The organism is Snodgrassella sp. M0110 (assembly GCF_016101465.1).
Taxonomy (GTDB): Bacteria; Pseudomonadota; Gammaproteobacteria; order Burkholderiales; family Neisseriaceae; genus Snodgrassella; species Snodgrassella alvi.
The window spans coordinates 173,015-229,368 of the sequence record NZ_JACFQM010000001.1; the positions used below are offsets into that span (position 1 = coordinate 173,015).

Here is a 56,354-nt window from a genome sequence, read left to right on the forward strand (position 1 = left end):
TTTAATTCTGCTTATTATGATCGGGTAAGTGGTGTACAGCCACATTGGGTGAGCAGCTGAGTAGTTTCGTATACAGGCAAACCCATGATGCCGGTGAAGCTGCCGCTGATATGCTCGACCAGCATTCCGCCCAGCCCTTGAATACCGTAAGCCCCGGCTTTATCCAATGGCTCACCGGTGGCAATATAAGCGGCAATCTGTTCATCATTTAAGGCGGCAAAACTGACGGTACTGGTTTGCAGGGTCTGAAAGGTTTGGTTTTGCCAATAGATGCAGACTGCTGTATGGACATGATGTTGTTGTCCTGACAGCAGTTTAAGCATACGAGTTGCGTCGTTGATATTTTCCGGTTTGCCGAGAATCAGGTTATTCAGGCTGACGGTGGTATCGGCACTGATAAGGGGAAACTCTGGTGGCTGCTGTTTGTTTTGCTGCCAGGCATTGAGTGCTGCACTGTTTTTCATGCTTGCCATGCGCCGGACATAATCTGTAGCGTTTTCATCTGGATAGGGAGTTTCATCAATCTCTGCATTTAGCCGCAATACATGGTAGCCAAGATTAATGAGGATTTCATGCCGGCGCGGGCTGCCTGATGCAAGATAGACGGTTAGCGGATTCATTGATACAGGATGATTATGTATGGTTGAAATTGACTACGGTTATTTTAGTATTGCTTTAAGTTAGCATGTTGCTTGTTAACAATATAATAAAAGATTATGCCGGATATTTGTTAGCTGCAAGTCATATCCGGTAGCAGATTAGGTTTACTATTATCGGTTTAATGGTTTACATCGACAATAAATCGTCCTCGGATTTTACCACTAATGATATCTTCTGCAATGTCGCGACACTGATTCAGCGATATGGTATGCGCGATATTTTCTAATTGCTGAATGTCTAGATGTCTGGCAAGAAAATCCCAGGCTGCAATACGTTTTACCCGTGATGCCATGACGCTATCAATACCTGCCAGGGTAATACCTCGCAAAATAAATGGTGCAACTGTGGCCGGAAAATCCATACCCTGCGCCAGTCCACAGGCGGTAACAATACCACCATACCGGATTTGTGCGCAGATATTAGCCAGGCTATGAGAACCAAGCACGTCAATAGTTGCCGACCATTGTTCCTTTTGTAATGGTTTGCCTGTATCCGACAAGGTTTTGCTGTCGATAATATGCTGCACACCTAGTTGCTGCAGATAATCTGTATCGTTGATTTTGCTGGTAGCTGCGGTAATGGTATAGCCCAGCTGGGTGAGTAACATAATTGCCACTGATCCGACACCGCCGGTGGCTCCGGTAATCAGAATATTACCCTGTTCGGGAGTAATGCCGTGTTCGAGTATACGTTGTACACACAAGGCTGCTGTATATCCGGCGGTTCCGATAATCATGGACTGTCGGGCAGTTATGCCTGCTGGTAGGGGGATAAGCCAGTCTGCATTGAGAAAAACACGCTGGCTCATGCAGCCCCAGTGGGTTTCTCCACAGCCCCAGCCATTTAAAATCACTTTATCTCCGGCTTTGAAATGCTTACTGCTGGTGCTAATAACGGTTCCGACACCATCTATACCGGGAATCATCGGCCACTGCCGTACTACAGGTCTGCTGTTGGTAATAGCCAAAGCATCTTTATAATTCAAACTTGAATACTGCACCTCAATCAGGGTATCACCTGGTTGTTGCAACAGGGTGTCTTCACTAATATTTTGGATGTTGCAGGAAAATTCAGTCTGATTTTTTTCTAAGAGTATGGCTTTGGATAGCATGATGATATTCCTGTTGTTGTTAACTAGACGAATGGTCTGTTTTTATTATAGACCGGTTGTCTAGTTGTAAGCAATTATTGCCGGATCTATCCAAGTATAAGGGGTTTTGATTAAATTTCAGTTAAGTAGAGTGTTATTAATTATGGCTGGTAACAGATATTGGAAGCTGACTAATGGTTTTTTATCAGATTAAAAAACTGTTCGGTAAAGATATCCAGCGGCGTTGCATTTTTGAGCAGTTTGGCACGGCTGACTGCACCTTCCCAGCCAAGCCAGAAGAAGCAAGCCAGTTTTGTGCAGTCTGTTTGTGAACTGATTTCTTGCTGTTGTTGTGCCAGCTGCAAACAGCAGGCTATTTTTTCCTGCCAGTTGTGCAGGATATTATTGAGTAAAGCAGGATAATTTTGTGGCAGAAGCGATTCATCCTGCATTAGCTCACCTACCAGACAACCTCTGTTGAAATGATATTTGGTCATGCTGGTTTTGGCATCTGTGCAGAATGCATTAATTCTGGCCAGTGCGGAAGAGATATTCTGGTTTAATAAATGTTGTTCCAGTTTTTCAGTAAAAAAGTGGTCGTAGTATTGGAGTATAGCTGTGCCAAACTCTTCTTTACTCTTGAAATAGTGATAAAAAGAACCTTTGGGTACGCCTACCTGTTTCAGTATGCTTTCAATATTGGCACTGATGTAGCCGTGTGTGGTCATGGCTGCTACGCCGCTGCGGATAAGGGCGATTCTGGTGTTATTACCTTTGCGGGATAATGAGGGTGTACTGAATAATTCTGTCATTGTTATAAGATTTTTGCGGGCTGGTTGGGACAAATGGCTGTGGCAGGGGTCAGTTTGATTTTCCCTGTTTTCTGACGGCAGTGCGACATAGCCAGTCCAGACAGCTGATGGGCAGGAATTTTTTCAGATACCAGAAGAGGTGTGCCGGTACGGTAACCGGGTAACGTGCTTTAGGTTTGCTGGCATTGAGTGCACGGGCGCAGACCCGGGCGCATTGTTCGGCAGTCAGTGTAAACGGTGCGACAGAACCGGCAGCCTGAAGGCGGTTGAGCTGAGCCTGATAGGCGGCACGATGCACGCTGTTTTCAACATCTATATATTGTTTGAATTTAATCAGTGCATTGGGACGAAAGCGACTGGTGATCGGTCCGGGCTCAAGCAGGCTGATATAAATACCACTGGCATGAGTTTCATGACGCAATGTATCACATAGTCCTTCCAGTGCAAATTTACTGCTGGTATAAGCACTGCGCCATGGCATGGCTGCATAGCCCAGTATGCTGGAATTTACCAGAATACGGCCATGCTGCTGACGCCGGAAAATTTTCATTGCTGCGTTGATGCATTGCCATGTGCCGAATACGTTGGTATTAAACTGTTCCTGTAAGGCTGCCCGGCAAAGATCCTCGGCTGCGCCTGTCTGACCGTAACCGGCATTGCAAAATAAAGCATCAAGGTGGCCGAATTCGGCTATTACGGTTTCGATAGCTGCCTGTATCTGTTCATCATTGGTAATATCCAGTTGCAGACTGTGAAAACCTTCTGAACGTAAGCGCTCTACATCTTCTGCCCGACGGCAACTTGTATAAACGCGCCAGTTGTCTTGTCGCAGAAGCTGAGCGGTTGCATACCCGATACCACTGGAACAGCCTGTGATCAGAATAGTTTTCATCATATTTATGTCGGTTGGAATTTATTTACCGGATGTAGTTTAACATGCCGGAAAATGGATATGTCCGGGTTGTTTGACAGTTATGCTGTTGGCAGCAGGCGGGAAAATATCATTTTCCTGTCTGTGCGGAATCTACAGTTTCTACCGGTAATCAAATTATTTTATTGCGTTATCAGTGTGCTCAGATTAATCATTAATCAAAAGATTACTGTTCTTTTTCAGCTGCTTCATCATAAGCGTCGACAATTTTCTGTACTAACGGATGGCGTACTACGTCTTCGCTAGTGAATACGTGAAAATAAATCCCCTCAATGTTGCTGAGTTTTTCACGCGCATCTTTCAGACCGCTTTTGATATTTTTAGGTAAGTCGATCTGGCTGATGTCACCGGTAATCACTGCTTTGGCTCCGAAGCCGATACGGGTCAGGAACATTTTCATTTGTTCTGGTGTGGTATTTTGGGCTTCATCCAGAATAATATAAGCCCCGTTAAGTGTGCGTCCGCGCATATAGGCTAAAGGTGCGATTTCAATCAGCCCTTTTTCCAGTAGTTTGGTCACACGGTCGAAGCCCATCAGGTCATAAAGGGCATCATACAGGGGGCGCAGATACGGATCGACTTTTTGTGCCAGATCGCCCGGCAGAAATCCGAGTTTTTCTCCGGCCTCTACAGCTGGACGAACCAGTACGATACGTTCTACCTGATGTTTTTCAATGGCATCCACTGCGGCAGCGACGGCAAGATAGGTTTTACCGGTACCGGCAGGACCCAAACCAAATACGACATCATGTTTTAATAATGCCTGTATATAACCGTTCTGACGCGGGGTACGCCCGCTGATGTTGCCGCGGCGGGTGCGCAGTGTCCAGACTTTGGGTTCATGGTAGTCTGAATTTTCCTGTGTGGTGGTTTTGGCTTCTACCGCAGCTAAATGGATGTCACTATCGCTGATATCGCGCTCACGCGCTATGCTGGCCAGATTCTCCAATGCTTTCACTCCTTGACTGATATGTTCTCCGCTTAAGGTAAAATGGTCAAAACGACGGGTAATTTCAAGATCCAGAGCTTTGCCCAGACTGATAATGTGCTGGTCTAATACGCCGCACAGGCGTTGCAGAGAAATGTTGTCTATCTGATGTAACTGATAATGGCTGGTTTGACTCATAATTACAATAAATAAAAAGATAAATATTGATTTTAATATGTAGTCAGGCTGATCGAAAGCAAGAGAGGATGATTTGATAATATTTTATCTGATAAAAGTGTTTTTTGTGTTTGCTGAAAAGAAAACACCGGCTGACCTTGCCGGCAGAAATGAGTTGATATAGATTGTAGGTGTAGTGGAGAAATGCCGCAGGCAATTTATACTGCTGCATATATAAATAATTTTGAAATGGAACATTGCATGCGAACTGCGACAATTACGCGTAATACCAGTGAAACAAAAATACAAATAAGTATTAATCTTGATGGCACCGGTGTAGGAAATTTTGATACCGGAGTGCCTTTTCTGGAGCATATGCTTGATCAGATAGCCCGCCATGGGTTGATTGATCTGGATATCCGTTGTCGCGGAGATCTGCATATTGATGATCATCATACTGTTGAAGATATTGGTATTGCGCTGGGACAGGCGTTAAAACAGGCACTGGGTGATAAATGCGGTATTACGCGTTATGGTCACAGTTATGTGCCGCTGGACGAGTCTTTGAGCAGGGTGGTGCTGGATTTATCCGGTCGTCCTGGTCTGGTTTATAACGTAGAGTTTACCCGGGCGTTAATCGGCCGGTTTGATGTGGATTTGTTCAGTGAATTTTTTCATGGTTTAGTGAATCATGCCATGATGACTCTGCACATTGATAATTTGCGTGGTTTGAATGCTCATCATCAGGCAGAAACGATTTTCAAAGCGTTCGGTCGTGCTTTGCGAATGGCTGTTACTCAGGATGAGCGAATGGCAGGGGTGATGCCGTCGACGAAAGGTACGCTGACTGCATAATGGTTTTGTATAGATTCTAATCCGCTGGTGTGTATACATTGGCGGATAAATTTATTTATGTCGGTCTGTACGAGTAATTATGAAACTATCTGCAATAATTTATTTTGAAAATCACAATTATTGATGGCTGTCTTATATACGTTATGTTGTATTTGAAGTGATTGATTACAGTTTCTATCGGCTTATGCAATCAATTGCTGATAAATATACCGGTTATTTATATCTTCAGGATTATTTCTTTACGGTCAGTTGTTATTGAATTTAACGGATAAAAATAAATGAAATCAGTCACCGGATAATAAAATTCTGATGGATAATATGGAAATAATCGGCATAATTTCTGATAAATATGTGTTTTTTTAGCAAGATTATGGCTACGTATCATAATCTGCCAGTTTCAGATTTTCAGCTATCCGGTGTTCATGTATGATAACAAGCTGTTTCTTTGCAGGCAGCCCGTTAGTGATAACCGGACTCCGGATAAACTTTTGCTGCAGGTATGTTCAGTTGATTTTATAAAGATATGAAGATGAAAGTAGCCATTGTCAATTATGGTATGGGAAATCTGCATTCAGTGCTGAAATCTGTACAGGCAGCAAACCAGTTACAGCAGATGCAGGTGGAAGTTATTCTGACAACCGAACCGGATGAAGTATATCAGGCTGATAAAATTATTTTTCCTGGTCAGGGGGCTATGCCGGACTGTATGGCTGCTTTGCAGCGGAGCGGATTGGCTGATGCGCTGGAAGACGGATTGCGGCGCAAACCGTTTTTTGGTATCTGTGTTGGTGCGCAATTGCTGTTTGAATGTAGCGAGGAGGGCAATACGGCCGGATTAGGTTGGTTTCAAGGTACAGTACCGCATTTTCAGGCTGCATTAAGTACAGATGGCAGACCACTGAAAATACCGCATATGGGCTGGAATCGTGTACATCAGATGCAAGAGCATCCTTTATTTGCCGGTGTGGCTCAGGATGAATGGTTTTATTTTGTTCATAGTTATTATCTACGACCAGAGGATCCGTCAATTATTCTGGGTACGGCTGATTATGCCGGTGATTTTGCCTGTATAGTAGGCAGAGATAATGTTTTTGCTACGCAGTTTCATTCTGAAAAAAGCCATGCGGCCGGTTTGCAGCTGCTGGGTAATTTTTTACGGTGGGATGGTACGTTTTAATTGAAGTAAAGGTACCGGTGTTTAACTCGTCAGTATATTTGAATTTAATATGTTATTGATTCCAGCAATTGATTTAAAAGGCGGACAGTGTGTACGTCTTCAACAGGGGCTGATGGAAAAAGCCACTGTATTTTCTGATGAGCCTGCACAGATGGCTGTGCACTGGTGTCAGCAGGGTGCGCGTCGTTTGCATTTGGTTGATCTAGATGGTGCTTTTGCCGGAAAACCAGAAAACATGACCGCCATCAAAGCGATACTTGAACAGGTAGCGGATAATGTGCCTGTGCAGCTTGGCGGTGGCATTCGTGATTTGCATACAATTGAACAATATCTGCAGCTGGGACTGAGTTTTGTCATTATTGGTACAGCAGCTGTGAATAATCCCGAATTTGTGCGTCAGGCATGTGCAGCTTTCCCCGGACAAATTATTGTCGGGCTAGATGCTAAAGATGGTATGGTTGCCATTGATGGCTGGGCGAAAGTGACAGATATTCATGTTACTGAGCTGGCCAGACAGTTTGCGGATGATGGTGTTAACAGTATTATCTACACTGATATTGGTCGCGACGGAATGATGAGTGGCGTGAATATTGATGCTACAGTCAAGCTGGCGCAGGCTGCTTCTGTGCCGGTTATTGCATCCGGCGGGGTGAGCAGTATGAAAGATGTGGAAGCTTTATGTGCTGTAGCCGGGCAAGGAGTTGCCGGAGCTATTGTAGGACGCGCGATTTATGAAGGCTCACTTGATCTGGCCGCAGCGCAGCAAATGGCAGATCAGTGTAAATAGTAAATTATGCTTTTTTTAAAACACATATCAAGATATCTTGTAATAATCTGATTTTGTTTTAGTTTGATAATAATCATTTAGAGGCAGAGTGATATTGGTATGTGATCTGAGTTTTTAACTGTAACTGTGCAGTAATCAAGGAGATAATTTAATGCTTAGTATCTTGGGCTCACTAATAATAGTGTTATGGCTATTATTCACAATGAATCGCAAAAAGCAGAGTTTTTTTGAAGCCAGTATATTCACTATGGTGATGATGGGCTTCAGTTGCCTGATGCAACAAAGCTGGCCGGATGTTAACAATGCCTGGTTACTGACATGGGTTGCACACTGGTTATTCGTATTTATCGCCCTGTGGTTGTTTGATATTATTGCTGTAAGTACTACCAGTGCCGTGGTTTATTCATTAGTGGTAAGTGTTGGATACTATTATTTTGAGAGCCATATTTTTACTCTGGTTGAACACTGGCTAAGTAAATAATTTCTGCTCAGTAGCAGAGAAAGATATCATTATGGCTTTAGCCAAACGTATTATTCCCTGTCTGGATGTTGATAACGGAAGGGTAGTTAAGGGAATTAATTTTGTTTCTTTACGTGATGCCGGTAGTCCGGTTGAAGTGGCTCAGCGCTATAATGATGAAGGTGCTGACGAGCTAACTTTCCTGGATATTACCGCCAGCTCAGATAATCGTGATACGATTTTACATGTTATTGAAGCGGTAGCCAGCCGGGTATTTATTCCGCTGACAGTAGGAGGCGGCGTACGCAGTGTTGAAGACGTGCGCCGCTTACTTAATGCCGGTGCTGATAAGGTATCAATTAATACTGCAGCAGTGACCAACCCTGAACTGGTTAGTGAAGCGAGTGCATTTTTCGGTAATCAGGCAATTGTTGTAGCGGTAGATGCTAAAGCAGTTAATGCCGAAAATACCTGCTGGGAAGTTTTTACTCATGGCGGACGCCGGCATACCGGACTCGATGCAGTAGCCTGGGCACAGGATATGGCCTTACGCGGAGCCGGTGAAATTTTGCTGACCAGTATGGATCGTGATGGTACCCGGGCAGGGTTTAATTTACCGTTAACCCGGGCTGTAAGTGATGCTGTGTCGGTTCCTGTTGTTGCATCGGGAGGTGTAGGCAATATTGAACATTTGATAGAAGGTGTTCAGGAAGGTCATGCTGATGCTGTACTGGCTGCCAGTATTTTTCACTTTGGTGAAGTACGTATTCAGGATGCCAAGATAGCCATGAAACAGGCCGGTATTGAAATGCGTATCTAATCTGGCTGCTGATAGTGGTTGTATGTTTACCTGAAAATAAGGACAATTGCAGTGTTTGATACGCTTCTGAATGCGATAAAGTGGGATGATAAAGGTCTAGTTTGCGCGGTGGTGCAGGACAGGCATACTCAGCGCGTTCTTATGGTGGCATGGATGAATGCCGAAGCTTTGCGTCAGACAGTAACTACTGGTCTGGCTCATTATTACAGCCGGTCACGCCAGCAGCAATGGATGAAAGGCGAACAGTCTGGGCATACGCAAAAGGTATATGAAATGCGGCTGGATTGTGACGGTGATGCATTAGTGCTGCTGGTAGAGCAGTCCGGAGGTATTGCTTGTCATACTGGACACGCCAGCTGTTTTTATCGTGTTTGTCATGATGGTGACTGGCAGAGCACTGATCCGGTTATCAAAAATGAAAATGAAATATATACACGTCCTGCCAATGGACATACACAGACTGATTAAAGAGGAAGCAGGATGACACAAGTGCCGGAAGCAGCGGATTTTTCCAAGGTATTAACTGAACTGGCTGATGTGCTGGACAGCAGACGTGAAGCTTCACCGCAAACTTCTTATGTTTCTCAGTTATTACATGCCGGTGAAGATAAAATCCTGAAAAAAGTTATTGAGGAAGCCGGTGAAGTATTAATGGCATCCAAGGACGGGGATAAACAGCATTTAGTTAAAGAAGTTGCTGATGTCTGGTTTCATACTATGGTGTTATTAACTTATCATCAGATTCGGGTTGAAGATGTATTGCAGGAATTGCAGCAGCGGCAAAATGTGTCTGGTCTGACTGAAAAAGCCAGTCGCCAGCCACAGTAATTACAATGGAATTTTAAATATGCGCAGCTGTGAGTAAACAGCAGGCGCATGTTTTTTTAGGCAGTTGAAGTAAAGGATAACATCATGGGCAGTTTTTCAATTTGGCATTGGGCTTTGGTACTACTGATTGTTGTACTGATTTTTGGTACCAAAAAATTACGTAATCTTGGTAAAGATCTTGGCGGTGCTGTACACGATTTTAAACAAGGCCTGAACGAGAGTGACCGGGAAAGCGTAAAAAATGATGATGTAATCGAACATAATAAAGACGACAGCAAAGCATAGAAAGCATTTATGTTTGGTTTGGGGTTTGGTGAAATTTTACTGATTGCTGTTGTGGCGCTGGTCGTACTCGGACCGGAGCGGCTGCCCAAGGTAGCACGCAGTGCCGGTCTGTGGGTCGGGCGCATTCAGAATTTCATTAATAATGTTAAAACCGAACTAAGTCAGCAGGCCGGTGTGGCAGAATTCAGGCAGGCACGTGACAGCATTGAAGCGGCTGCCCGTTCGTTTGAACAAGATATTAATGCCAATGTGCATAGTATTCGCGGTGAAGTAGATGCGCTTAAACGTCAGCTCTATGAAGATGAGCAGCAGACTGAAACGAACAGTACGCCTGCCTTAGCTGAGTTGTCACAAGATTATTATCAGCCTGTAAGGGATGCACCATTACTGCATCGGGTATCATTACGCCGGCAGGCTTTACAACGCCGGCGGGATATGCGGCCAAAACACAGCATAACACCTAAACTGCGGGTACGCCGACATTGATGGATAAGCGATTGTGAAGCAGGTTGAAGAAAATACTGAATTGACGCTAATTGATCATTTGCTGGAATTGCGTCGCCGTCTGATGTGGATTCTGGGAATTCTGTTGTTATGTTTTGTGATTATGGTGCCGTTTGCACAAAAAATTTATACTTTTGTGGCTGAGCCTTTAATAGTAAATTTGCCGGCTGGTCAGCATATGATTGCCACAGAAGTGATTGCCCCGTTTTTTGTGCCGTTAAAAGTAACACTGATGGCGGCATTTCTTCTGACACTTCCGCATACGTTGTATCAAATCTGGGCTTTTGTGGCACCGGGTTTGTACAGACATGAGAAACGCCTGATTCTGCCCTTGCTGATTGCCAGTGTTTTATTATTTGCATTGGGTATGGCATTTGCTTATTATCTGGTTTTTCCGGTTATTTTCCGTTTTCTTACCGGTATTACTCCGGCCGGTGTCAGCATGGCAACTGATATAGATAAATATTTGTCTTTTATTCTGGGTATGTTTGTAGCATTCGGAGTAACATTTGAAGTGCCTGTTCTGGTAATTTTACTAAACAGGATCGGAATAGTATCGGTGGAGAAATTGAAAAAAGCCCGCGCCTATGTGGTGGTAGGTGCTTTTGTTGTGGCTGCTATTGTGACTCCGCCGGATGTGCTGTCGCAAACATTACTCGCTATTCCGCTGATTCTTCTTTATGAAGTGGGAATTCTGGTTTGTTGCTGTCTGGGTGGTAAGAGAAAAGAGACGGCTTTGTCAGTTCATTCTGAAAAAGATTAGTTTTTGTCACTTTATCTGAAATAACAGGCTGCCTGAAAATTTTCTGGCAGCCTGTTTATAAATAATATAAGCCGGCTAATGATGTTATTCGTTGGAGAGTTGTATGAATCAGTCACAAATTGATTCGTGTCCGAATATTTACCGTCCGTCCACGCTGATATGGTGGCTGGGGATGCTGACCTTGTGCGTCTTGCCATTTATGTCGAGCTGGCGGGTTGGTACGCTGTCAAGCTTTTATCTGGAAGCCGGGACGTTATTTTTTGCTTTATGTCTGATCGGATCAACAGTACTGATATGCAGAACTCAGTTTTCATTTCCTCCTGCCTGCATCGGTCTGCTGGTACTTGCTTATTTGCTGATGCTGCAGGCAAGAATTATGCATCTTACTTATGTCAGCCAGTCTGATCTGACTGCTCTGGTATTTGTAGTAATGGCTTTACTCGCATGGGCTGCACGGGCATGGGTGATTCGTATAGGCCAGACTCAGGCTGTCACTATTCTGGCGAAGGCTCTTGTGCTGGGTGTACTACTACAGTCAATCGTGTGTGTGATGCAGTTTACCGGTATTGCTGACTGGATACCGGGAGTATTGCGCGGTCCGGGCAATCATTACATCTATGGTCAGCTGGCTCAGCGCAACCATCTCGGGCATTACCTGATGTGGGGCGTGCTGGCACTGTGCTTTTTATGGGAACAGCGGCGTCTGCCTAACTGGCTGGTATGGATTTTATTAATCTGGTTTACCGGCATCATGGGACTGATCGGTTCACGGACGATTGTTGTCTATGTACTAGTAATAGGACTGTCACTATTTTTTTGGCGCTGGCGTGCCGGCTCTGCAGCGAATCGCCTGTTGCTGATGCTGGCTGTTGCCATAGGTCTGGTATTGCTGTTTCAGCTGATTTTAAGTCCATTATTTGACATGTTGCTGCATATTAATTTTCAATCCGGAACAGCAAGGCTGGAACAAGGTGGATTTGCCCGGTCAGGTAGGCAAATGGAGTGGCATAAGGCCTGGCTGATATTTCAAAGTGCTCCGTGGTTTGGTTATGGCTGGGGCAGTTATTCATATCAGGGATTTGCCATTGTAGATGTTTATCCGAATGGTTTTCGTCAGTATGAAAATACCGTGCTGTTTACTCATTGTCATAATCTGGTACTACAATTACTGGCTGAAACAGGCATAGTTGGATTGCTAATTGTCAGTGCCTGCTTTTTTTGGGTTATCTGGCCTCATTTACGTAAGGGATTTAATCCGGCATCAATTGTGTTGATCAGTATGATTCTGGTGTCTTTATGCCACAGCATGCTGGAATATCCGCTGTGGTACAGCTATTTTCTTGCTGTGTTTGTTTTGTTTATGGCACTAACGCCTGTATCACAGGAAGACTTGAAACGGTCTTGCCGTCCGGCGTCCGGTCGCGTAAATCAGTTCTGTGCCATAGTGGTATTGATTTCGATGGTTCTGCTTCTGTGGCAAATGATGAACTATCAGCGTTTTTTAAAAGTGCGTGCTGAACGTAATCTGCCCCAGGCTGAACAAGTAAGCCGTATGCATGATTTGCGTAATCAAATGTACTTTCTTCGTTATTATGTAGACATGGCAATTATCGAAAAGTTGAATGTTACTGATTCTTCTTTACCTTTATGGGGTAAAGAAGCAGCATTGCAGGCTGGCCGGTATCGTCCTTATAGCAACACTTTCATACGCGGACTTTACTTAGAACAGGAACATCAGAATAAGGTGGCAAAACAGTGGTTCAGTCATATAAGTCATTATTATCCCAGCCTTGTTCCCAATTTTATAAACAAAATAAAGCAGCAGCCTCAGGCAGTGGCAGTAATACCACAATTACAGCAAGATTGCCTGAAATATCAGCAGCAAAGCGCACAAAAAATGAATTGTTTGTAGAGTTCAGACAGATATTTAACATAGTGCTTTTTAATGAAAAAATGAGCAAAAGCCTTGTTATTGTAAAGATAATCTCAACCTACATGTTAAGATACAAAGTGTAAATATAGTAAATTCGTCTGTAGTCAATACAGACAATGCACTTCCATTTTAGGAGGATGATATGAATCGCGTATTATTAATTGATGACGATAATTTGTTGACTGAACTGCTTACTGAGTATCTGACAGCAGAAGGTCTGGAAGTCAGTCGTGTTGCTGATGGTGAAGCCGGTGTTAAAGAAATTTTAACCGGTCAGTATGATGTAGTGGTTCTGGATTCCATGATGCCGAAAATGAACGGTCTGGATGTATTGAAAACGGTACGGGTACAAAGCAAAATTCCGATCATTATGCTAACCGCCAAAGGTGATGACATTGATCGTATTATCGGTCTGGAAATGGGTGCGGATGACTATGTGCCGAAACCTTGTCAGCCGCGTGAATTACTGGCACGTATCAATGCCATCCTCCGTCGCACACATCAGAGTCATGACAATGACCAGAATGGCATTCCGAATAGTATTGCAGCCAGTGGTGTAGTATTTTATCCGGCTAAACGTCAGGTTACTATTGAAGATGAACCACTGGAGCTGACCAGTACTGAATTCAATCTGCTGGAAGTTCTGATGCGTCATGCCGGACAGGTGGTGAGTAAGGAGACATTGTCTCTGGAAGCACTGGACCGGAAGCTGGCTAAATTTGATCGTAGTATTGACGTTCATATATCTAGTATCCGTCATAAGCTGGGCAATGCCAGTCTGATTCAGACTGTGCGTGGTCTTGGCTACCTGTTTGTAAAAAACTGAACCAGTGGATACAGGCTGTTGGAAAACAGCCTGTTCTGATTTATGAAACTGTTTCCTCGTATCTTTGCTACTTTTTGTGCTGTAATTGTTTGTGCCATTTTTGTGGCCAGTTCCTCATTCTGGCTGGTACAAAATACTTTAGCCGAAACACGGTTTAAACAACAGCGCAATTTTGAAGAAAATCTGCTGAGCAGCACCATGAATGCGTTTCAGGCACGTGGTGATGCCGGTATACGCGAACAACTGGTTGAGTGGGGGAATAGTCCGGGTGGCGAAAACCTGTATGTTATTACCGGTGATAACAAGAACGACATTCTGGGACGCCCTATTGATCCTGAGGATATTGACAAGGCACATGAGTTCGCTTTGTCACATCCGCACTCAAAACTTGTACAGATTGCCTATAATTCACTGGGTGAAGAGTATCTGTTTATGATTCGCGGCTGGAACCATGAACGTACTCCTCGTCCGCCAAGCCCGTTTTTTATTCCCGGTTTACCCATTGCACCAGTCTGGCACGAATTTATTATTCTCAGCTTTATTATTGTTGTAGGTTTATTAACAGCCTATATACTGGCTAATAATATTACCCAGCCAATCCGTGTCTTATGGCGCGGGATGGATCGTCTGGCTCACGGGAATTTGCAGACCCGTGTTTCTCATCAGCTATCAGAACGACGTGATGAACTGTATTCTCTGGCTGTGCAGTTTGACAACATGGCAGACAAATTGCAGAAGCTTGTGGAAAAAGAACGTCACCTGCTGCACCATGTATCACATGAAATGCGCTCTCCGCTGGCACGCATGCAGGCAATTATTGGTTTGATTCACGTACAGCCGCAGAAACAGGAACAACACCTGCAGCGTCTGGAAAGTGAACTGGGGCGTATGGATTTACTGGTAGGTGAACTGCTTACTTTGTCCCGGCTGGAAACTTCTGATTTACCTATTACGCTGGAACCCCTGTCTTTAGTACCGCTAATCAAACAAATCGTGGATGACAATCAGGCCATAGCCATGCAGCACCAGCAGACTTTATCATGGCAGTGTGAGATTCCTGAAACTGCTATGGTAAAAGCCAATGAAAGCTATTTGTATCGGGCTTTTGATAATGTTGTACGTAATGCCATTAATTACAGTCCTGACGGTAGTGAAATTAAGGTTTATCTGCATGAGGGTGGTAAACAGCAATGGCAGGTTGATATCAGTGACAATGGACCCGGTGTGGCAGAAAATCAGTTACCACATATTTTTACTGCTTTTTATCGTGCAGACAGCAGTGCTAACAAACCGGGTACAGGTTTAGGACTGGCGTTAACCAAACACATTATTGATCGCCACCATGGTAAAATTTATGCAGATAATCAACAGCCTAAAGGTTTAAGTATGCATTTTTTACTGCCTAAATTTACGCCGGGCAGAAACAGGAACCGCCAGAAAAATAAAAATCAGTTGCCTGTAGCCAGCGGGTAAAGTTATTTATATTTATCCGGCTGGCAGGTTCTCGCCGAAGAATACGTTGTAGTTGTATGTAAAACGCTACTATTTAAATTTCAATATCGATATGGTTTTCGCCTGACCAGATGCATAGTGCAACAGATAACTATTAATCTGTGGTTCTCTGGTCTGGTTTTGCCGCGTCTGTTATCAGATTAGTTTGCCGGGTAAACCAATCAGTGGCAATTTGACTGACCTCATCTATACCTTGCTTTTTCAGACTGGAGAACAGTTGTACCGTAACTTGCTGGCGGGCAATGTAAGGTTGTAGCGCTTTTTTAACACTGGCCAAGGTTTTAATCTGATCATTTTTTGATAATTTATCTGCCTTGGAGAGCAGAATATGAACAGGGCGCTGGGTTACCGCAAAAAAATCAAGCATCTGTTTGTCCAGCTCTTTAAGCGGATGGCGGGCATCCATAATCAGAATCAGCCCGATCAGTTGCTTTCGTGTCTGTAGGTAATCGCCCAGCAGTGTCACCCAATGTCTGCGGATTGCCTCAGGTACCTGAGCGTAACCATAACCGGGTAAATCCACCATAAACCCGCCATTAGTCAGTTCAAAAAAATTAATGTGCTGGGTACGGCCTGGAGTTTTGGATACATAGGCCAGACGAGTATGGTTAGTCAGTGTATTGATTGCGCTTGATTTACCTGCATTGCTGCGGCCGACAAAAGCAATTTCTGCACTGGTTGCGGGCAGGTCTTTCAGATGATTAACGGTAGTATAAAAGCAGGCGTGACGAAACAGATTCATGGATACATAAAAAAAATAGTAAGGTAGTAGCATACCATGTTTTTAAGCTTAATCCGGATTTAGCTACTGATGTTAACGCTGATTTTAACTTAGGGCCACTTGATTTTTTGTTTTATACTGCTAAACTGCAATTAAGATTATTTTAAGGAAACTTTCAGATGGAAGACGGGGTCTCGGGCAGTTGTATTGTTGCATGTAGACGTGTTTTTCTCTGATTTCAGGCAGCCTTGCTCATGTAGCAGGCTGCCTGTTTGTATTTAACGCATAGGAAAAGAAAATGGATTTTAGCTGGTTAGGAGAACCGGCCACATGGGTAGGGCTGATTACCCTGATAATTCTCGAAATCGTTCTGGGTATCGATAATCTTGTATTTGTAGCTATACTGGCGAATAAAGCCAGTCCGAAAAAGCGCGACCATGCCCGTATAGCTGGTTTGTCTCTGGCAGTGCTGATCCGCATTCTGATGCTGGCACTGATGTCTTTTATCATTACCCTGACCAAGCCCTTTGTACATATCAGCGGTTTTGCCATTTCAGTTAAAGATCTGATTATGTTCGGTGGCGGACTCTTCCTGCTCTATAAGGCAACAACTGAGTTACATGAACGGCTGGAAGGGCATACTGCTATGGCGTCAATTACCAATGTCTCCGTTTATGCCAGTTTCTGGAGTGTGGTATTACAAATTGTCGTGCTTGACGCGGTATTTTCACTTGATTCAGTAATTACTGCTGTCGCCATGGTGCAACACATTACAGTGGCAATGCTGGCCGTGATTATTGCTATGGCAATGATGATTTGGGCAAGCGGACCATTAACAGAGTTTGTAAATCGCCATCCTACAGTAGTGATGCTGTGTCTGGGCTTTTTACTCATGATAGGGTTCAGCCTGATTGCTGAAGGCTTACACTTTGAAATACCGAAAGGTTATCTGTATGCCGCTATTGCTTTCTCTATTCTGATTGAGATATTTAATCAGATTTCTACTCGGAATACTCGCCGTAACGATATGATTGGCCGCTCTTGGCGTTACCGAACCGCAGACAGCGTGCTTGGTATGATGGGACTGCGTGAAAAAGAGCTGGCTAAAAATGGTATGCAAACTGATGATGATGAACATTTTGAAGAAAATGAAAAATCCATGATTCGCAGCGTGCTTACTCTGGCCGAGCGTCCGATAATGGGTGTCATGACACCGCGCAGTGATATTGAACGTTTGGATCTATCTCAGCCGCGTGAGCAGCAGTGCCAACAATTACAAAGCACACCATTTTCACGGCTGGTAGTAGTAGGAAAGGCCGGAATTGATGAGCCGCTGGGATTTGTGAATAAAAAAGATTTACTTAACCAGTTATTGAGCGGAGAGCAATTAAATATTCAGGCTGCGTTACGACAGCCGCTGGTCTTACCGGACAGCAGCACTGTACTTGATGCTATGGAGCTGTTTCGTTCGCGAAGTGCTGATATTGCGTTGGTAGTTGATGAATTTGGTGCTGTACTCGGACTGGTTAGCATGAAAGATTTAATGGAAACGATTGCCGGTGATTTTCCAGAAGAGTATGAGCGTGCTGATGCACCCAGTATCCAGCAAAATGCCGATCATAGCGTTACTGTAGACGGCAGTCTTGAATATGCCATTATGGCTCAGCACCTGCATTTGCCTACCTTACCGGAAGACGCTGAGTACCATACTGTAGCCGGATTAATTATGGAAGAAATGCAAGATATTCCGGATGTCGGAGATACCATTGATTATGCCGGTTACCGTTTTGAAGTATTGAACAAAGACGGACACCGTCTGGAACGGGTACGTATCAGCAAAATTGAACAGCCGGAATCTGAATAACCCGGTTAATAGCCATAAAAAAGCCTGCTGAGAACAGCAGGCTTTTGACATTAAAATAGTTTGCTTATTTAATTTGGCTGCCGATAACGCCACCCAGAGCTGCTCCGCCTAAAGTAGCACCAGTGTCTTTACCTAACAGATTACCTGCTACACCACCCACTACAACACCTGTTGCAGTATGCCGCTGAGCCGGAGTCATATTTTCACAGGCAGAAAGGGAGGCAGCTACTGCGGCAACTAATGCCAGTGTTTTTAAATTTAATTTCATGTTAATACCTCTTTCTATTCAGAATAAAGAATTGCGTGTCAGTTAAAGTTGATATTACTTATAAACTATTTAACAGCAAAAATATTATTTCAAAGTTGATTATATACCTTTAGCAAACCAGATTAGCAAAAAACTGTGCTGGAATCATAAATACAATTTATTAATGTTATTAAAATGTCTGCCGGTTATTCAATTTCGGTGGCCGGATCAGCACATATTTCAGGTGTCTGACGTGAAGGCTGCTTTTTTTCTTTATATTTAATCACAGCTCTGTCCAGTTTATCCATCAGACAATCAATAGCAGCATACATATCATTATCCAGGCATTCAATATGGATATCTTTACCGGAAAGATGCAAATCAATTTCAGCTTTTTTCTGAACTTTAAATACAGAGAAAGTAACAGTTGCGCTGATAATCTGATCAGCATGACGGCTAATACGTTCCAGCTTGTTCAGTGTGTAGTCTTTCAGCGCTGCGGTAACATCAAGATTCTGTCCGATAAATTTCAGATTCATAGCCTGATCCTTTTTAAAGGGTTTAGGGAAAAACAGAATAAATTTTATGGAAGTTAACTGAAAATTAATGATTACTGTATTGTACTTTACGTTGGTGCGCCGGAGGAATTTTCAAGGCCTCACGATATTTTGCGACTGTGCGCCGGGCCAGATTAATACCTTGCTTAGCCAGCTGATTTACCAAATGTGTATCAGAGTAGGGGTGTTTCGGGTCTTCTTCGTTAATCATACTTTGCAGCAGTGTTTTAATTGCTGTCTGACTGTTACCTGTTCCATCATCCGTTGCTGCAACAGACTGACTGAAAAAATAGCGCAGAGGAAAAACACCTTGTGAGCAGGTCAGGTATTTCTGATTGATTGCCCGTGAAACAGTACTTTCTGCCAGTTCGAGAGCCTGAGCTGTTTCTTTAATGGTTAAGGGCGTTAGCGCCAGAGAACCAAAACTGAAAAAATCCTGCTGTTGCTGCAAAATCCATTCGCCCAGACGTTGCAAAGTGGTTTTACGCATCTGCAAGCTGTGAAGACAGGTTTGTGCTTCCTGCCATTTGTTTTTACACATGGCATCCATCTCAGTGTTTTTTTGCTCTAACCATTCTTCAACACCGGGTTCTATTCTCAGCTGAGGAAAAGTATCATGCAAAAGGCGTATCTGCCAATTACCACTTTTATTGATATAAACTTCCATATCAGGGCGGACAGACAGAATACCATTACGATCAGGTAATCCGTAACAGGGATAAGGATTCAGCGTACCAATCAGTTTACAGGCCGCTTCAAGTGTGTTCACAGAAAACTGAGGCAGTTGCCGGCAAAGTTGTCTGAACTGATGGGTACTCAGCCACTGACCAAAATGTTTGTTAATCAGTAAGCGCGCGCAAGTATGGATTTCATTGACATCGGCTGATTCGGCTGACAAATTATCCATTTGCAACAACAGCGATTCCTGTAAATTCCGAGCGCCAACACCAGTAGGTTCAAACTGCTGCAGAATCGTCAGCGCCTGTTCCAGCTCTGTTTCATCCAGTTGCCATTCCAGCGGTGCGTTTTCTACCAGATCAGTTAAACTGCTGTCCAGATAACCCTGTTCATTCAGATTCTCAATCAGAAAATAAACCCGTGCTGCTGTCACTTTGTCCAGATCGTATTCACATACTTGCCGGCGCAGCAATTCATACATATCAGGATTGTCGGCCAGCGTGTCCCAGACATCACTTTCAGCTTGCATAATACCCAGCTGTGGCGGCTGTACATACTGAGTATCGGAAAAGCTGTCTTCAGGTGTATTTTCTACTTCCTCAAGAAAAGGATTATCCTCCAGCCAGCCGGCAACCAGTTCCTGTAATTCCAGCGTAGACAGCTGCAACACCTGTAACGATTGTTGCAGTTTAGGACTAAGGCGGGTGGTAAGACTGAGTCGGAGATGAGTAGCTGGCTTTTGCATATGCAGTTAATACTCGAAATGCTCACCCAGATAAACAGCGCGTACCTGTTCATTATTAACCAGCTCTTCCGGGACACCGGAAGCCAGTACACTGCCCTGATTAATAATGTATGCCCGGTCACAGATACGCAGAGTTTCACGGACATTATGGTCAGTAATCAGTGTGCCGATACCACGCTGTTTCAGGAAAGAAATCAGATTCTGAATGTCTATCAATGCAATCGGATCAACGCCGGCAAACGGTTCATCAAGCAGAATAAATCGTGGATTGATAGCTAGTGCCCGAGCAATTTCAACTCGACGCTGTTCGCCGCCAGACAGGGAACGCGCAACATTGTTGTGCAAATGTTCAATATGCAGGTCAGCCAGCAGCAGTTCCAATTGCTCGGCACGCTTTTCCGGCGGATAATTAATTTCCAGAATAGCATTGATATTCTGGGCTACTGTCATTTTACGGAAGATTGATTGTTGTTGTGGCAGATATCCTAAACCCAGACGTGCCCGCTCATAAACCGGACGATGAGTAATTTCCTGTCCGTCTAGCATGATATTGCCGCTATCAGCCGCTATTAAGCCTACAATCATATAGAAGCTGGTGGTTTTACCGGCACCATTCGGTCCAAGCAGACCGACTACTTCTCCACTGTTCACTTTCAGTGACACATCATTAACTACCTGACGCTGTTTAAAACTTTTTTGCAGACCGCTGACATGAAGCTGACTTGGCGGTACAGTAGGCATTACATTCATGAGCTTGGTTTATTTCTTTTTCTGTTGCGGTTGGATGATAATGTGTACCCGCTCTTTAGGCGCACTTTTAACAGTATAAACTTCGGTATTGGTGTTATAAACAATCACGCCGCCGCGAGCCATATCACCACCGCGGTTTATCTGAGCATTACCGGTAATCGTAACAATGCCGCTCTGGCTTTCATAGTGTACATTATTTCCCTGGCCGGTTACCATGCCGTCTTTATCCAGTTTCTGACCAAACTTGGCAGGTTTGCCATCTGCAATAATTGTCTGATTACCGGAATTATCCTTATGTGCAGTGACACGGGCTGCATTCATATACATACTGCCCTGCCGCATTTGAACATTACCGCTAAATACGGTTGTCTGATTCTGTTTGTCCAGAGAACCTTGATCAGCCTCAATCTGAATAGGTTGATGCCGGTCACTTGCCAGCGCCCATGCATGCATACTGCCGGTAAGCAGACATAAGGCTGCTAAAGCTTTGCTGTTAATGAGAGTGCGGATCATAAATAATAGCCTTTACGCGTGCGGGTAAATTCAGAAAACCGCGTTGTTTGTCGTATTCGAAACCTTGTGATGTACCGCGGGATATACCATACTGATAAGAAACCTGCGCATCGGTTTTGATTACCTGAGTTTGTGTATCAACATGCAATACGCTGGTTTCCAGCTGTCCTGCCGGTTCATTTCCTACCGGATTTTTATGCCAGATTACCTGTCCCAGTAAATCTACTTTGCGGCTGTCGGTATAGTACTGTCCGGTATTGGCCTTAATACGATAGAGCTCTGCGCCGTTTGTATATAATCCCATATTGGGATTATCGACATAAATAACAGTTTGCTGCGGAAACTGCCGGGCAGCTGTGGCGTGAATGGTTTCACTTAACTGACCGTGCTCATCAAACCGTTCACCGTCAATCGAATTAATCACATACTTAGGCTCTTTCGGATTCAGGGGAATTTCCACTGTCTTGATCTCAGTAATCCGGTCCAGCCAGAAGCTTATGCCGCCAAGGGCTACTGCCAGAATCAGCGGAAATGCCCAGTTACTGCGGCTGCGAATCACATTCATGCAAGATACTCCGCCATATCCTGAGCCAGAAAGCCCTGTGCATCCAGTAATAAATCACAGATTTCACGTACTGCACCGGCTCCGCCGGGCGCACGGGTAATATAATCAGCATGCTGTAATACCAGATGATGAGAACCGGGTACTGCTGCTGCCAGCCCGCAATGTTTCATAACTGGTAAGTCTACGACATCATCGCCGATGTAAGCACATTGCTGCTCATCTAAACCAAGCTGCTGCAATAATTGCCGATAACAGCTGCGTTTATCCGAAATACCTTTGAAATAATGTCCGATGCCAAGCTGCTGTACCCGGATACCGACAGAGGGTGCATCGCGTCCGGTAATAATTGCCGTTTGAATGCCGTGGCGGTGCAGCATCTTTAATCCGTGGCCGTCAAGTGTATGGAACGCTTTGATTTCCTCGCCGTTATCACGGATAAAAATACGACCGTCAGTCAGTACGCCGTCTACATCCATAATAAACAGCCTGATTTTCCGGGCAGCTTCAACCACCGCACTGGCAGACATCATCGTATTCATCGGCATTCCTCAGTCATAACATTCTTGCGCATTTAAACAATCCGTGCCTGTAATAAATCATGCATATTCAGCGCACCAACCGGATGGTTATTTGCATCAATTACAGCCAGCCCATTCACCTTATTCGCCTGCATGATTTTCAGGGCTTCCGTTGCCAGCCGGTCGGCAGTGATGGTTTTAGGTGCACGTCCCATTACATCGACCATTAGCCATTCTTTTAATTCCCGGTTATCCTGAAATAAACGGCGTAAATCACCGTCTGTAAATAAACCGCACAGCTCTCCGGCAGTATTGACTACCAGCAGCATTCCCAGACCTTTTTCACTCATAGTAACAATGGCTTCACGCAAAGGGGTATTTTCCTGTACCAGAGGCATATCTTTGCCGCCATGCATAACATCAGCTACCGTTAACAACAGACGTTTACCCAGACTGCCGGCAGGATGGCTCAGCGCAAAATCTTCAGGGGTAAACTGGCGCGCACGCAGCAGTGCCACCGTCAGTGCATCACCCAATACCATTACCGCCGTCGTGCTGGATGTTGGAGCCAGCCCTAACGGACAGGCCTCCTGTGATACATGAGCGCATAAATGGATATCCGCATGTTTCGCCATGCTTGAACTGGTTTTACCGGTTATGCAGATCAGCTGCACATGCTTACGTTTGATGGCCGGTATCAGTGCCAGAATTTCTTCGCTTTCACCGGAATTGGATAATGCTATCAGCACATCGCCATCAACAATCATACCTAGATCGCCGTGTCCTGCTTCAGCCGGATGCACAAAATAAGCCGGTGTGCCGGTAGATGCCATTGAAGCGGCAATCTTACGCCCGATATGGCCGCTTTTGCCCATACCAGTGATAATCACCCGTCCGCGGCAGTCGAGAATAGTCGTTACTGCCTCAGCAAAATGCTCATCCAAACTATTGGCAACTTCACGTATCGACTGCTCTTCAATAGCAAAAACTTCTTTGCCCCAGTCTAAATATTTATCCTGTAAATTCATAACACCATCAGCAGCAATAACAAGCAAACGAAGACACAATAAATTTAACCTGATTATAACCTGATACCGGTTATTTTGTTTGCTTCGGAACTTGTCAAATTACGCCATCCTCGTTAGAGTAATCTATAACTCATGAATAACCGGTTTAATCGATTGATTAACCTTAACAAAACATATCTTGCATATATTTACCATAAGGAAATAATATGGCCGTATTAGCACAAGTCAATACACTGGGACAGCAAATCTGGCTGGATAATCTTTCCAGGAATCTGATTCAGTCGGGTGAACTGGCACACATGCTTGAGGCGGGTATCAGTGGCGTGACTTCCAATCCGGCCATTTTTCAAAAAGCCTTTGCCAGCGATACACTTTACCAGAATGATATTAACCAGCTAAAACAGCAGCCGCTGTCCCCCAAACAGCGTTATGAACAACTGGCAGTAGCCGATGTACAGGCTGCATGTGATGTCTGTCTGCCCTTGTATGAACGCAGTCAGGGTAAAGCCGGATTTGTCAGCCTTGAAGTGGCACCAGATCTGGCCGATGATGCTCAGGCTACCATTACCGAAGCCCAGCGACTATGGGAAGTTCTTAACCGACCCAATGTCATGATAAAAGTACCAGCCACAGACAGCGGAATACAGGCATTAACCACACTGGTTGCACAGGGCATTAATGTTAACCTGACCCTGTTGTTTTCTAAAACCCAGCTTAGCAAAGCATGGCAGGCACACGCTGCCGGCATTCGCCAGCGTCTGGCACAAAATCTGCCGGTTAACCATATTCAGGTAGTCGCCAGCTTTTTCCTGTCCCGCATTGACAGCGCTCTGGACATTACTCTGCCGGAATCTTTGCAGGGTAAAACCTCCATTGCACTGGCCAAAACAGCTTATGCTGAATGGCAGGAATTTATCCTGAGCCGTGAATTTACCGATCTGGCTGCACAGCAGGCAGCGCCACTGCGTTTGCTCTGGGCATCTACGGGGACTAAAAATCCGGCGTATTCCGATGTTTGCTATGTAGAAAATATTATTGGTGCTGACACCATTAATACCGTACCCACCAACACGCTTAATGCCTTTATCGATCATGGACATGCCGATGCTACACTGACACAGGATGTACAGCAGGCTAAAAACGTACTGATTGAAATTCAGAAGCTGGGTATTAATCTTGAATCCCTCGCAGTGCGCTTACAGCAAGAAGGCTTACAACAGTTTGTGGATGCATTCGATGCATTACTGCAACCTCTGGCTTAAACGGAATAAATAAAACACAACAGACATACGGAAATCTGAATTGTGGCTTACCGGTTAGACTTATCAGAATAATCGGTAAGCTTTTTATAATTTTAGATTAAAAAAAGCACATTGAAAATACATTTGTAATATAAAACTTAAAAAATATTAATTTAAATGATAAATCACACTTAATATTTTAAAGTATAGATAAATTAATTAACTTTTAAATTTATATTTAATGATTTTAAACTTTAAAATTAATAATAACATCTATAGTTTATAATCTAAACGTAAATAATAATCAGAACAATACCATATAAGCCGCGCTGAATTAATCTTAACCTTATAATCGGTATTGCAGCCAGCTTTTGGCCATAACCCATAATCTTTATCCAAGGCTCAGATGTTCATGGCTGCTGAATTCAGACTAATATACATAAAAATGCCACAAAAGCATAAAACTCTTGTGGCATAAGCATGAATTGTCACTCAGACGGCAACCGGCCGGCGACTCTGTTTAATTTTAATGTAAACCGACAATATTGCCCTCAGCATCTATATCAATCTGTTGATAAGCAGGCAGAGTACCCAGCCCTGGCATAGTCATCACATTACCCGCATATACACGGATAAAGCCCGCACCGGCCGATACTTGTAAACGGGCAATTTCAACATCAAAATCTGTCGGAACATTTTTCAGATTCGGGTCTGCACTGATAGATAATGGTGTTTTCACCATGCATAACGGTAAATGATCAAGCTTAAGCTGCTTGATTTCTTCAATATTCTGCAAAGCCTGTGCCGACAGGTTAGCCTGACGCGCGCCGTATTTCTTCACCATGGTCTGAATTTTTTCCGGCAGCGGCATATTGTCAGCATAGGGCAGAGTAACCGAATTTTCTTGATTGCAGGCAGCGACCACATGCTGAGCCAGAGCCTGAGTACCCGCACCACCCTGAGTAAACGCATCACTGATTTCACATGCATAGGCACCGTGTTCCAGCGCATACTGGCGTACAAAATCCAACTCTTCCTGATGGTCGTACGGGAAGCGATTAATAGCCACAATCACAGGCAGGCCATAGCTTTTCGCATTCTGAATGTGCCAGCCCAGATTAGCACTGCCTTCAGCCAGCAGCTCAACATTACACTGAGTAACTTCTGCCGGTAATGGCTGACCCGGCTTAATATTAAACCGGCCGCTATTCGATTTCAGACTGCGTACCGTGGCTACCAATACAACGCATGAAGGCGCCCCACCTGTCTGGCGATATTTAATATTAAAGAATTTCTCCATGCCCATATCAGAGCCGAAACCAGCTTCTGTTACCACATAATCCGCCACTTGCAGACCGACCATATCCGCCAGCACCGAAGAATTACCATGGGCAATATTGGCAAACGGTCCTGCATGAATTAGTACTGGGGTCTGTTCTGCTGTCTGCATCAGATTCGGATTAATCGCATCTTTCAGTAACACTGTCATCGCACCGGCTACCTGAAGTTTTTCTGCCGTAACCGGATTGCCCTGAGTATCATAAGCCAGAATAATCCGCCCGATACGCTGGCGCATATCCTGTAAATCCGTCGCCAGAGCCAGAATCGCCATTAATTCGGAAGCAGCAGAAATCTCAAACCCGTCTTCACGCTCCACACCATTAACACCACCGCCCACACCTACTTTAATCCGGCGCAATGCACGGTCGTTGTGGTCGATTACCCGTTTCCAGACAATCCGGTTTTTATCAATATTCAGCCGCGGCAGCTTGGTTTGTGCCGTAAACTCCTCGCCCAGATGTTCTTCATGGTATAAGCGTGCATCTAGAGCCGCAGAGGCGAGATCATGAGCCGCTGTAATAGCGTGAATATCACCGGTTAAATGCAGATTCAGCTTTTCCATCGGCAAAACCTGTGCTTTACCGCCGCCGGCTGCCCCGCCTTTTACCCCGAATACCGGCCCCAGACTGGGCTGGCGGATACAGGCAATCGCTTTCTTGCCGATAAAATTCAGCCCCTGACTCAGCCCAATGGTGGTTACTGTTTTACCTTCTCCCAGCGGTGTCGGCGTAATGGCCGACACCAGCACCAGCTTGCCCTGTTTGCTATCCGGCTGAATCACCTTTAAATCTACTTTGGCTACTTCATGGCCGTAAGGGATAAGGTATTGTTCGGGAATGCTGCTGTTGCGGGCAATTTCGGTGATGGGGAGTAAGTTAATGGTCTTAAAAGACATGTAAACTCCAATAAACTAGTTTGTTTTCAAAAAAAGAATAAGTATATATTTGAAAAAAAATAATAAAATTGAATCTTTTATTTAAAAATATGTATCAATTTAAATGATTGAATAAATATATAGATTGAATACTAATGAAAAATTCAATTATTCTTGTTAGTATAATATATGTTTATTAAAATTAATAAGACTAATTTTTATAAATATAAAATAAGGATATTTAATGTTAGGTTCTGCATTTGCTTTTATTTTTAAAATAATCATACAAGTTTTTTGTGCAGGAATAATTGGTCAATTTATAGCTGATTACTATCAATCTAGAAAGCAATTTTCATTAATAAAACAAAAAAAGTTGAAAAAGATGCACAATCGATTTTAGACATTAGTAAAAAAATTACAGAATCTGCAATAGCTAGAAGGGATGCTGCAGTAGTATTAGTAGACAGTCTATCTAAAAGTTTATTTTTTCTTAATAGTAATAATATGACGGAGTTCAATAAAGAGTCGAAAAAACAAAAAGAATTAAGAGATAATTATCGTAAAGAGGTAAAAAAATGGAATAAAGAATTAACTATAATAAATATTGATTTATACAATATTGGTTTGAGTAATACCGCAATTTATGAATTAGAAGGGATGTGTGATTATAATATGAATTTAACTGAATATTATACCTCTTGTGGGTTACATGCTGACTTTTTTAAAGTACATTTATTTATCAATGAATACATTAATTCAAAAAATAAAAATCAAGAAATACTTGATTATATTTCAGAAATATTAAAAATAATTGATAATGAAATTAGAAATTTATCAAGAAAATTGATTTTAATATCAAATGAAAAATGGAATTTATTGAGTTATAATTTCACTGAACCTTTTTCAAAAGACAACTATAAAAGAGCATCAACTTGGGAGTTATTTATTGCTTTATTTTACCAAAAACCTAGTTTTTTGCGCATAAAGAATCCTAAGTTGTAAATTAATCTTCCACTTAACTAATTTATCTTTATTCTTATCTATATGTAAAGGCCTTGGATATTTTAGCATTGATGCTATTTCAGCCTTTTTTTCATCATTTAGCATATCAAAATTATCAATTCTAATAATTTTTAGAAGTCTTTCAATTCCATAAATTGTACTTCCGAAAAAAGCAGTATTTAAATAACAGTCAATTATTTGGCGTTTATTATATTTTATATTTATTAAGAATGCTAAGATAGATTCATATAATTTTCTTTTAATAGTCCTTTCTCGAAAATTAGTTATTGTTCTTACTAGTTGCATATCTATAGTACTAGCACCATATCTTTTTCTTCTAAATTGACATAATTCTCTAATAAAAGCTTTGGTATCAACCCCACAATGATGTAAGAATCTTCGATCCTCTAGTGCCATAACATAATAATGCAAAGTATCTAATGTATCGCAAGCAAATAATTTATATGACCGAGGGTGGCTAAATTCGTCTATAGTCTTTAATTCAGATATTTTATCTTCAATTAAATATAAATCTGAATGAATTTTAATTAATTGTTTTCTAAACCAGTTTTTTAATCTAAAAATCTTAAAGAATTTTGTGTTTTTAGGGCGGATAATTGAATTCATAGTAAATGAAATGAATTGGTTTATTTGGGTTTATTAAATACATTAAAAATTTATTTTGTTGAGAATTCATTATAAACTAAAAATCATTTTTTATTCTATATTTATTATGAATATAAATTATATATAGGATAAAATTTTCTCAGTATATTTGGCAGAAATTGAACTTATTTTATAAACTTAGAATAATTGTGTTTGATTGGTTAAATAAAATATTGTTTTAAAAGATTGTATACTGGTTAAAGTAATATATGTTAATATACATAAATATACTGTTAATTAAAATGTATCCAAAAAATTTATATTAATTAATAAATCTATCGATAAGTATACATCTAGATTAATATCCTGAAATTTTATAGCAGAATGTTTGAATCTATACTGAAATTTATCTTTGTATTATTAATAAATTAATGATATACGGTAAGGGAAATCAAAGTATTGCAGATGGTGTTAGATTGTGTGATGAGTTAAGTAATTATGAAAATGTAGAAGAATTAATTAATAAGTTAATTATTTTTAATTTTAAATTTGATAAATCAACCATTCGAAATATTATTTTAAAAATATCGAAATCTTGAAAATAAAATGACACAAACAAGCAAAAAATCAGTCTTGGAGATGAAATAATTATGTCAGAATTTGAACAACAACGTCGTCAAAAACTATTAGATGAAGATTTTTACCATTATTTTCAAAAAAGGCTCAACAAACTAATTAGTAGAGTTGATAGCGATATGAAAAGAGAAAAAGATGGTTATGCTGAGTTTATGGTAGAACTGCAATATCAACAATTTTGTTTAGATTATACCGTAGGAAAGAGTTGTAATGAATTATTTAATAAAATGGAATACATTATAAAACTTATAAAGAACTCAAATGATTATGTAGACAGATATAATATTGCCAATCCAGATGATAAAATGATGATAATTATATTAACGGAATATTTTGAAACTGAAACTCTGTCAAATTTATTAGGTTTATGTATTTTATATGAACGTATTGATTGGTTTGAAACCATAGTAAAAGCCGTCGATTATGATCAAGAAAATAGAGAAAAATCGATAGATAGTCTAATTACAATGAAAATTCCAGATTATCCTATTACTGAAGAAGAAACACCGAGTGAATTATCTTTTCGTAATCCACTTTATAAAGCCATTCATGCCGAAAAACCGAAAGACACATTAAAATTTTTAGACGAATATTTACGCTTTTGGTACGATGGATTACGTGAAACTGGATATGAATACATAGATAGTCATTTAAATCAACAAGGCGATTCTCGAGATTGTTGTTCTTTTGTTGGCTACTGGTGTTTTGAAGCTGCAGCGGTAGCATATCTAAAAAATATTGACGATAGCACTTTGCACCGCTTTATTTATTATCCTAAAGATATGATTGCATATGCGCGTAGTCAATTGATATCTTAATAGCACAAAGGGGCAGGTATGTGACTTTCCACCCGATTATATTAGCCAACTAGAAAGTCTATAGTCTGTTTTACAAGATAAACCCTATCTTAAAAATCGTATCTAAATTTTCAATTTAATAAAAACAGTGATTTAAAATCAATTAAATAAATAAAAATTATATTGTAACTAATATTTATTACAAGCCTCTAGAGCAGAACAATGAAGCCATTTTTTTGTGGCTTTATTTTTCGAATTAATATATTCCACATAATAAAAATCATGATCCTGTTTTAATAAATTAACTATATCTCCTTTAACTAAATACATTTTTGTACGATGATTTATATCTGGTTTACTCAATAAATGGGATTTTTTAACTACAATATAAGCATTTTCGTATTCAACGACTTTATTGCTCACAATACAATTCCCTTTTACTGTACCATCTTCCCATCCATCAGCGGAAGGTCGTATTTTATGAAACCAATCATCACTGTTCATTAACTCATTTACCTCTTGATTGATTTGATGGTAACAATAAATAGTTCTAGCATCTGTCTCAGATAACCATTCTTGTATTTCGAAACTTACTTTATTTAGCATAAATAAATTTCTATTTTTATTAAATCCTATATCGTAATATATTCTAAAATGACCTCTATCAGGGAAATAAGTAATTACCCTGATGATATTATTCCCATCGTAGCGGGTTAATATCTTCTCAAAACGATTTCCTCCATCTTCATCAAAACTTGGAATTTTGGTAATAAGATTATTATCTTGATAAAGTTCAATGAAATTTCTGTCGTTTTGAATGAAATTTCTGTCGTTTTGAGCACCAAATCCATTATCAAATTTTGCACTGTTAATGACTTTATGATCAATATCAAAATTTAATTTTTCAGCAGATGAAGTTCCGAAAAAAATAATGCACAAGGTAATTAATATTAGTTTAAATTTCATTGTCGTTTTTCATTAATTAAAAAAAGAACTTCCAAAATCTATATTATCAATTTTTTAGCTTAAGATATTTTTCAATCTCTCTTTTGTGGCGAATTCGCAAGGTCCATTTCAAAATCATCTCTCAAGTCATTTAAATATTTAGGTTGATGCAATCTCAGATAGCTCAAGATTTGATTTCTTAACCTCAAAATCGAATTTATCAGAAGCAGCAAGAGACCCTGTGATCATTGCTCGTGAACTCATCGGTATTATAATTACATAAAATGAATAACATCAAGGTTAATCTATAAAACTTATAAAAAAATTAAGAAATGTTAAAAAATAATATTTAATCTGATTAATTCTTTTATTGATTTAATAGTTTTTGACAACAAAATTTGTTTCAAACAATTTTAAAAATTATGTATTACTAAGTGACAAGGATAAATTACTGAATTTTAATTGATTGATAAGTTTATTGCTGGCGTTAATGCTAGCATACCAATTGAGCTGTTAATGGATAATCTCCAGTTATAATTACCAACAATTAATTTATCCCGTCGTTAAGTAAAATCATGAACAATGCTAAAAAGCGCTCTCAGATATGGTCGTCGATTCTTTGTTTAGCTTTTGCCGGATTTATTTTCAATACTACCGAATTTGTACCGGTTGGTTTACTGCCTAATATTGCAGAAAGCTTTTCGATGGATGTCGCTCATGCAGGGTTATTATTAACGATATATGCATGGGCAGTATCATTACTATCTTTACCTTTAACCGTATTAACATCCAAAATGGAGCGTCGCAAACTCCTTATTTTGCTGTTTTGTTTATTTATTGGCAGTCATATATTAGCTGGCTTTGCCTGGAATTTTTATAGCTTAATGACAGCTCGTATTGGTATCGCTTGTGCACATGCTGTATTTTGGGCTATTACCACGCCTTTGGCTGTTCAATTGGCACCGAATGGCAAAAAAGCCAAAGCAATGAGTTTTATTGTAGTTGGCACATCAATGGCAACGGTGCTCGGTATTCCTATTGGTACCAAAATAGGGGAATTAGTCGGTTGGCGTGTGACGTTTTTATGTATTGGTGGCATTGCCTTTGGTATTTTAGTTTTATTGATTTACTTACTTCCTAAAGTCCCCAGTATTAATACCATTTCAATCAAAAATCTACCAAAAGTGTTAAAACGCCCGGCCTTACTCAATATTTACTTATTAACAGCTATTATTATCACAGGACATTTTACTGCCTATACTTACATCACACCATTTATGATGAAAGTGGGCGGATTCAGTCAGGAAATTGTTGTCCATCTTTTATTGGTTATTGGATTTTCGGGCATGATTGGTAGTGTTATTTTTACTCGATACGCAAGTAAATATCCAACAGCGATATTAGTTGTCCCCGTGATATTATTGATGGCGTGCTTATTATCACTCTATTTTAGCTCATTTAGTCTCTACACCGCGATGATACAAGGGGTGATATGGGGATTAGCCATTACCATTATTGGTATGGTAATGCAAAGTAAAGTGATCGATGCAGCGCCTGATGCGACTGACATTGCCACGTCTGTTTATTCAGGCATTTATAATATAGGTATTGGTGGAGGTGCCTTTGTCGGCAGCCAGGTATTAGTGAAACTGTCAACTCATTATATTGGGTTGGTTGGTGCTATTTTTGTTCTCCTTGCGTTAATACTTTTTTTCTTGTTATCCAGAAAAGCTTGGTAAAAAGCAAATAAGCGCAGGTATAACCAGCGCTTATTAATTTTGTTTATTGATTATAAGAATGTTTGAATCTATGCCGAAATTTGTTCTTGGAAAGATTAGTAGATTGATCATACACAGTGTTGGCAACAAAAGTACTGCGGATGGTGTGCGGCTGTGTGATAAATTAAGTAATTATGAAAATGTGGAAGAAACACTTAATAAATTAATTACTTCCAATTTTAAATTTGATGAGTTGTATCAGTTTCATTTTTTTCCTGATTTAGAGCTCAATCCGGTTTATACCATTATCAAAGCCATGTTTGAGCATACAGATATTGATGATTTTATTAATCAGTCTAAAAACATGGGGCGTTATCTGTATGATAAAAGTAATCATCCGCAAATTAAGCCTGGAGAATTGGGCGTATTTTATCTTGCCGACTGTAAGGTAGATGATGAAGTAGTGGATTGTATTGGCATCTTTAAATCAGAAAACAAGCAGAAAATTCTGAAAGTTGAAGACCGGCAGAATGGTTATGATTTAGCTGATATTGAAGGATTAAGCATTCAGAAGCTGGATAAAGGCTGTCTGATTTTTAATCTGCATTCAGAGCAGGGCTATCTGGTTGCTGTTGTGGATAATACCAACAAACATGCAGAGGCCAAATACTGGACTGAGGATTTTTTAAGTATCAGACCTGTTAATAATGAATATCATCAGACTACTCAGATTATGGAAACAGCCAAGCAATTTATTGCTCAGACCATGGACGCTGATGATGAGGAGAGTAAATCAGAAAAAATCGGTTTGCTGAACAGGTCTGTTGATTACTTTAAAAATAATGAGCAGTTTGATTTGCAGGAGTTTGAGCAGCGGGTTTTTGCGAATGATGATCTGATTCAGCAATATCAGGATTTCAGCCAGAATTATGCGCAGGAAAATCAATTAGAACCGGTTAAAAGCTTTGCTATTTCTCCCAAAGCGGTAAAAAAGCAGGAGAAGTATTTTAAAAGCGTGGTGAAGCTGGATAAAAATTTTCATATCTATATCCACGGTGGTAAAGATATGATTGAAAAAGGACGGGATGAAGACGGGCGTAAGTTTTATAAGATTTATTATCAGGAAGAAAATTGATGATTAAAAGCTTGCGCGGTTAAGTCTGATAAGTGGTCCCGCCGACAGGAATCGAACCTGTATCGCACGCTTAGGAGGCATGTGTTCTATCCGTTGAACTACGGCGAGACTTTTTAAAAACAGGGCTATGGCTGAAATCTGCCATAGCCCGCTATTTTAAGAGATTCGGGCTAAAGATGCCAAGGCTAAATCTCGCATAGCCTGGGTGGTTTCATTAACCGGTAACTCATTCAGGCAGTTAATTGCGGCATCTACGGCTTTTTTTGCCTGCATAGTGCAATAAGCCAGTGCATCAGAGTTGATTACGTGATCGTGAATTTTGTTGAAATAGCTGCGGTCGGCGTGTTCCAAAGCATGGCGTACATCGGCTTTGGCCGCAGCACTGCCCTGATTAAGCAGGTAAATTAGCGGCAGGGTAGGTTTGCCCTCAGCCAGATCGTCGCCGACATTTTTACCAATGGTTTCTACATCACCGGCATAATCCAGTACATCATCGATAATCTGGAAAGCTGAGCCCAGATATGTACCGTAATATTTTAAAGCCAGTTCCTGTTGTTCTGTAGCCTTGGCAAGTATGGCACCTACTTGTGCCGCTGCCTGAAAGAGTTTGGCGGTTTTGTATTCGATTACCTGTAAATACTGTTCTTCAGTGACATCAATATTACCAATATTCATCAGCTGCATGACTTCACCTTCAGCAATGATATTGGTGGCTTCTGCCATCACTTTGAGAATACGGAGGCTGCCGGAGCCAACCATCAGCTGGAAGGCTCGTGTGTAGAGAAAATCGCCCACCAATACAGCAGCGGCATTGCCAAACAGATTGTTCGCAGTTTTCCGGCCGCGGCGCAGGTCGCTTTCATCCACTACATCGTCGTGCAGCAATGTAGAGGTATGGATAAATTCCACCATGGCGGCCAGTGAAAAAAGAGGGTCTTCTGTATAGCCCAGAGCTTTGCCGGCAAGGATGGTAATTATCGGGCGCAGGCGTTTACCGCCGGCACTGATAATATACTGGCCTATTTGTGAAATCAGGACAACTTCGGATTCAACAGCACGGTTGATTACCGCATTAACACGGTTTAAGTCTTCAGGCAGGTGTTTCTGGAAATAAGGCAGGTTCTCAAGCATGTGTTTAGTGTTTCTGCAACTGGTAATGATGATGTGTTTTAGCCATGTGTCCCCGAAACTGCCGGACACTTTTGTGTATTATTATACTTGAAATTCATTTAGGAAATGAGAAAAGTTAGCTTGGGTTAATAAAGATGTAATTGTGAATCGGTTAGATAAATTATGCTGATGTATACACAGGCCGGAGCATAAATTTCAAGCTCAAAGCGGTGCGTTCGTCAGAAGTGGCAGTATGTCCGGCAGCCTGTTGTGGTATACCGCTGACTATATTTATCGTAATGCTCCGTCGTCTTATTAATTCGTCGACTCAGAGCATCATATTGGTATTAGGTGGAAAAGTTAGGCTTCTTTTCCGGTCAGGTTATTACTGTTTAGAACGGTAAGTTAATTATTCAATTCAAGTTAAAATGTTAAACAACAAGCACACCATTATCACTTTACCTATTATTGACCCTAATAAACTTGCGGTTATTATATCGCTTAACCAAATTTTCAACTCTGGATATTTGCTTTTATATTCATTAAATATGTCAATTAGATAATATTTTATATTTTTAGTTCACCGTACCTTGGGTAATGTCTTACCATTTTCAAGCGAATTTTTAATGGCGGCTAAACCTGCTTCAAACGCTTCTTTAGTTTTTCGTTACTATGGCTAACACACGTTCTAATTCAGATAAGGCGATTGGCAGCTGGTAAGCGTGATTACCCAGTGCATCCACTTCTTCAACAGAGAAACTCCCTGTTTCGCTTAGCTTTTACGATTTAGTTAAAAATAGAAGAAAGTAAGCTCATCTTAATTTCATCAGTCATAAGGAGATCTAGTTGGCTTTATTAGAATATGAACATCAGCAGCATGACTTGGATTTGGGGTGATTGAACGATGTTGTAAACTCTCAACCCTCGCTTCTATAAGTTGATGTTCATGGTTATAACTGAACCACTGCGTGATATTTTCAGCTGGTCGTTGCCGTTTAATCAGTCGACCAAAACCATCATAATCGTAGTGGTAACCATTGGATAATGACCGTTTCAGTTTGTCAGTTATTTTTTATCTTTCTCTAAATTTATAAAGAGCATTACTATAATCTTCTTTTAAAAGCTCACTTTCAAATCCTTTATCAATAACCCAGCCTATGAACATTTTATCAATTTCACGATCATACCCACCCTGATACATAGCTCTCATTTCAAATTCTTTTACGGTCATATCTATTAAAAATCATAAATATACACTTGTATATCATTTTCCGATAATATTTTTATTATGAGAGGTTCTATCTTTTCCCATTTTCCTCCTGCAAGTCCGCAACCAATACGAGGCATATGCACACTAGCATTCAGGATTTCAGCTTCTACCGCCAATTTTTCCAAACATGATTTAATAGCTTCATAGCGAACCGGGACGCCTTTACTTCCAACTTTTGTTCCTCGTTGTCCTATCATGTTGGCAACATATATATAAGTTTCTACTTGTATTATTTGAATACTTCCTAACTTAAAATCATTTTTGGCTCTATTGCGATGCCATTCTCTATACGCTTTTTCAGGCTCTGCCCAACGCTTTGATATTGCTATGACAAAGCCTTTGCCCCAACCTCCAAGATCGTTACAAATGTGAGCTATAATTTTTATGCCTTTTGCCTGTGGCGAAGTAGCATCACCCTTCAGGTAATTTATTTCTTTCATTTATTTCAATTAACTTGTATATATTTTATTATCTTTTTTTTGAAATAAAATACTCTTCGAAATGCGCATGATAAACTACATTTATCTGAATATAGTTTCAAAGTATGAGATATTTCCCGTTTTTTTTCTGTACTATATACGGCAAAGATAATATTGTCAAAGCATTTACTATATTTCCCTTCATTAATCAGGAAATGAGCAAAATAGTTGGCAATATCGTTCAGATTGTTACAGAAAACGCCACATCCCCATGCTCCCAGAATCAAGTTCTACACACCATTTATTAAAATACGGCTAATATTTATCTATTCTATTCAGCATCATATTCTTTATTTTAGACAATTTGTCCGATCTATTATATTGAATCATTGCACGATATTCACGGCGAGACTTGTCAATATATCCATACATTAAGGTTTTGATAATAGGGTATCAATATCATCCTTAAAAAACATACGGCAGGACTATAAATCATACGGTCAGAATAAAGAAAAGTGTCTCTATTTTTATTATATTCATATATTTCATGATAGAATTTCATTTCGCAGAGTACAGTGACGATGCCCTGGCCAAGCTTTCTTCTTGCGCTTGAGCGCCCGATACAAAGCTACCTCCTCCATCCCATATGAGTTAATGCTGCTTCTTTAGATAAATCTGGAGGAAAAGAATCGTTTATATGCCAACTATAATTGTCATATTTTATTACTTTTGCTATATCTATATCGGATATAACTTCGCCTTTTGGTGTTTTATTCATTATAGTCATTTTTCATAGTAGAAGATGCATTTTTTTAATAATTGACGACAATGAAAAGCACCCAATAATTCATTGTCTTACTTGAGTCGAAACTTCCTGTTTCACTTAGCTTTTACGATTCAGTTAAATACTTATAAAAGAAAATAAGCTCATCATCAGGATTATTTTTCGCTAAAAAAGAATTATATTTTCATTTAATTCGATAATTCGGTTTTGTTTTTTCAAAAGGTACAGAGCAGGGTAGTATGTATTATCAATAATTCATTGTTCCGGATTAGATTGAATATTTGAAAACTATTTTTCTGCAAATAAAAGACTTTCGGCGTGTAAGCAGGTTATGTGCAAAGATAGCAGATAAAAAATAGCCGGAAGGAGCAAAAGGTGATCTTCTGGTTTTTTTAGATAAAATTAATTACTTGGATATATCTGAATAAGACCTTTCGGCGTATTTTCAGTGATTTTTAGCGTTGGTTCAGTTTCTATATTATAATAGTGTTCAATATATGCACCCAACCACAGACGTTCTTCTATGTTCGTGATAACATTATCTTTGTAAAAATATCTCCTTGCTGAAAACCTATTATCATCTGAGTAAAAATAAGAATCAGTTATTATAGTGCCATCTAATTTCACTAAAATCACATGATTTAGATTGGCATCATCTTTACTTTCAAGAGTAGCTCCAAATATTAATCCAATTATCTCATTGTCTTGTCTAAAGTAAAAATTCCTGTATACAAGCCATTCTTTTTTGAAATTTGAGAATTTAGTGTAGCGTATCTCTCCGATAATATTATTATTAATATCCATAAAATATCTATGTCTATGCTTTGCTGGAGAGCAGTCCTTTTTTTAAGCATCCTTCCAGGTTTATACCCCAATAACTCACAGTTATATGGTTCTAAAGAGTAAGCTGGCAATACTCCCATTCCCCATGATTGGCTGACAGCATTATCGCTTAACCAAATTTTCAACTCTGGATATTTACTTTTGTATTCATTAAATATGTCAATTAGATAATATTTTATGTTTTTCATTCACTATTTCTTATTTTTCATTCACTGTGCCTTAGGGAATTTCATTCCATTTTCCATTCTCTTCCCTATTAATTAGCAGATAAAAAATAATCGGAAGAGATCTCTCTGGCTTTATTTAGATGTCTTTTAATTAATAGCCCGCTGCCACCATGGTTTATTTTCAATATGACTTGATATAATGTCCCCTCTCCATTTTGCATATTTTTTTAAGAAAAACATCATAGCCACATCAGATTTTTCTATGACATCAAGAGATTCATTCATTCCCAAATAAAAGTAAATATTTATTGAGTCAAATAAATGGAGGACTTTTAAAAATTCTTCATAGAGTAAATTTCCATCAGAGTAAATTAATCTAATCATATAGTTATAAGTAATTTCAATAATATTACTGTACTTGGAGGTAACCACACTATTGATAAAATCGTTAACTATATTTTTACATATTAACTTATTGTATTCTGATGAATAATATATTTCATAAGCTACCACTTCAATATCATGTGGCAGTCTATACCCCTTTTTTATTAACTGAATAATATGACTCTTTTTATTTGGCATTTAATTTCTCTCACTAATTAGGCACTGAAAAACAAGGAAGTTTTGCCAGGTTTTCCCAAGTTTCAGGAAATGAGTTGATATAGTTGGTGTATTATCTGTTTGGCTGGTCGCTGTAAACAGGCCAGTATTCGGATCGTAATAACCCACACGAGGAAAGTAAATCAATTGCTAATTGATCAAAGCCATCTGAAATCTGTAATGTATTATAAATACCTTCACCATAGAGTTGTCAAAAACGGTATTTTAATCCTGCACTATGGGTTAACAGATGATGCAAAGTAATAACAGCATATTTATTATGGTAATAGATAATATTTATGTGGAAATAAATAATTTGAGTGAGTTTGCCTTGATAACAGCCTGTCTGCAAATTTAGTCAGTTCCGCACATACCCGACAACACTATAAATAGCTTTCGGTAGGACTTAATTTTTAATTGACTTAACTAGCCTGAGCTATATATATCATGAGATATTTATTATTGTTTTGACAGTAAAATCATGCGTTGATATAATCGCGAATTCCGTTTTTTGCGGAAATTTAATTTTTGTTTTTTAATTGAATTCCTATTGGAGTTGAGTATGTACGCGGTCGTAAAAACCGGCGGTAAACAATATAAAGTTGCCGTTGGCGAAAAATTAAAAGTAGAACAGATACCAGCAGAACTCGACAGCCAGATCGAACTGAATGAAGTTTTGATGATTGCTGACGGTGAAGCGGTGAAAGTGGGCACGCCTTTTATTGAGGGCGCTAAAGTAACCGCTAAAGTGGTTGCACATGGCCGTCACGATAAAGTACGTATTTTCAAAATGCGTCGTCGTAAACACTATCAGAAACGTCAGGGTCACCGCCAGAATTTTACCCAGATTGAAATCGTGGCGATTGCCTAATTGAGTGAAGGAATAACAGAATGGCACACAAAAAAGCAGGCGGTAGCTCCCGCAACGGTCGTGATTCAGAAGCCAAACGCCTGGGCGTTAAAGCCTTTGGTAATGAGCTGATTCCGGCTGGTTCAATTATTGTTCGTCAGCGCGGTACCCGTTTTCACGCAGGTGAAAATGTAGGTATGGGTAAAGACCACACTCTGTTCGCTAAAGTGGATGGTTATGTGGAATTTGCCGTTAAGGGCGCGCTGAACCGTAAAACCGTAAGTGTGCGTCCGTATACCGGCGCAGACGAGTAAGTTTTTACTGATGTTAAGCCCTGCCTTGTCTGGCAGGGCTTTTTTGTTATCAGGTCAGCTGGTGTGAAGAGGCAGCACAGATATTCTGTACTTTGGCTATAATCATGCTATGAGGTGTTCACAAGGGTATTACTGAGACTGGTTGCCCGGCATAAATATTGCAAACTGAGAATGATATGAAGTTTATTGATGAAGCAAAAATCGAGGTAGTTGCCGGCCGCGGCGGCAATGGTGCGGCCAGCTTCCGCCGCGAAAAATTTGTGCCTAAGGGCGGCCCCGATGGCGGTGATGGCGGCAGAGGCGGCAGTGTTTGGGCTGTAGCCGATGAAAATATTAATACTCTGGTGGAATATCGTTTTGTTAAACGCTATCAGGCCAAAAACGGTGAAAAAGGTCATGGTTCAGACCGTTATGGTCGCGGGGCTGATGATATTGAGTTGAGAATGCCGGTAGGTACGCTGATTCGTGATGTTGATACGGAACAGGTTGTGGCGGATTTAACTCATCATGGTCAGAGAGTATGTCTGGCTAAAGGCGGTAAGGGCGGCTTAGGTAATATTCATTTTAAATCATCAGTAAACCGCGCTCCTAAGCAGGCCACACCCGGTGAAGAAGGTGAAGCGCGCAGCTTGTTGCTGGAGCTGAAAGTACTGGCGGATGTGGGTTTGCTCGGTATGCCGAATGCAGGGAAATCTACGCTGATTAGTGCAGTTTCGGCTGCACGGCCAAAAGTGGCTGATTATCCGTTTACAACGCTGCATCCTAATCTGGGGGTAGTACGCAGTGATGACAATCACAGTTTTGTTATGGCTGATATCCCCGGTTTGATTGAAGGAGCTGCTGAAGGTGCCGGTTTGGGGCACCGGTTTCTGAAACATTTGTCGCGTACCGGTTTGCTGCTGCATGTGGTGGATCTGGCTCCTTTCGATGAAGGTGTGGAACCGGCAGCAGAGGCGCTGGCGATTATTGAAGAGTTACGCCGTTATGATGAGGCTTTGCATGATAAACCGCGTTGGCTGGTGTTGAATAAAATTGATATGCTGGCTGATGATGAGCGTGTCGAACGTGTGGCTCAGTTTCTGGCAGATATTGGCTGGGATTACCCGCAGCCGGATGATCAGTTTGAATTTGATCTGACAACCCCGCGGGTATTTCAAATCAGTGCACTGGCACGTGAGGGTACGCAGGAGCTGGTGCAGACCATACAGCGTTATTTGGATGTGAAGCATGAATTACTGGCAAAACAGCAGGCTGAACAACCTGTTGTGGCGGAAGTGCCGACTACAAACGGGTTGATACAGCCGGAATAATTCTGCTATCCGGATAACAGATACAGCCACCTGTTACAGGTGGCTTTTTTGTATTGGAATGAATCAGAAAATTGATGGTACTGAAAAATTAGTTTGTCTTATTTCTGAAAGAACGGCGGCGGATAAAACGATATATCAATTGCAGGAGCAAGACGCTGACTAATGCCAGAACGGCAGCCATTGATATCTGATCTATTGTATATACCGTTGATTTTATCGGTGTGACTGTGCCGGCGGTAGCCTGATAGGTGGCAATGGTAATGCTGCGTGATGTACGCAGGCTGGTTCGTATCAGCTGTTGTTGTGCGTTTTGTTCAATAACTTTATAACTAAAGGTATCGTTATCATTTTTCTGTTTGCTGCCGTCAGGCTTTTTAGCCAGAAAAGTGGTATTGGCCAGTGTGTACTGTTGAACGTAAGAATAGGGCAGGGCAAGAAAGGAGCCGTCCGGTTCAAAGGCTGCAATAGTCAGATCGCGGTGCCATGGTTTGTGATTGGCCGCAGTTCTGCTGTCCTGACCGGCAAGCAGGAAAATAAATAAAATAAAGAAGCCGCAAAATAAAATCAGTTTAAGCAGTCGCTGTTTAAACTGACCGGAACGCTTCTGAGGCTGACTGGCTGCCGGATTATGCTGAGTACTCATGTAACTAACCACTGCTGATTGATTAAATTCAGTCTGAATAATGTCTGAAAGGTAATTTTACCTAATTTTTGGCCTGTGAAAGCTTATTATATTGTTATTAATACTCTGATACGGGTAAATAATTACCGATTTTATTGATTTTAATGGCATTCTGATTTGATGATTTATTTGTGTTCATCTTTTTTTCCGTGCCCGGTATGTTTGATAATGATGCCTCGCCGATGATAAATAATGGTATGACGGTCAAATGGAATTTGAATTTTCAGATGGAAATTATTATCATTAATTTTGGTTATTGTTAATCTGATACAGGAATGAGTGTATGAGTGAGCAACAGAATGTCGCTGAGCTTCAGGCTGCTGTAACACGTTTACAGCAATTAAATTCTCTAGTTCTGGCTACGGTAGCACAGGATGGTACCCCTCAGGCAAGCTATGCGCCTTTTGCTGAATATGATGGTTGTCTGTATATCTTATTATCCGGTCTGGCTCCACATACACAGAATTTGCAGCAACAGGAGCAGGCCAGTGTGATGCTGATTGAAGATGAAACTTCGGCACGCAATATTTTTGCCCGTGCCCGGTTGAATTATACGGTATCGGTTACGGTAATTGAAAAAAACACAGCTGATGGCATTGCCGCTTTACAGGCAATGAAAACAAAACTGGGCAATACAGTAGATGTGCTGTCTGAATTGCCGGATTTCATGCTGTTTCGTCTGCAACTGGAAAAAGCTCGCCTTGTAACTGGCTTCGGCCGCGCTTATGTCTTTATGCCGGGTAAGGTTGATGGAGCAATACAGCTTACTGAAAAGAATGCTAAAACAGTGTGATACCGCTGTGCGCAGCGATTGCTCGGTAAAGGTGGTTAAAATCCCGTACAATAGTTGTTTTATTCGGACAAACCGGAGCTGCGTGCATGTGGTGTTGGCCTAAACGAATTTGGGTAATTATCCATACGGTATATGTATATGGTCTGCTGGATCTGGTTCAGCAGCATGCACATCCGTCATGGCTGCAAAGGCTGATACGTTTACTGCCGCGCGGACGCAAATACCGGCAGCTGGATGCAGCGGTACGGTTGCGTCTGGCTTTGGAAAGTCTGGGTCCGATTTTTGTTAAATTTGGTCAGGTATTATCCACCCGGCCGGATATAATCCCTGCTGATTACGCGCGTGAGCTGGCCTTACTGCAGGACAGGGTACCGCCGTTTGCCAGTGATGTGGCAATCCGGGTGATTGAAACTGAGCTGGGCAGGCCGCTGGCGGAAATTTACGCCCGCTTTAATCCACAGCCGGTAGCCAGTGCGTCTATCGCTCAGGTTCATGAAGCCTATTTATTCAATGAGACCGGTGGTATCGGTCAAAAGGTTGCAGTGAAAGTTCTCCGTCCTGACATCGCGCCGGTAATTGATCAGGATTTAGCTCTGATGGCTGTAGGAGCGCGCTGGGTAGAATGGCTGTTTGCAGATGGTAAACGCTTAAAACCACGCGAAGTAGTCGCAGAGTTTAAGAATTATCTGCATGATGAGCTTGATCTGATGCGGGAAGCCGCTAATGCCAGCCTGCTCGGGCGGCAGTTCAGTAAAAGCACTATGCTGATTATTCCGGCTGTTTACTATAATTATTGTGCGCGTCGGGTGCTGACAATTGAATGGATGGACGGTACTCCAGTTGCCAATACCGATAAGTTGCGTGAAAAGAATATAGATTTGCACCAGCTGGCACGCTATGGGGTAGAAATATTCTTTACTCAGGTATTTGACAACGGTTTTTTCCATGCGGATATGCATCCGGGCAATATTATGGTCGCAGATGACGGCAGGTATATTGCACTGGATTTTGGTATTGTCGGCACGTTAACAGATTATGATAAGCGCTATCTGGCAATTAATTTTCTGGCGTTTTTCAATCGTGATTATCATCGGGTGGCTACTGCGCATGTGGAATCCGGCTGGGTACCGGCAGATACGCGGGTGGAGGAGCTGGAAGCAGCAGTGCGTGCTGTATGTGAACCGATTTTCAATAAACCGCTGGCAGAAATTTCTTTTGGAATGGTGCTGATGCGGTTGTTTGAAACCAGTCGTCGTTTTAATGTGGAAATTCAGCCGCAGCTGGTGCTGCTGCAAAAAACATTACTTAATATAGAGGGGTTGGGAAGACAGCTGGATCCTCAGCTGGATTTATGGGCAACTGCCAAACCGTTTCTCACCCGCTGGATGCATAACCAGATTGGTCTGAAAGCGCTATGGAAAACGCTAAAGCAGGAAGCACCGGACTGGGCGCAAATGCTGCCTGCACTGCCGCGTAAGCTTAATGCCCTTGTAGATGAAAAGCGTCAGCTTGAATGGCGTGATGCCTATATTCATTTGCTGCGTACACAGCGGCAGCAGAATTTCTGGCTGGCAGTAATTGCTCTGGTGATGCTGGCAGTTTTTCTCTTTAAATAAAATTTTACTGTGTTTTCAATGTGAAGTTATCGGATATCAGCTTGCGATGCTGAGATGGTAGCCGTTATGGTTTAGCTGGTCTTTGGTTAATAATTGTACTGTTTTTATATTGTTCTTATGCTGAAATCTGCTTATAGTTATATGCGGTGCTTTAAGGTACGGATTTCGGGTTATAATTTTGTCATTGTTTTAGCTCGCGGTTCATCCGCAGTATCTCATCTGTAAAGGAGTAGCCTTGTGTCGCGTGTGTATCCTTATCCTTTGATTGCTAAGGAAGGCTGGCCGTTTATTATTGGCAGTCTGGTGCTGAGCATATTAACTTTTTTCTGGTGCGGATGGTGGTCGCTGCCTTTATGGGTGCTGACAGCATTTGTGGTGCAGTTTTTTCGTGATCCTGCCCGTGATATTCCTGCAAATCCCGAAGATGTGCTGAGTCCGGCAGACGGACGTATTGTGGTTGTGGAAAAAACTACCGATCCGTACCGTGGTGTGAATGCTCTTAAAATCAGTGTATTTATGAATGTATTCAATGTGCATTCTAACCGCAGCCCTATTGATGGCAAAGTGGAGCGTGTAGATTATTTTAAAGGCAGCTTTCTGAACGCTGCACTGGATAAAGCCAGTGCACAAAATGAACGTAATGCAGTTCTTGCGGTAACCAAAACCGGCCGGCCGGTAACATTTGTACAGGTTGCAGGTCTGGTAGCACGGCGTATTCTGTGCTACGTAAATGCGCATGATTTATTACATCGCGGTGACCGCTATGGTTTTATCCGCTTTGGTTCGCGGGTAGATGTTTATTTGCCGGAAGATGCTACTGCGCTGGTGGCTATTGGTGATAAGGTCAGTGCCAGCAGTACAGTACTGGCAACTTTGCCATTGCAGGCTCCTGACATCAGTGCTGAACCGCAAAGTAATACTGAAGAACATGCAGATCTGGTCACAGAAGCTGCTAATCGGGCAGCAGCTGCCGCACGGCATGTACTGTCTCAGGAATAAAGGCTATTAATTGTTATACAGGCTGTTTGTCCTTTATAAGGTCAGGCAGCCTGTTGTCGTTCAAACCGGTAAATGATGAGCAGATTCGATAAGACCAATTTATCTGAGCAGCAGCCAGAGCGGGTGCTGCTGGTAGGGGTATTGCTGGATAAGGATTTTCCGGTTGCTGCCGAGCGCCGGACAGTATTGTTTGAGTCGGCACTGGCTGAAGCAGAGGAGCTGGTACGTGCTACCGGAGCAGATTTAGTGGAAGTTGTTCCGTGTAAACGTCAGCAGCCGGACAGTGCATTGTTTGTGGGTAAAGGCAAAGCAGAAGAACTGGCACAAACAGTAGCTGAAGCCGGAATTGATCTGGTAGTCTTTAACCATGCGCTGACGCCTACGCAGGAGCGTAATCTTGAAAGGCTGCTCCAGTGCCGGGTATTGGATCGGGTTGGCTTGATTCTCGCTATATTTGCCCGTCGTGCACAAAGTCAGGAGGGGCGCTTGCAGGTGGAGCTGGCTCAGCTGGTTCATTTATCCAGCCGGCTGGTGCGTGGTTATGGTCATTTGCAGAGCCAGAGAGGCGGTATTGGTTTACGCGGCCCGGGTGAGACACGTCTGGAGACTGACCGCCGTCTGATCAGGCAGAAAATTACCCGTCTGCGTCAGCAATTGCAGCAGGTGCGCCGGCAGCGGGCAACTCAGCGTAAAAGCCGGTATCAGGGTACACTGCCGGCCTTTGCGCTGGTGGGCTATACCAATGTAGGCAAATCCAGTCTGTTTAACCGTTTAACCAAAGCTCAGGTCATGGCAGAAGACCAGCTGTTTGCCACCCTGGATAATACAGTGCGCCGTTTGTATCTGAATGACCAGACCAGTGTTTTATTATCCGATACAGTGGGTTTTATTCGCGATTTACCGCACGGACTGGTAGCTGCTTTTGCGGCGACACTGGAGGAAACTGCGCTGGCTGATGTGCTGCTGCATGTGGTAGATATTACCCATCCGGAATTTGAGCGGCAAATAGATGCTGTGAATACGGTATTACAGGAAATTGATGCAGAAAACATACCGCAGCTGATTATTTATAATAAAATTGATAAATTGCCTGCTGAACAAAAAATGCAGGGGATTGTGCGTGATATACATGGTCGTCCGCAGGCTGTTTATATATCGGTACAGGATGGCAGCGGACTGGATGATTTACGTACAGCTATGATAGAAATGGCAGGTATGAAATATGCACAACATAATAAACAGGATGAGTATTAATATTGCCTGTTGAGGATTTAGCTGAATATGACTCAAGAAAAAAATGATGTAATTAAACCAAATCGCCCCCATCGTCCGAACCGGCGCCGCCGGCTGCGAGATAACAGTATTTACTTGCTGCCTAATGCATTTACGCTGGCGGCGCTGTTTGCCGCTTTTTATGCCATTACACAGTCGATGCATGGTCATTATGAAGTTGCAGCGATTGCGGTATTTATTTCTATGCTGCTGGATGGTATGGACGGACGGGTTGCCCGTCTGACTAACAGTCAGAGTGCTTTTGGTGAACAGCTCGACAGTCTGGCTGATATGGTAAGTTTCGGGGTGGCTCCTGCCTTGATTGCGTATAAATGGCAGTTATTTCATTTTGGTAAAATCGGTTACTCGGTAGCATTTATTTATTGTGCCTGTGCGGCCTTGCGGCTGGCATTGTTCAATACTCTGATTGGTAAAGTAAGTAAGAAATGGTTTATCGGAATTCCCAGCCCGACGGCAGCTGCACTGGTAATCGGCTTAATCTGGGTAAGCCATACTTTTCAGGGTTTACCTCATGTAGACTGGCTATGCCTGATTATTACTCTGTTTGGCGGTTTATCCATGGTGGTTCAGATACCGTTCTGGTCATTCAAGGAAATCAATGCTTATCGTAAAGTACCTTTTTTTGTAATGATTCTGGCTGTTATTGGCTTACTGGTAGTGACATGGGAACCATCAGTAGTACTGTTTGCCTTTTTCCTGCTCTATAGTTTGTCCGGTTATGTGATGTTTATCTGGCGCGTGCTGACTAAACGCAAATTTCAGCCAGAATAATGATGAGCATTTCTATTGCTGAAAAAATAAGCTGATATATTGATTAAAGGAGAATAGTAATGGCAGTTAATTTGTCCGTGCCTGGTGATGAGCAGATTTTAGCCATTGACGGCGTGCAGGTATTTGTCGGACAGGCCGGAATCAAAAAACCGGAACACGATGATTTAACGCTTATCGTGCTTAACGGGATAAACAGCATCGGCGCTGTATTTACCCAAAACCGTTTTTGTGCTGCACCGGTACAGATTGCTAAACAGCATCTGGCTACAGACGCCGGAGTGCGTGCACTGGTAATCAATACAGGTAATGCCAATGCCGGTACAGGCAAACAAGGGCTGGATGATGCGCAGTTGATATGTGACAAGGTAGCACAGCAGATTGGTTGCAGTGCATCAGAGGTTTTACCGTTTTCTACCGGTGTGATTCTCGAACCTTTGCCGGTAGATAAAATTGTGGCTGCTTTGCCGAAAGTGAAAGTTGTACACTGGCCGCGGGCTGCTGCTGCCATTATGACTACGGATACTGTTCCTAAAATGGCCAGTCGTACAGTTTATATTGATGGGCATAAAGTACGTTTCACCGGTATTGCCAAAGGTTCCGGCATGATTCATCCAAATATGGCTACTATGCTCGGATTTGTGTTTACTGATGCGGCTATAGCCCAGCCATTGTTGCAGCAAATGGTAGCTGAAGTGGTGGCTACATCTTTTAATGCGATTACTGTTGACGGAGATACTTCTACCAATGACAGTTTTGTGGTGGTAGCCACAGGTAAGTCTCAGCTGGGGCGGATAGAGTCAGTAGCCGGAAAGGATTACTTAGCAGTCAAAACTGTACTGGCTGACCTGGCACTGGAACTGGCACAGGCGATTGTACGTGACGGTGAAGGCGCAACCAAGTTTATTACTATTGATGTACGCAATGCTCTGACTGAAGCAGAGGCCAGACAGGTAGGTTATGCTGTTGCCCGTTCACCATTGGTAAAAACAGCTTTTTATGCCAGTGACCCGAATCTGGGGCGTATTTTGTGCGCAATCGGTTATGCAGGTATTGCTGATTTGGATGTGGCAGCAATTAAGGTATATCTGGGTGAAGTGCTGGTGGCAGAAAATGGAGGCCGGGCTGCCAGCTATACAGAAGAGGCTGGTCAGCAGGTAATGGCACAGAATGAAATTACAGTAACCATTGATTTAGCACGTGCGGAAGCACGGGCAAAGATTTACACCTGTGATTTATCCAGAGAGTATGTGACGATTAATGCCGATTATCGCAGCTAATCTGTACTGAATCAGCAATTACTGAACCCGCGTTTAACGCGGGTTTAGTGCTTTAAAGGATTTCTTTTTGTACAGCTGTTAGTTTGATTTCTACTTTCCAGTCAGGGTTAGCAAGCGCAGCTTGTATACAGGCTCGTGCCGGCGCTCTTCCCGGTGTAACCCAGTTATCCCATGCCTGATTCATGCCTTCATATTCCTGCATATTGCTCAGGTAAATTACAGCTTCACAAATATGTTGCTTGTCACTGCCACATGCTTCCAGAATAGTATCTATCTGTGCCAGAACATTGGCAGTTTGCGCAGTGATGTCGGCATCTTCATTAGTTGGAACTTGTCCTGCAAGAAATATCAGGCCGTTAACAATGGTGGCTTCTGCCAGGCGGTTACCGCTCTCGTAAAATTTAATACTCATAAAATTCTATACCCATATACTGGTTCTTGTGAAAATAGCCTGAGCTACAATGTTATCTGTTAATGCAAGAATTTATTTTGTGGCCGGGCAATGCTGGACTGAAAAGAAAAAACAGACAGCAAAAGAATATAAGCAATGCCTTTTCATATCAATACTATCTTCTGAATCTATCGAGATATTGCTATATGATAACCATCATTTTTCACTAAGTAGTAAAATAATAATCCGTTATCTTTGCCTGAGTTGATGAGAATAATTGATGAGTAAAAGTAAATTTCCGGTTACTCCTGCTATCCGTTTTTTGCGTGCTCACCAGATACCGTTTGAACCGCATGAGTATGCTTATGTTGAGCATGGCGGAACAGCACAATCAGCATTAGCGCTGGGCGTAGACGAGCATGCAGTGATTAAAACCATTGTGCTGCAAAATGAGCATAAGCAAGGTCTGATTGTGCTGATGCATGGCGACCGGCATATATCTACCCGCCAGCTGGCACGTGAACTGGGTATGAAGCATATAGAACCAGCCAGCCCGCAGCAGGCTAATAAATGGACTGGTTATCTGGTTGGTGGAACCAGTCCTTTTGGCAACAAGGCCGGATTACCGGTGTATGTTGAAAAAAGTATTTATTCTTTACCACTGATTTATATTAATGGAGGTAAGCGTGGATTTTTGGTACAGATGCAGCCAGAATATCTGGCCTGCCTGCAGCCGCAATCAGTGCAGGTGGCAACAGAGACGGAATAATATTAGCTAATAAACACAGGCCGGACGTGAAAGTCTGGCCTGTTTGTTTGCCGGTTAATAAAAATTTTTATTTAATTAATCCGCGCTGATAAGAGTTATTAAAAGGCTGATAATTATGATCATGCAGCTGCTGGGCTGCTTCGGTTAACCAGTTGGTATTACGTAATAACACCCTTCCTTCCATAATCAAATCTGCCTGACCCGTTTGTAGAATATATTCAGCCAGATCAGGGCTGTCCAGCAGGCCAACGGTTGCTACCGGAATATTGACTACTTGCTTCATGGCAGTCGCAAAAGGTGTCTGATAACCGCCATGCACCGGGATATCCGGAGCGTAATCCATAACACCGCCAGTGGAAACATCGATAACATCTATGCCGTCACGTTCTAGCCACTGACATATTTCCTGCCAGTCGGCAATACTGTTTTGCTGACCGGTTTTATCATAGTCGGATAAAGACATGCGTACCCATAATGAACCGGAAAATACTGCACGCATTTCGAGAGTAATTTCGTGCAGCAAACGATAACGATTCACTAAAGAACCGCCATATTCATCGGTACGCTGATTGCTCAGCGGTGAAAGAAATTCACTGATTAGATAACCATGTGCAGCATGGATTTCAATTACATCCACACCGGCTTGCCGGGCTCGTCTGGCTGCAGCAATAAAATCTTCTTTGATTTGTGTGATTTCCGGTTTACTCAATGCTTTTGGCGTTTTCGAGCTGCTATTAAAAGGAATAGCACTGGGTGCAACTGGCTGTAATGCATCTGAAGCTTTGCGTCCGGCATGTGCCAGTTGCACACCTACTTTGCTGTTCAGATAATGTAGTGAATCAACCAGCTGAGCGAATTTTTCTGTCTGACTATCATCCCATAAACCTAAATCGTGTTTGGTAATTCGTCCGTCCGGCTGTACGGCAGTGGCTTCTATAATAATCAGACCGACATTGGCAATGGCACGTGCGCCATAATGTGCAAAATGAAAAGGTGTAACGATGCCGTTTTCCTTTTTTACTTCATACATGCACATTGGTGCCATAACTACCCGGTTTTTCAGATTTAAATTACCAATGGTTATAGGAGATAATAATAATGACATTGATTGTTCCTTTTGATTATCTGATTCCTGATTGGGTGCAGTAAGTAATGTATAAAAACAATATTCAGATTATTTTTATTGATTTATTACTTCTTATCCAGTTCTCTGAATGATATCTGACAGGCAGATACAGCCTGCTATCAGCAGATATTTCATTAAGTTCATCATATAATAATATCTTGTTTGATAAACATAATTAATTATTATTTACTTACAAATAAAACTTATTTGTAATTTAAATTATCTATAATTTGTGACACAAATCCCCACACATGAATGCCTGCCAGTCTACGTCAATATTTTTTCCAAATGCGATGACTTTAAATAACTCGCCCATTTCATGTGCATCCAGCAGAGTATGACAGGACGAAGCAGTCTGAATGTATGCATTTTCTTCCGGTTTGCCGGTTTTTGCGAGTAATTCGGTTATACCCAGATTAAGCAGAAAGGTTGCCTGATTGGTATAACCAATTAAGTCCAGATGATTATCAATGCCGGCATCAGCAATACGGGTGAAATTAATATGAGCGGTTAAGTCAGTGAGTCCGGGATAAAAGAACGGATCATGGACGGTATGATGCCGGTAGTGGCCGATTAACGTACCCTGACGGCGCTGAACATGATAATACTGTGCTGCGTCAAAACCATAATCAATCCATATCATTGCTCCGCGTTTCAGCTTTTGTGCCAGTGTTGCTACAAAGGCATATTGTTGCGGATGCAGCTCAGACTGATAAGATTCTGCTGTATCAGGGAAAGTTTCCATGACCTGTTGTATTGCTGCGCTGGTAGCAGGTTTATCCTGCCAGACAAACTGGTTATTCAGCCAGCTAACGCCCATTTCTGTTATCTGATTTGCCTGACGGCGATAGACCGGAACAGGCATGGCATCCAGAACTTCGTTGCCTATCAGGATACCGTCAAACTGTTCAGGCAACTGAGTCAGGTGTGTAACTTTATGTATCTGATCAGGTGCATGAGTCTGAATATATTCTCTCTGACGCTGCGCCAGTTCTGCAGAAAGTTCAATAATGTAATAGTGCTGAAAGTGTTGGCTGTGCAGAGCTGGTAATACAGATGCTGCCAGATGACCGGTTCCGGCACCGAATTCATAAATATTGCCTGCTGTTTGTGGCAATAGTGCATCTAATTGATGTGCCAGCGTCTGCCCGAACAAAGGAGTCAGAACAGGTGCAGTAATAAAGTCGCCATCACGACCGAATTTTTGTGCTCCGCCGGTGTAATAACCATACTCAGGCGTATACAGTGCCATTTGCATGTAGTCGGCAAAAGAAAGCCAGTTATTTTGCTGCCGGATTTTCTGCTGAATAAGTTCAGATAATTTCTGCGAACTGATTAATGCGGCTTTTTCAGGAGTGGGTAAATTATCCATAGGATAGATGATGGAAATTGTAAAGAAGATGGTCATTATAAACGCTGATTTTGGCTTATGTTGACCCTGGTCAAGTATCTGAAAAGGCACATAGGGACTGGATTGGATGATTAGTAAAATAATGATTTGATTTAAATATATTTTTGTATTTTAGATTGCTTTTATTCGGCTTCGGAATTTGACTGGATTACATTGACCCTGTATGCAAAATTGCCTTATAGTGTGAATAAGTGTGTAAAGGTGTGGCGAAGTGGGGGATAATCCCGTTATATTGAATAGGAGCTGAACAGTGTTTGGCGGCGCGTATGAATTAAGTATAGACAGTAAAGGACGACTGGCGATTCCGGCCAAGTTTCGTGATTTGCTGGCGCGTCATTTCACTCCGGTACTGGTTGCTACACTGGAAAAGCGCACACATTTGTTACTGTATCCCGAGTCATCATGGCGCAGTGTGGAAGCTCAGCTGTTACAGCTTCCTGTGGCAGGCAACAGAGTATTGCAGGCCTATCAGAATTTACTGTTGCATAATGCGGATACTTTGGATTTAGACAGTGCCGGCAGAGTATTGCTACCGGCACATTTGCGCCGTCTGGTGAATTTTGAGCGTGAAGTTTATGTTGTGGGTCGTGCCAACCGCATTGAAGTGTGGGGCAGGGCGCTATGGGAAGAACAGAATAATGCTGCACTGGATATGGATGAAGATATGCTGGCGGCAGAGTTGGGTAAGACTCAACTGCAATTATGAGTGAACAGATAAATAATGGCGGTCATGTTACCGTTTTACTGAATGAAGCAGTTGCCGGTTTACAGGTACAGCCGGCTGGCGTGTATGTTGACGGAACTTTTGGCCGTGGCGGCCATTCGCGTTTGATTCTGTCTCAGCTCGGGAAAGACGGGCGGCTGGTTGTTTTTGATAAGGATCCGCAGGCGATTGCTGTAGCACAGGAACTGGCAAGGCAGGATGCACGGGTACAGGTTGTACATGAAGGTTTTTCTGCATTAAAGCGGTCGTTACAACAGCTGGGTATCAGCCGGATAAATGGCGCCTTATTTGATCTGGGTATTTCCTCTCCTCAGATTGATGATGCAGGTCGCGGTTTCAGCTTCCGCTTTGATGCACCGCTGGATATGCGTATGGATACTACGCGCGGACAGTCAGCAGCCCAATGGCTGGCTGTGGCAGAAGAGCAGGATATACACGAGGTAATTAAAAATTATGGTGAAGAGCGGTTTAGTCGCCAGATTGCACGGACAATTGTGGCGCAGCGGGAACAAAGCCCGATTACCACAACCGGCCAGCTGGCGTGCCTCGTCGCACAGGTCGTCCGTACTCGTGAACGCGGACAGGATCCGGCCACACGTACCTTCCAGGCCATTCGCATCTTTATTAACCGTGAACTGGAAGAAATAACTGTAGTACTGCCGCAAGTGATGGAATGTCTGGTTGCCGGCGGACGGATGGCGGTGATTTCATTTCATTCACTGGAAGACCGGATTGTAAAAAGATTTATGCAGCAGCACAGCAAGCCGGCTCCTTTACCACGCTGGGCAGTAGTTAAAGAAGCAGAACGTGAGCAGCCGCCGTTGCGCCTGATAGGCAAGGCGCAAAAACCTGCTCCGGCAGAAATTGAAGTTAATCCGCGAGCCCGTTCAGCGGTATTACGGGTAGCAGAACGCAGTTATTAAATAAAGACTAATAGTTGATTAATTATGAATAAAATCAACATTATTTTGCTTATATTGGTACTGGCTTCAGCTTTTGCTGTTGTAACAGTACAGGATCGTTCGCGTCAGTTTTTTATTGCGCTGGATAAAGCGCAAAAAGGGGAAAGTCTTTTGAACGAAGACTTTAGTCGCTTAAAGTTAGCGCAGGCAAAGCTATCTAATCATCAGTTGATTCAGGATGCTTCAGCCCGGCAGAATCTGCATTCGCCGTCATTGGCTGAAACGCAGATGCTGGCTGCGCCGCGCCCGGTTAAGTAATGAAGTGAAGGGTCAGGGATTAATGGAGTACTGCTTCAGGCAGTATTTCCGGCAGTGGAACAAACTACTATGTTAATTAAAAACGATTATAAGCCACGCATGCTGCCCCGTGAGGTAAAACAGGCTAAGCCTGTAACCACTAACGGGCGGATTGTATTGGTATTAGGTGCTCTGGCTATAGCTTTTGCTATGCTAATCGGACGTGGTATCTACTTGCAGACTGAGAAACATGAATTTCTGAAAGAGCAGGGTGATCAGCGTTTTGTCCGTACTCTTCCGCTTACTGCTACCCGTGGCACAATTACTGACCGCAACGGAGCCGCACTGGCCATCAGTGCACCCGCAGATTCTTTATATGCTGTGCCCTCTGCCATGGAGCAGATGCCGACAGATACTCAGATTCAACAGTTATCTGCATTAATTGATGTACCGGCGGCAACCATTAAAAGCCGCCTTAGCCGTAATAAAGACTTCATTTATCTGAAAAGGCAATTATCGCCGGAGGTTGCTGAAAAGGTTGCTGCACTGAATATTAAAGGTCTTGCCTTTCAGCATGAAAGTAAACGCCATTATCCGATGGGACCGATTTTTTCCCATATTATCGGTTTTACTAATATTGACGGTAAGGGGCAGGAAGGACTGGAATTATCGCGTGAAGACAGTCTGCATGGTATTGATGGTGCTAAAGTTGTTTTGCGCGACAATAAAGGTAATATTGTTGATAGTCTGGATTCTCCGCGTAACCGTCTTCCTCAGAATGGTACGGATATGGTGCTGTCTCTGGATCAGCGGATTCAGTCAATTGCATATGAATCGTTAAATAAAGCAATGCAGTATCACACTGCATCAGCCGGTTCAGTTGTGGTTCTGGATGGTAAAACCGGTGAAATTCTTGCTCTGGTAAATTCACCGGGATATGACCCTAATAATCCGGGTGCCACCGATAGTGATGCACGCCGTAACCGTGCGGTAACTGATATGATTGAACCGGGTAGTGCGATGAAACCGTTTACCATTGCAAAAGGACTGGATAGCGGAAAAATCAAACCAGGCAGCGGTTTTAATACTTTACCGTATAAAATCGGACCGGCAACAGTACGGGACACGCATAATTATCCTTATCTGGATGTGGGCGGCATTATTCAGAAATCATCTAATGTCGGTACAAGTAAAATTTCTGCAATGTTTACGCCCGAAGAAATGTACAACATGTATACTTCTGTCGGTTTCGGACACCGGATGCATTCCGGTTTTCCGGGTGAAACACCGGGAGTAGTACGTGACTGGCATAACTGGCGACCGATTGAGCAGGCTACTATGTCTTTTGGTTATGGTATACAGATGAGTCTGCTCCAGCTGGCACGGGCATATACTATCTTTACCAATGACGGTGCGTTACTGCCAGTGAGTTTTCTTAAGCTGAACAGTGCCCCGCAGGGTGAGCAGATTATCCAGCCAAAGACTGCAAAGGCAGTACGCCATATGATGATTGCTGTAACTCAGCCCGGTGGTACCGGTTTGCAGGGGGCAATTGACGGGTATGATGTAGCCGCTAAAACAGGTACTGCGCGAATGCTGGTAGACGGACACTATTCTGATTCCAAGCATATGGCTACATTTATCGGCTTTGCACCGGCAGACAATCCGCGAGTTATTGTAGCAGTCAATATTCAGAATCCTACTACTAATGGTTATTACGGGGGGCCGGTTGCCGGTCCGGTATTCCATGATGTAATGGTAGGTACTCTGAATGTACTTGGTGTTTCTCCGAGCAGACCGGTAAAAT

62 protein-coding genes, 1 tRNA gene and 1 pseudogene (1 of these 64 cut by a window edge) are annotated in these 56,354 nt (G+C 42.1%); 33 read left to right on the top strand and 31 right to left on the bottom strand.

All coding sequences use genetic code 11. From position 1 onward, the window contains the following. Positions 1-14 precede the first annotated feature (14 nt). From H3T84_RS00730 to H3T84_RS00750, 5 genes are all read right to left on the bottom strand, one after another. A complete protein-coding gene (locus tag H3T84_RS00730; protein ID WP_198207019.1) occupies positions 15-620 on the bottom strand; it encodes a nucleoside triphosphate pyrophosphatase in 606 nt (201 codons plus the stop codon). A gap of 158 nt (positions 621-778) precedes the next feature. Further along, positions 779-1,771: an MDR family oxidoreductase gene (locus H3T84_RS00735; RefSeq protein WP_198217142.1), complete on the bottom strand. Its 993-nt coding sequence runs from the start codon at positions 1,769-1,771 to the stop codon at positions 779-781. Positions 1,772-1,941: 170 nt separating this feature from the next. Beyond that, on the bottom strand, positions 1,942-2,562 hold the full coding sequence (locus tag H3T84_RS00740) for a TetR/AcrR family transcriptional regulator (protein WP_198217144.1): 621 nt from the start codon (positions 2,560-2,562) through the stop codon (positions 1,942-1,944). Between the two features lie 49 nt (positions 2,563-2,611). Further along, positions 2,612-3,454, bottom strand: coding sequence for an SDR family NAD(P)-dependent oxidoreductase (locus H3T84_RS00745; protein WP_174834006.1), 843 nt, complete (start codon positions 3,452-3,454; stop codon positions 2,612-2,614). A gap of 205 nt (positions 3,455-3,659) precedes the next feature. Then, positions 3,660-4,619, bottom strand: coding sequence for a PhoH family protein (locus tag H3T84_RS00750; RefSeq protein ID WP_041878921.1), 960 nt, complete (start codon positions 4,617-4,619; stop codon positions 3,660-3,662). A 243-nt stretch (positions 4,620-4,862) separates the two neighbouring features. Here H3T84_RS00750 and hisB point away from each other — a divergent pair. The 13 genes and pseudogenes from hisB to H3T84_RS00815 all read left to right on the top strand — a co-directional run. Then, positions 4,863-5,453 (top strand): annotated as a pseudogene (hisB, locus tag H3T84_RS00755) (imidazoleglycerol-phosphate dehydratase HisB); the annotation flags it as partial. Positions 5,454-5,982: 529 nt separating this feature from the next. Next, entirely contained in the window at positions 5,983-6,630 is a 648-nt protein-coding gene (hisH, locus tag H3T84_RS00760; RefSeq protein WP_100116011.1) for an imidazole glycerol phosphate synthase subunit HisH, read from the top strand. A gap of 49 nt (positions 6,631-6,679) precedes the next feature. Continuing rightward, positions 6,680-7,417, top strand: a complete 738-nt coding sequence (gene hisA / locus H3T84_RS00765) for a 1-(5-phosphoribosyl)-5-[(5-phosphoribosylamino)methylideneamino]imidazole-4-carboxamide isomerase (RefSeq protein ID WP_198217146.1) — start codon at positions 6,680-6,682, stop codon at positions 7,415-7,417. 202 nt (positions 7,418-7,619) lie between these two features. Further along, positions 7,620-7,898, top strand: coding sequence for a hypothetical protein (locus tag H3T84_RS00770; RefSeq protein WP_174833892.1), 279 nt, complete (start codon positions 7,620-7,622; stop codon positions 7,896-7,898). 31 nt (positions 7,899-7,929) lie between these two features. Continuing rightward, positions 7,930-8,697, top strand: a complete 768-nt coding sequence (gene hisF, locus H3T84_RS00775) for an imidazole glycerol phosphate synthase subunit HisF (protein WP_025331287.1) — start codon at positions 7,930-7,932, stop codon at positions 8,695-8,697. A gap of 51 nt (positions 8,698-8,748) precedes the next feature. Next, positions 8,749-9,165: a phosphoribosyl-AMP cyclohydrolase gene (gene hisI, locus H3T84_RS00780; protein WP_198217148.1), complete on the top strand. Its 417-nt coding sequence runs from the start codon at positions 8,749-8,751 to the stop codon at positions 9,163-9,165. Between the two features lie 12 nt (positions 9,166-9,177). Continuing rightward, the gene (locus H3T84_RS00785; protein WP_174833889.1) at positions 9,178-9,525 is read left to right on the top strand and encodes a phosphoribosyl-ATP diphosphatase; all 348 of its coding nucleotides are present in this window, start codon (positions 9,178-9,180) and stop codon (positions 9,523-9,525) included. Between the two features lie 84 nt (positions 9,526-9,609). Next, on the top strand, positions 9,610-9,810 hold the full coding sequence (gene tatA, locus H3T84_RS00790) for a Sec-independent protein translocase subunit TatA (protein ID WP_174833888.1): 201 nt from the start codon (positions 9,610-9,612) through the stop codon (positions 9,808-9,810). A 9-nt stretch (positions 9,811-9,819) separates the two neighbouring features. After that, on the top strand, positions 9,820-10,296 hold the full coding sequence (tatB, locus tag H3T84_RS00795) for a Sec-independent protein translocase protein TatB (protein ID WP_198217150.1): 477 nt from the start codon (positions 9,820-9,822) through the stop codon (positions 10,294-10,296). A 13-nt stretch (positions 10,297-10,309) separates the two neighbouring features. Then, the gene (tatC, locus tag H3T84_RS00800; RefSeq protein ID WP_303831950.1) at positions 10,310-11,077 is read left to right on the top strand and encodes a twin-arginine translocase subunit TatC; all 768 of its coding nucleotides are present in this window, start codon (positions 10,310-10,312) and stop codon (positions 11,075-11,077) included. A gap of 103 nt (positions 11,078-11,180) precedes the next feature. Further along, positions 11,181-12,989: a PglL family O-oligosaccharyltransferase gene (locus H3T84_RS00805; protein ID WP_198217152.1), complete on the top strand. Its 1,809-nt coding sequence runs from the start codon at positions 11,181-11,183 to the stop codon at positions 12,987-12,989. Positions 12,990-13,152: 163 nt separating this feature from the next. Beyond that, on the top strand, positions 13,153-13,836 hold the full coding sequence (locus H3T84_RS00810; RefSeq protein WP_198217154.1) for a response regulator transcription factor: 684 nt from the start codon (positions 13,153-13,155) through the stop codon (positions 13,834-13,836). Positions 13,837-13,878: 42 nt separating this feature from the next. Continuing rightward, positions 13,879-15,309, top strand: coding sequence for a cell wall metabolism sensor histidine kinase WalK (locus H3T84_RS00815; protein ID WP_198217156.1), 1,431 nt, complete (start codon positions 13,879-13,881; stop codon positions 15,307-15,309). A gap of 133 nt (positions 15,310-15,442) precedes the next feature. Here the strand turns inward: H3T84_RS00815 and yihA are convergent, their stop codons facing one another. Beyond that, positions 15,443-16,090 (bottom strand): ribosome biogenesis GTP-binding protein YihA/YsxC, encoded by a 648-nt coding sequence (gene yihA, locus H3T84_RS00820; RefSeq protein WP_198217748.1) that lies wholly within the window; start codon positions 16,088-16,090, stop codon positions 15,443-15,445. Between the two features lie 277 nt (positions 16,091-16,367). Between yihA and H3T84_RS00825 the strand changes: the two genes are divergently transcribed. Then, positions 16,368-17,933 (top strand): TerC family protein, encoded by a 1,566-nt coding sequence (locus H3T84_RS00825; protein ID WP_198217158.1) that lies wholly within the window; start codon positions 16,368-16,370, stop codon positions 17,931-17,933. Between the two features lie 64 nt (positions 17,934-17,997). Here H3T84_RS00825 and H3T84_RS00830 read toward each other — a convergent pair whose 3' ends face one another. The 8 genes from H3T84_RS00830 to H3T84_RS00865 all read right to left on the bottom strand — a co-directional run bounded on the left by H3T84_RS00830 (position 17,998) and on the right by H3T84_RS00865 (position 23,534). After that, positions 17,998-18,201 carry a glycine zipper 2TM domain-containing protein gene (locus tag H3T84_RS00830; RefSeq protein ID WP_174833884.1) on the bottom strand — a complete coding sequence of 68 codons (204 nt, stop codon included), beginning with the start codon at positions 18,199-18,201 and terminating at the stop codon, positions 17,998-18,000. A gap of 185 nt (positions 18,202-18,386) precedes the next feature. Next, the gene (gene hpf / locus H3T84_RS00835; protein WP_100116024.1) at positions 18,387-18,719 is read right to left on the bottom strand and encodes a ribosome hibernation-promoting factor, HPF/YfiA family; all 333 of its coding nucleotides are present in this window, start codon (positions 18,717-18,719) and stop codon (positions 18,387-18,389) included. A gap of 64 nt (positions 18,720-18,783) precedes the next feature. After that, complete coding sequence (gene rpoN / locus H3T84_RS00840) at positions 18,784-20,160, bottom strand: RNA polymerase factor sigma-54 (protein ID WP_198217160.1); 1,377 nt, start codon at positions 20,158-20,160, stop codon at positions 18,784-18,786. 6 nt (positions 20,161-20,166) lie between these two features. After that, positions 20,167-20,910 (bottom strand): LPS export ABC transporter ATP-binding protein, encoded by a 744-nt coding sequence (gene lptB, locus H3T84_RS00845; protein WP_198217163.1) that lies wholly within the window; start codon positions 20,908-20,910, stop codon positions 20,167-20,169. A gap of 9 nt (positions 20,911-20,919) precedes the next feature. Then, positions 20,920-21,363, bottom strand: a complete 444-nt coding sequence (gene lptA / locus H3T84_RS00850; RefSeq protein ID WP_232346085.1) for a lipopolysaccharide transport periplasmic protein LptA — start codon at positions 21,361-21,363, stop codon at positions 20,920-20,922. Between the two features lie 40 nt (positions 21,364-21,403). After that, entirely contained in the window at positions 21,404-21,988 is a 585-nt protein-coding gene (gene lptC / locus H3T84_RS00855) for an LPS export ABC transporter periplasmic protein LptC (protein ID WP_100116028.1), read from the bottom strand. Beyond that, positions 21,985-22,518, bottom strand: a complete 534-nt coding sequence (locus H3T84_RS00860; protein ID WP_198217750.1) for an HAD family hydrolase — start codon at positions 22,516-22,518, stop codon at positions 21,985-21,987. Before H3T84_RS00860 ends, lptC begins: the two co-directional genes overlap by 4 nt. A gap of 41 nt (positions 22,519-22,559) precedes the next feature. Beyond that, positions 22,560-23,534, bottom strand: a complete 975-nt coding sequence (locus H3T84_RS00865; protein WP_198217752.1) for a KpsF/GutQ family sugar-phosphate isomerase — start codon at positions 23,532-23,534, stop codon at positions 22,560-22,562. Between the two features lie 206 nt (positions 23,535-23,740). Between H3T84_RS00865 and tal the strand changes: the two genes are divergently transcribed. Beyond that, a complete protein-coding gene (gene tal / locus H3T84_RS00870) occupies positions 23,741-24,796 on the top strand; it encodes a transaldolase (protein WP_198217173.1) in 1,056 nt (351 codons plus the stop codon). Between the two features lie 505 nt (positions 24,797-25,301). On the opposite strand, the gene H3T84_RS00875 is transcribed toward tal, so the two are convergent. Beyond that, positions 25,302-27,011, bottom strand: coding sequence for a formate--tetrahydrofolate ligase (locus tag H3T84_RS00875; RefSeq protein ID WP_198217175.1), 1,710 nt, complete (start codon positions 27,009-27,011; stop codon positions 25,302-25,304). Positions 27,012-27,494: 483 nt separating this feature from the next. On the opposite strand from H3T84_RS00875, the gene H3T84_RS00880 reads away from it, so the two are divergent. Continuing rightward, the gene (locus H3T84_RS00880) at positions 27,495-27,992 is read left to right on the top strand and encodes a hypothetical protein (protein ID WP_198217183.1); all 498 of its coding nucleotides are present in this window, start codon (positions 27,495-27,497) and stop codon (positions 27,990-27,992) included. Here the strand turns inward: H3T84_RS00880 and H3T84_RS00885 are convergent. Next, positions 27,942-28,619: a biosynthetic peptidoglycan transglycosylase gene (locus tag H3T84_RS00885; protein ID WP_198217185.1), complete on the bottom strand. Its 678-nt coding sequence runs from the start codon at positions 28,617-28,619 to the stop codon at positions 27,942-27,944. The two genes, H3T84_RS00880 and H3T84_RS00885, sit on opposite strands and share 51 nt — an antisense overlap. Before the next feature lie 629 nt (positions 28,620-29,248). Here H3T84_RS00885 and H3T84_RS00890 point away from each other — a divergent pair. Next, positions 29,249-30,052 (top strand): PoNe immunity protein domain-containing protein, encoded by an 804-nt coding sequence (locus tag H3T84_RS00890; protein WP_198217193.1) that lies wholly within the window; start codon positions 29,249-29,251, stop codon positions 30,050-30,052. 168 nt (positions 30,053-30,220) lie between these two features. Here the strand turns inward: H3T84_RS00890 and H3T84_RS00895 are convergent, their stop codons facing one another. Further along, entirely contained in the window at positions 30,221-30,997 is a 777-nt protein-coding gene (locus H3T84_RS00895) for a hypothetical protein (RefSeq protein ID WP_198217195.1), read from the bottom strand. Between the two features lie 554 nt (positions 30,998-31,551). Here H3T84_RS00895 and H3T84_RS00900 point away from each other — a divergent pair. Both H3T84_RS00900 and H3T84_RS00905 read left to right on the top strand, forming a co-directional pair. Continuing rightward, positions 31,552-32,715 carry a sugar transporter gene (locus H3T84_RS00900; protein ID WP_100116038.1) on the top strand — a complete coding sequence of 388 codons (1,164 nt, stop codon included), beginning with the start codon at positions 31,552-31,554 and terminating at the stop codon, positions 32,713-32,715. 58 nt (positions 32,716-32,773) lie between these two features. Next, on the top strand, positions 32,774-33,829 hold the full coding sequence (locus H3T84_RS00905; RefSeq protein ID WP_198217196.1) for a nucleoid-associated protein: 1,056 nt from the start codon (positions 32,774-32,776) through the stop codon (positions 33,827-33,829). Positions 33,830-33,862: 33 nt separating this feature from the next. On the opposite strand, the gene H3T84_RS00910 is transcribed toward H3T84_RS00905, so the two are convergent. The 10 genes from H3T84_RS00910 to H3T84_RS00955 all read right to left on the bottom strand — a co-directional run bounded on the left by H3T84_RS00910 (position 33,863) and on the right by H3T84_RS00955 (position 39,004). After that, a tRNA-Arg gene (locus H3T84_RS00910) sits at positions 33,863-33,937 on the bottom strand. A gap of 48 nt (positions 33,938-33,985) precedes the next feature. Beyond that, positions 33,986-34,960, bottom strand: coding sequence for a polyprenyl synthetase family protein (locus tag H3T84_RS00915; protein WP_198217198.1), 975 nt, complete (start codon positions 34,958-34,960; stop codon positions 33,986-33,988). 805 nt (positions 34,961-35,765) lie between these two features. Beyond that, complete coding sequence (locus H3T84_RS12370) at positions 35,766-36,008, bottom strand: hypothetical protein (protein ID WP_198217753.1); 243 nt, start codon at positions 36,006-36,008, stop codon at positions 35,766-35,768. Positions 36,009-36,011: 3 nt separating this feature from the next. Next, on the bottom strand, positions 36,012-36,170 hold the full coding sequence (locus H3T84_RS00925) for a hypothetical protein (RefSeq protein WP_198217200.1): 159 nt from the start codon (positions 36,168-36,170) through the stop codon (positions 36,012-36,014). A gap of 5 nt (positions 36,171-36,175) precedes the next feature. Continuing rightward, a complete protein-coding gene (locus tag H3T84_RS00930) occupies positions 36,176-36,649 on the bottom strand; it encodes a macro domain-containing protein (RefSeq protein ID WP_174833872.1) in 474 nt (157 codons plus the stop codon). Positions 36,650-37,043: 394 nt separating this feature from the next. After that, a complete protein-coding gene (locus H3T84_RS12375) occupies positions 37,044-37,190 on the bottom strand; it encodes a poly(ADP-ribose) glycohydrolase domain-containing protein (protein ID WP_174833871.1) in 147 nt (48 codons plus the stop codon). Beyond that, the gene (locus H3T84_RS12380) at positions 37,187-37,276 is read right to left on the bottom strand and encodes a poly(ADP-ribose) glycohydrolase domain-containing protein (protein WP_174833999.1); all 90 of its coding nucleotides are present in this window, start codon (positions 37,274-37,276) and stop codon (positions 37,187-37,189) included. Before H3T84_RS12380 ends, H3T84_RS12375 begins: the two co-directional genes overlap by 4 nt. Next, positions 37,257-37,406, bottom strand: a complete 150-nt coding sequence (locus H3T84_RS00945; protein WP_198217202.1) for a hypothetical protein — start codon at positions 37,404-37,406, stop codon at positions 37,257-37,259. The genes H3T84_RS12380 and H3T84_RS00945 overlap by 20 nt, the downstream gene beginning before the upstream one ends. A gap of 408 nt (positions 37,407-37,814) precedes the next feature. Continuing rightward, positions 37,815-38,216, bottom strand: coding sequence for a hypothetical protein (locus H3T84_RS00950; RefSeq protein WP_198217204.1), 402 nt, complete (start codon positions 38,214-38,216; stop codon positions 37,815-37,817). Between the two features lie 353 nt (positions 38,217-38,569). Next, positions 38,570-39,004 carry a hypothetical protein gene (locus H3T84_RS00955; protein ID WP_198217206.1) on the bottom strand — a complete coding sequence of 145 codons (435 nt, stop codon included), beginning with the start codon at positions 39,002-39,004 and terminating at the stop codon, positions 38,570-38,572. Positions 39,005-39,584: 580 nt separating this feature from the next. Between H3T84_RS00955 and rplU the strand changes: the two genes are divergently transcribed. The 3 genes from rplU to obgE all read left to right on the top strand — a co-directional run bounded on the left by rplU (position 39,585) and on the right by obgE (position 41,496). Continuing rightward, positions 39,585-39,893 (top strand): 50S ribosomal protein L21, encoded by a 309-nt coding sequence (gene rplU / locus H3T84_RS00960; RefSeq protein ID WP_025331258.1) that lies wholly within the window; start codon positions 39,585-39,587, stop codon positions 39,891-39,893. A gap of 20 nt (positions 39,894-39,913) precedes the next feature. Continuing rightward, positions 39,914-40,186: a 50S ribosomal protein L27 gene (gene rpmA / locus H3T84_RS00965; RefSeq protein ID WP_025331257.1), complete on the top strand. Its 273-nt coding sequence runs from the start codon at positions 39,914-39,916 to the stop codon at positions 40,184-40,186. 176 nt (positions 40,187-40,362) lie between these two features. Further along, on the top strand, positions 40,363-41,496 hold the full coding sequence (gene obgE / locus H3T84_RS00970; protein ID WP_198217208.1) for a GTPase ObgE: 1,134 nt from the start codon (positions 40,363-40,365) through the stop codon (positions 41,494-41,496). A gap of 88 nt (positions 41,497-41,584) precedes the next feature. Here the strand turns inward: obgE and H3T84_RS00975 are convergent, their stop codons facing one another. Beyond that, the gene (locus H3T84_RS00975; RefSeq protein ID WP_084552083.1) at positions 41,585-42,139 is read right to left on the bottom strand and encodes a hypothetical protein; all 555 of its coding nucleotides are present in this window, start codon (positions 42,137-42,139) and stop codon (positions 41,585-41,587) included. 322 nt (positions 42,140-42,461) lie between these two features. Between H3T84_RS00975 and H3T84_RS00980 the strand changes: the two genes are divergently transcribed. The 6 genes from H3T84_RS00980 (at position 42,462) to argJ (ending at position 48,927) form a co-directional block, all read left to right on the top strand. Continuing rightward, positions 42,462-42,971, top strand: coding sequence for a HugZ family protein (locus tag H3T84_RS00980; protein ID WP_037392667.1), 510 nt, complete (start codon positions 42,462-42,464; stop codon positions 42,969-42,971). Between the two features lie 86 nt (positions 42,972-43,057). Continuing rightward, the gene (ubiB, locus tag H3T84_RS00985) at positions 43,058-44,587 is read left to right on the top strand and encodes a ubiquinone biosynthesis regulatory protein kinase UbiB (RefSeq protein ID WP_198217216.1); all 1,530 of its coding nucleotides are present in this window, start codon (positions 43,058-43,060) and stop codon (positions 44,585-44,587) included. Positions 44,588-44,824: 237 nt separating this feature from the next. Then, the gene (locus tag H3T84_RS00990; protein WP_041878867.1) at positions 44,825-45,586 is read left to right on the top strand and encodes a phosphatidylserine decarboxylase; all 762 of its coding nucleotides are present in this window, start codon (positions 44,825-44,827) and stop codon (positions 45,584-45,586) included. A gap of 75 nt (positions 45,587-45,661) precedes the next feature. After that, complete coding sequence (gene hflX, locus H3T84_RS00995) at positions 45,662-46,840, top strand: GTPase HflX (RefSeq protein ID WP_198217224.1); 1,179 nt, start codon at positions 45,662-45,664, stop codon at positions 46,838-46,840. A 27-nt stretch (positions 46,841-46,867) separates the two neighbouring features. Then, a complete protein-coding gene (gene pssA, locus H3T84_RS01000; RefSeq protein WP_041878862.1) occupies positions 46,868-47,650 on the top strand; it encodes a CDP-diacylglycerol--serine O-phosphatidyltransferase in 783 nt (260 codons plus the stop codon). A gap of 59 nt (positions 47,651-47,709) precedes the next feature. Next, positions 47,710-48,927 (top strand): bifunctional glutamate N-acetyltransferase/amino-acid acetyltransferase ArgJ, encoded by a 1,218-nt coding sequence (argJ, locus tag H3T84_RS01005; RefSeq protein WP_198217226.1) that lies wholly within the window; start codon positions 47,710-47,712, stop codon positions 48,925-48,927. 52 nt (positions 48,928-48,979) lie between these two features. On the opposite strand, the gene H3T84_RS01010 is transcribed toward argJ, so the two are convergent. Next, a complete protein-coding gene (locus H3T84_RS01010; protein WP_037391759.1) occupies positions 48,980-49,339 on the bottom strand; it encodes a RidA family protein in 360 nt (119 codons plus the stop codon). A 259-nt stretch (positions 49,340-49,598) separates the two neighbouring features. On the opposite strand from H3T84_RS01010, the gene ybaK reads away from it, so the two are divergent. Next, the gene (gene ybaK / locus H3T84_RS01015) at positions 49,599-50,087 is read left to right on the top strand and encodes a Cys-tRNA(Pro) deacylase (protein WP_078475701.1); all 489 of its coding nucleotides are present in this window, start codon (positions 49,599-49,601) and stop codon (positions 50,085-50,087) included. Between the two features lie 67 nt (positions 50,088-50,154). Here the strand turns inward: ybaK and H3T84_RS01020 are convergent, their stop codons facing one another. Then, a complete protein-coding gene (locus H3T84_RS01020; RefSeq protein WP_198217227.1) occupies positions 50,155-51,192 on the bottom strand; it encodes an NADH:flavin oxidoreductase/NADH oxidase in 1,038 nt (345 codons plus the stop codon). Positions 51,193-51,436: 244 nt separating this feature from the next. Beyond that, the gene (locus H3T84_RS01025; protein ID WP_370523955.1) at positions 51,437-52,621 is read right to left on the bottom strand and encodes a class I SAM-dependent methyltransferase; all 1,185 of its coding nucleotides are present in this window, start codon (positions 52,619-52,621) and stop codon (positions 51,437-51,439) included. A gap of 253 nt (positions 52,622-52,874) precedes the next feature. Between H3T84_RS01025 and mraZ the strand changes: the two genes are divergently transcribed. The 4 genes from mraZ to H3T84_RS01045 form a co-directional block, all read left to right on the top strand. Continuing rightward, a complete protein-coding gene (mraZ, locus tag H3T84_RS01030; protein WP_025331245.1) occupies positions 52,875-53,330 on the top strand; it encodes a division/cell wall cluster transcriptional repressor MraZ in 456 nt (151 codons plus the stop codon). Further along, positions 53,327-54,271, top strand: coding sequence for a 16S rRNA (cytosine(1402)-N(4))-methyltransferase RsmH (gene rsmH, locus H3T84_RS01035; protein ID WP_198217229.1), 945 nt, complete (start codon positions 53,327-53,329; stop codon positions 54,269-54,271). The genes mraZ and rsmH overlap by 4 nt, the downstream gene beginning before the upstream one ends. Positions 54,272-54,295: 24 nt before the next feature. Next, entirely contained in the window at positions 54,296-54,568 is a 273-nt protein-coding gene (gene ftsL, locus H3T84_RS01040; RefSeq protein ID WP_041878843.1) for a cell division protein FtsL, read from the top strand. Between the two features lie 69 nt (positions 54,569-54,637). After that, positions 54,638-56,354: the 5' portion of a penicillin-binding protein 2 gene (locus H3T84_RS01045; protein WP_078475698.1), read on the top strand. 26 nt of this gene lie beyond the right edge of the window; only the first 1,717 of its 1,743 coding nucleotides appear in the window; it begins with the start codon at positions 54,638-54,640; its stop codon lies off the right edge, out of view.

Bases quoted from the DNA above. Each gene is read 5' to 3' on its own strand.
- H3T84_RS00730 (WP_198207019.1), bottom strand. From the start codon at position 620: ATGAATCCGCTAACCGTCTATCTTGCATCAGGCAGCCCGCGCCGGCAT.
- H3T84_RS00735 (WP_198217142.1), bottom strand. From the start codon at position 1,771: ATGCTATCCAAAGCCATACTCTTAGAAAAAAATCAGACTGAATTTTCC.
- H3T84_RS00740 (WP_198217144.1), bottom strand. From the start codon at position 2,562: ATGACAGAATTATTCAGTACACCCTCATTATCCCGCAAAGGTAATAAC.
- H3T84_RS00745 (WP_174834006.1), bottom strand. From the start codon at position 3,454: ATGAAAACTATTCTGATCACAGGCTGTTCCAGTGGTATCGGGTATGCA.
- H3T84_RS00750 (WP_041878921.1), bottom strand. From the start codon at position 4,619: ATGAGTCAAACCAGCCATTATCAGTTACATCAGATAGACAACATTTCT.
- hisH (WP_100116011.1), top strand. From the start codon at position 5,983: ATGAAAGTAGCCATTGTCAATTATGGTATGGGAAATCTGCATTCAGTG.
- hisA (WP_198217146.1), top strand. From the start codon at position 6,680: ATGTTATTGATTCCAGCAATTGATTTAAAAGGCGGACAGTGTGTACGT.
- H3T84_RS00770 (WP_174833892.1), top strand. From the start codon at position 7,620: ATGAATCGCAAAAAGCAGAGTTTTTTTGAAGCCAGTATATTCACTATG.
- hisF (WP_025331287.1), top strand. From the start codon at position 7,930: ATGGCTTTAGCCAAACGTATTATTCCCTGTCTGGATGTTGATAACGGA.
- H3T84_RS00785 (WP_174833889.1), top strand. From the start codon at position 9,178: ATGACACAAGTGCCGGAAGCAGCGGATTTTTCCAAGGTATTAACTGAA.
- tatA (WP_174833888.1), top strand. From the start codon at position 9,610: ATGGGCAGTTTTTCAATTTGGCATTGGGCTTTGGTACTACTGATTGTT.
- tatB (WP_198217150.1), top strand. From the start codon at position 9,820: ATGTTTGGTTTGGGGTTTGGTGAAATTTTACTGATTGCTGTTGTGGCG.
- H3T84_RS00805 (WP_198217152.1), top strand. From the start codon at position 11,181: ATGAATCAGTCACAAATTGATTCGTGTCCGAATATTTACCGTCCGTCC.
- H3T84_RS00810 (WP_198217154.1), top strand. From the start codon at position 13,153: ATGAATCGCGTATTATTAATTGATGACGATAATTTGTTGACTGAACTG.
- H3T84_RS00815 (WP_198217156.1), top strand. From the start codon at position 13,879: ATGAAACTGTTTCCTCGTATCTTTGCTACTTTTTGTGCTGTAATTGTT.
- yihA (WP_198217748.1), bottom strand. From the start codon at position 16,090: ATGAATCTGTTTCGTCACGCCTGCTTTTATACTACCGTTAATCATCTG.
- H3T84_RS00825 (WP_198217158.1), top strand. From the start codon at position 16,368: ATGGATTTTAGCTGGTTAGGAGAACCGGCCACATGGGTAGGGCTGATT.
- H3T84_RS00830 (WP_174833884.1), bottom strand. From the start codon at position 18,201: ATGAAATTAAATTTAAAAACACTGGCATTAGTTGCCGCAGTAGCTGCC.
- hpf (WP_100116024.1), bottom strand. From the start codon at position 18,719: ATGAATCTGAAATTTATCGGACAGAATCTTGATGTTACCGCAGCGCTG.
- rpoN (WP_198217160.1), bottom strand. From the start codon at position 20,160: ATGCAAAAGCCAGCTACTCATCTCCGACTCAGTCTTACCACCCGCCTT.
- lptB (WP_198217163.1), bottom strand. From the start codon at position 20,910: ATGAATGTAATGCCTACTGTACCGCCAAGTCAGCTTCATGTCAGCGGT.
- lptA (WP_232346085.1), bottom strand. From the start codon at position 21,363: ATGCATGCATGGGCGCTGGCAAGTGACCGGCATCAACCTATTCAGATT.
- lptC (WP_100116028.1), bottom strand. From the start codon at position 21,988: ATGAATGTGATTCGCAGCCGCAGTAACTGGGCATTTCCGCTGATTCTG.
- H3T84_RS00860 (WP_198217750.1), bottom strand. From the start codon at position 22,518: ATGATGTCTGCCAGTGCGGTGGTTGAAGCTGCCCGGAAAATCAGGCTG.
- H3T84_RS00865 (WP_198217752.1), bottom strand. From the start codon at position 23,534: ATGAATTTACAGGATAAATATTTAGACTGGGGCAAAGAAGTTTTTGCT.
- tal (WP_198217173.1), top strand. From the start codon at position 23,741: ATGGCCGTATTAGCACAAGTCAATACACTGGGACAGCAAATCTGGCTG.
- H3T84_RS00875 (WP_198217175.1), bottom strand. From the start codon at position 27,011: ATGTCTTTTAAGACCATTAACTTACTCCCCATCACCGAAATTGCCCGC.
- H3T84_RS00880 (WP_198217183.1), top strand. From the start codon at position 27,495: ATGACGGAGTTCAATAAAGAGTCGAAAAAACAAAAAGAATTAAGAGAT.
- H3T84_RS00885 (WP_198217185.1), bottom strand. From the start codon at position 28,619: ATGAATTCAATTATCCGCCCTAAAAACACAAAATTCTTTAAGATTTTT.
- H3T84_RS00890 (WP_198217193.1), top strand. From the start codon at position 29,249: ATGTCAGAATTTGAACAACAACGTCGTCAAAAACTATTAGATGAAGAT.
- H3T84_RS00895 (WP_198217195.1), bottom strand. From the start codon at position 30,997: ATGAAATTTAAACTAATATTAATTACCTTGTGCATTATTTTTTTCGGA.
- H3T84_RS00900 (WP_100116038.1), top strand. From the start codon at position 31,552: ATGAACAATGCTAAAAAGCGCTCTCAGATATGGTCGTCGATTCTTTGT.
- H3T84_RS00905 (WP_198217196.1), top strand. From the start codon at position 32,774: ATGTTTGAATCTATGCCGAAATTTGTTCTTGGAAAGATTAGTAGATTG.
- H3T84_RS00915 (WP_198217198.1), bottom strand. From the start codon at position 34,960: ATGCTTGAGAACCTGCCTTATTTCCAGAAACACCTGCCTGAAGACTTA.
- H3T84_RS00925 (WP_198217200.1), bottom strand. From the start codon at position 36,170: ATGACCGTAAAAGAATTTGAAATGAGAGCTATGTATCAGGGTGGGTAT.
- H3T84_RS00930 (WP_174833872.1), bottom strand. From the start codon at position 36,649: ATGAAAGAAATAAATTACCTGAAGGGTGATGCTACTTCGCCACAGGCA.
- H3T84_RS12375 (WP_174833871.1), bottom strand. From the start codon at position 37,190: ATGAAATTCTATCATGAAATATATGAATATAATAAAAATAGAGACACT.
- H3T84_RS00945 (WP_198217202.1), bottom strand. From the start codon at position 37,406: ATGAATAAAACACCAAAAGGCGAAGTTATATCCGATATAGATATAGCA.
- H3T84_RS00950 (WP_198217204.1), bottom strand. From the start codon at position 38,216: ATGGATATTAATAATAATATTATCGGAGAGATACGCTACACTAAATTC.
- H3T84_RS00955 (WP_198217206.1), bottom strand. From the start codon at position 39,004: ATGCCAAATAAAAAGAGTCATATTATTCAGTTAATAAAAAAGGGGTAT.
- rplU (WP_025331258.1), top strand. From the start codon at position 39,585: ATGTACGCGGTCGTAAAAACCGGCGGTAAACAATATAAAGTTGCCGTT.
- rpmA (WP_025331257.1), top strand. From the start codon at position 39,914: ATGGCACACAAAAAAGCAGGCGGTAGCTCCCGCAACGGTCGTGATTCA.
- obgE (WP_198217208.1), top strand. From the start codon at position 40,363: ATGAAGTTTATTGATGAAGCAAAAATCGAGGTAGTTGCCGGCCGCGGC.
- H3T84_RS00975 (WP_084552083.1), bottom strand. From the start codon at position 42,139: ATGAGTACTCAGCATAATCCGGCAGCCAGTCAGCCTCAGAAGCGTTCC.
- H3T84_RS00980 (WP_037392667.1), top strand. From the start codon at position 42,462: ATGAGTGAGCAACAGAATGTCGCTGAGCTTCAGGCTGCTGTAACACGT.
- ubiB (WP_198217216.1), top strand. From the start codon at position 43,058: ATGTGGTGTTGGCCTAAACGAATTTGGGTAATTATCCATACGGTATAT.
- hflX (WP_198217224.1), top strand. From the start codon at position 45,662: ATGAGCAGATTCGATAAGACCAATTTATCTGAGCAGCAGCCAGAGCGG.
- pssA (WP_041878862.1), top strand. From the start codon at position 46,868: ATGACTCAAGAAAAAAATGATGTAATTAAACCAAATCGCCCCCATCGT.
- argJ (WP_198217226.1), top strand. From the start codon at position 47,710: ATGGCAGTTAATTTGTCCGTGCCTGGTGATGAGCAGATTTTAGCCATT.
- H3T84_RS01010 (WP_037391759.1), bottom strand. From the start codon at position 49,339: ATGAGTATTAAATTTTACGAGAGCGGTAACCGCCTGGCAGAAGCCACC.
- ybaK (WP_078475701.1), top strand. From the start codon at position 49,599: ATGAGTAAAAGTAAATTTCCGGTTACTCCTGCTATCCGTTTTTTGCGT.
- H3T84_RS01020 (WP_198217227.1), bottom strand. From the start codon at position 51,192: ATGTCATTATTATTATCTCCTATAACCATTGGTAATTTAAATCTGAAA.
- H3T84_RS01025 (WP_370523955.1), bottom strand. From the start codon at position 52,621: ATGACCATCTTCTTTACAATTTCCATCATCTATCCTATGGATAATTTA.
- rsmH (WP_198217229.1), top strand. From the start codon at position 53,327: ATGAGTGAACAGATAAATAATGGCGGTCATGTTACCGTTTTACTGAAT.
- ftsL (WP_041878843.1), top strand. From the start codon at position 54,296: ATGAATAAAATCAACATTATTTTGCTTATATTGGTACTGGCTTCAGCT.